This window comes from Dyadobacter sp. HNCC25DJ184 (assembly GCF_056895215.1).
The window spans coordinates 1-57,671 of sequence record NZ_JBXHAQ010000004.1; the positions used below are offsets into that span (position 1 = coordinate 1).

At 42.2% G+C, this 57,671-nt stretch carries 46 protein-coding genes and 1 tRNA gene (1 of these 47 running past the window's edge); 30 read left to right on the forward strand and 17 right to left on the reverse strand.

The genetic code is table 11. From position 1 onward, the window contains the following. Positions 1-155: 155 nt before the first annotated feature. The 3 genes from AC1XUD_RS07010 (at position 156) to AC1XUD_RS07020 (ending at position 2,419) form a co-directional block, all read left to right on the forward strand. Positions 156-737 carry a GtrA family protein gene (locus AC1XUD_RS07010; RefSeq protein WP_483360262.1) on the forward strand — a complete coding sequence of 194 codons (582 nt, stop codon included), beginning with the start codon at positions 156-158 and terminating at the stop codon, positions 735-737. 273 nt (positions 738-1,010) lie between these two features. Continuing rightward, positions 1,011-2,096: a sensor histidine kinase gene (locus tag AC1XUD_RS07015; protein ID WP_483360263.1), complete on the forward strand. Its 1,086-nt coding sequence runs from the start codon at positions 1,011-1,013 to the stop codon at positions 2,094-2,096. Between the two features lie 23 nt (positions 2,097-2,119). Next, positions 2,120-2,419: a Dabb family protein gene (locus AC1XUD_RS07020; RefSeq protein WP_483360264.1), complete on the forward strand. Its 300-nt coding sequence runs from the start codon at positions 2,120-2,122 to the stop codon at positions 2,417-2,419. Between the two features lie 240 nt (positions 2,420-2,659). On the opposite strand, the gene AC1XUD_RS07025 is transcribed toward AC1XUD_RS07020, so the two are convergent. After that, positions 2,660-4,015: an alpha-L-fucosidase gene (locus tag AC1XUD_RS07025; protein WP_483360265.1), complete on the reverse strand. Its 1,356-nt coding sequence runs from the start codon at positions 4,013-4,015 to the stop codon at positions 2,660-2,662. Between the two features lie 110 nt (positions 4,016-4,125). Here AC1XUD_RS07025 and AC1XUD_RS07030 point away from each other — a divergent pair, with 110 nt between their 5' ends. Beyond that, positions 4,126-5,547 (forward strand): high affinity choline transporter 1, encoded by a 1,422-nt coding sequence (locus AC1XUD_RS07030; RefSeq protein ID WP_483360266.1) that lies wholly within the window; start codon positions 4,126-4,128, stop codon positions 5,545-5,547. Between the two features lie 240 nt (positions 5,548-5,787). Here the strand turns inward: AC1XUD_RS07030 and AC1XUD_RS07035 are convergent, their stop codons facing one another. The 7 genes from AC1XUD_RS07035 to asnS form a co-directional block, all read right to left on the reverse strand. Then, positions 5,788-6,843, reverse strand: coding sequence for a Gfo/Idh/MocA family protein (locus AC1XUD_RS07035; protein ID WP_483360267.1), 1,056 nt, complete (start codon positions 6,841-6,843; stop codon positions 5,788-5,790). A gap of 148 nt (positions 6,844-6,991) precedes the next feature. Beyond that, positions 6,992-8,080, reverse strand: coding sequence for a DegT/DnrJ/EryC1/StrS family aminotransferase (locus AC1XUD_RS07040; RefSeq protein WP_483360268.1), 1,089 nt, complete (start codon positions 8,078-8,080; stop codon positions 6,992-6,994). A gap of 59 nt (positions 8,081-8,139) precedes the next feature. Further along, positions 8,140-9,804: a complex I subunit 4 family protein gene (locus AC1XUD_RS07045; RefSeq protein ID WP_483360269.1), complete on the reverse strand. Its 1,665-nt coding sequence runs from the start codon at positions 9,802-9,804 to the stop codon at positions 8,140-8,142. 29 nt (positions 9,805-9,833) lie between these two features. After that, a complete protein-coding gene (gene nuoL / locus AC1XUD_RS07050; RefSeq protein ID WP_483360270.1) occupies positions 9,834-11,786 on the reverse strand; it encodes an NADH-quinone oxidoreductase subunit L in 1,953 nt (650 codons plus the stop codon). A gap of 62 nt (positions 11,787-11,848) precedes the next feature. Then, a complete protein-coding gene (locus AC1XUD_RS07055; protein ID WP_483360271.1) occupies positions 11,849-13,060 on the reverse strand; it encodes a serine hydrolase domain-containing protein in 1,212 nt (403 codons plus the stop codon). Between the two features lie 82 nt (positions 13,061-13,142). Next, positions 13,143-14,321 (reverse strand): T9SS type A sorting domain-containing protein, encoded by a 1,179-nt coding sequence (locus AC1XUD_RS07060; protein ID WP_483360272.1) that lies wholly within the window; start codon positions 14,319-14,321, stop codon positions 13,143-13,145. A 306-nt stretch (positions 14,322-14,627) separates the two neighbouring features. After that, complete coding sequence (asnS, locus tag AC1XUD_RS07065) at positions 14,628-16,064, reverse strand: asparagine--tRNA ligase (protein WP_483360273.1); 1,437 nt, start codon at positions 16,062-16,064, stop codon at positions 14,628-14,630. Between the two features lie 402 nt (positions 16,065-16,466). Between asnS and AC1XUD_RS07070 the strand changes: the two genes are divergently transcribed. The 3 genes from AC1XUD_RS07070 to AC1XUD_RS07080 all read left to right on the forward strand — a co-directional run bounded on the left by AC1XUD_RS07070 (position 16,467) and on the right by AC1XUD_RS07080 (position 18,588). Then, positions 16,467-17,105, forward strand: a complete 639-nt coding sequence (locus tag AC1XUD_RS07070; protein ID WP_483360274.1) for a hypothetical protein — start codon at positions 16,467-16,469, stop codon at positions 17,103-17,105. A 539-nt stretch (positions 17,106-17,644) separates the two neighbouring features. Next, complete coding sequence (locus AC1XUD_RS07075; protein WP_483360275.1) at positions 17,645-18,418, forward strand: enoyl-CoA hydratase/isomerase family protein; 774 nt, start codon at positions 17,645-17,647, stop codon at positions 18,416-18,418. Between the two features lie 96 nt (positions 18,419-18,514). Next, a tRNA-Arg gene (locus AC1XUD_RS07080) sits at positions 18,515-18,588 on the forward strand. A 105-nt stretch (positions 18,589-18,693) separates the two neighbouring features. Here the strand turns inward: AC1XUD_RS07080 and AC1XUD_RS07085 are convergent. Next, positions 18,694-19,551, reverse strand: coding sequence for a TIR domain-containing protein (locus tag AC1XUD_RS07085; protein ID WP_483360276.1), 858 nt, complete (start codon positions 19,549-19,551; stop codon positions 18,694-18,696). 178 nt (positions 19,552-19,729) lie between these two features. On the opposite strand from AC1XUD_RS07085, the gene AC1XUD_RS07090 reads away from it, so the two are divergent. Beyond that, the gene (locus AC1XUD_RS07090; RefSeq protein ID WP_483360277.1) at positions 19,730-20,617 is read left to right on the forward strand and encodes an AbiJ-NTD4 domain-containing protein; all 888 of its coding nucleotides are present in this window, start codon (positions 19,730-19,732) and stop codon (positions 20,615-20,617) included. 124 nt (positions 20,618-20,741) lie between these two features. Beyond that, complete coding sequence (locus tag AC1XUD_RS07095) at positions 20,742-21,332, forward strand: hypothetical protein (RefSeq protein WP_483360278.1); 591 nt, start codon at positions 20,742-20,744, stop codon at positions 21,330-21,332. A gap of 358 nt (positions 21,333-21,690) precedes the next feature. Here AC1XUD_RS07095 and AC1XUD_RS07100 read toward each other — a convergent pair whose 3' ends face one another. From AC1XUD_RS07100 to AC1XUD_RS07125, 6 genes are all read right to left on the reverse strand, one after another. Beyond that, complete coding sequence (locus tag AC1XUD_RS07100) at positions 21,691-22,719, reverse strand: hypothetical protein (protein ID WP_483360279.1); 1,029 nt, start codon at positions 22,717-22,719, stop codon at positions 21,691-21,693. A gap of 897 nt (positions 22,720-23,616) precedes the next feature. Then, positions 23,617-24,087 carry a DNA-packaging protein gene (locus AC1XUD_RS07105; protein WP_483360280.1) on the reverse strand — a complete coding sequence of 157 codons (471 nt, stop codon included), beginning with the start codon at positions 24,085-24,087 and terminating at the stop codon, positions 23,617-23,619. A 372-nt stretch (positions 24,088-24,459) separates the two neighbouring features. Next, the gene (locus tag AC1XUD_RS07110; protein WP_483360281.1) at positions 24,460-25,830 is read right to left on the reverse strand and encodes a hypothetical protein; all 1,371 of its coding nucleotides are present in this window, start codon (positions 25,828-25,830) and stop codon (positions 24,460-24,462) included. Positions 25,831-26,311: 481 nt separating this feature from the next. Continuing rightward, a complete protein-coding gene (locus AC1XUD_RS07115) occupies positions 26,312-26,614 on the reverse strand; it encodes an excisionase family DNA-binding protein (RefSeq protein ID WP_483360282.1) in 303 nt (100 codons plus the stop codon). Positions 26,615-26,669: 55 nt separating this feature from the next. After that, positions 26,670-27,653: a hypothetical protein gene (locus AC1XUD_RS07120; RefSeq protein WP_483360283.1), complete on the reverse strand. Its 984-nt coding sequence runs from the start codon at positions 27,651-27,653 to the stop codon at positions 26,670-26,672. 54 nt (positions 27,654-27,707) lie between these two features. Continuing rightward, positions 27,708-29,024, reverse strand: coding sequence for a site-specific integrase (locus AC1XUD_RS07125; protein ID WP_483360284.1), 1,317 nt, complete (start codon positions 29,022-29,024; stop codon positions 27,708-27,710). Between the two features lie 733 nt (positions 29,025-29,757). Here AC1XUD_RS07125 and AC1XUD_RS07130 point away from each other — a divergent pair. Then, the gene (locus AC1XUD_RS07130; RefSeq protein WP_483360285.1) at positions 29,758-30,273 is read left to right on the forward strand and encodes a hypothetical protein; all 516 of its coding nucleotides are present in this window, start codon (positions 29,758-29,760) and stop codon (positions 30,271-30,273) included. 173 nt (positions 30,274-30,446) lie between these two features. After that, entirely contained in the window at positions 30,447-32,162 is a 1,716-nt protein-coding gene (locus tag AC1XUD_RS07135) for a hypothetical protein (protein ID WP_483360286.1), read from the forward strand. 1,124 nt (positions 32,163-33,286) lie between these two features. On the opposite strand, the gene AC1XUD_RS07140 is transcribed toward AC1XUD_RS07135, so the two are convergent. Further along, positions 33,287-33,745 (reverse strand): toprim domain-containing protein, encoded by a 459-nt coding sequence (locus AC1XUD_RS07140; protein ID WP_483360287.1) that lies wholly within the window; start codon positions 33,743-33,745, stop codon positions 33,287-33,289. A 434-nt stretch (positions 33,746-34,179) separates the two neighbouring features. Here AC1XUD_RS07140 and AC1XUD_RS07145 point away from each other — a divergent pair, with 434 nt between their 5' ends. The 7 genes from AC1XUD_RS07145 to AC1XUD_RS07175 all read left to right on the forward strand — a co-directional run bounded on the left by AC1XUD_RS07145 (position 34,180) and on the right by AC1XUD_RS07175 (position 40,373). Continuing rightward, on the forward strand, positions 34,180-35,655 hold the full coding sequence (locus AC1XUD_RS07145) for a sigma-54-dependent transcriptional regulator (RefSeq protein WP_483360288.1): 1,476 nt from the start codon (positions 34,180-34,182) through the stop codon (positions 35,653-35,655). 141 nt (positions 35,656-35,796) lie between these two features. Further along, positions 35,797-36,516: an NRDE family protein gene (locus AC1XUD_RS07150; RefSeq protein ID WP_483360289.1), complete on the forward strand. Its 720-nt coding sequence runs from the start codon at positions 35,797-35,799 to the stop codon at positions 36,514-36,516. Further along, positions 36,503-37,606: an ATP-grasp domain-containing protein gene (locus AC1XUD_RS07155; RefSeq protein WP_483360290.1), complete on the forward strand. Its 1,104-nt coding sequence runs from the start codon at positions 36,503-36,505 to the stop codon at positions 37,604-37,606. Before AC1XUD_RS07150 ends, AC1XUD_RS07155 begins: the two co-directional genes overlap by 14 nt. 2 nt (positions 37,607-37,608) lie before the next feature. Next, positions 37,609-38,226, forward strand: a complete 618-nt coding sequence (locus tag AC1XUD_RS07160; RefSeq protein ID WP_483360291.1) for a LysE family transporter — start codon at positions 37,609-37,611, stop codon at positions 38,224-38,226. A 59-nt stretch (positions 38,227-38,285) separates the two neighbouring features. Further along, positions 38,286-38,990: a bifunctional phosphopantothenoylcysteine decarboxylase/phosphopantothenate--cysteine ligase CoaBC gene (gene coaBC, locus AC1XUD_RS07165; RefSeq protein ID WP_483360292.1), complete on the forward strand. Its 705-nt coding sequence runs from the start codon at positions 38,286-38,288 to the stop codon at positions 38,988-38,990. Positions 38,991-38,993: 3 nt separating this feature from the next. Then, on the forward strand, positions 38,994-39,890 hold the full coding sequence (locus AC1XUD_RS07170) for an alpha/beta fold hydrolase (protein ID WP_483360293.1): 897 nt from the start codon (positions 38,994-38,996) through the stop codon (positions 39,888-39,890). 144 nt (positions 39,891-40,034) lie between these two features. Continuing rightward, entirely contained in the window at positions 40,035-40,373 is a 339-nt protein-coding gene (locus tag AC1XUD_RS07175) for a TfoX/Sxy family protein (RefSeq protein ID WP_483360294.1), read from the forward strand. A gap of 116 nt (positions 40,374-40,489) precedes the next feature. On the opposite strand, the gene AC1XUD_RS07180 is transcribed toward AC1XUD_RS07175, so the two are convergent. Next, positions 40,490-44,374 carry an ATP-binding protein gene (locus AC1XUD_RS07180; protein WP_483360295.1) on the reverse strand — a complete coding sequence of 1,295 codons (3,885 nt, stop codon included), beginning with the start codon at positions 44,372-44,374 and terminating at the stop codon, positions 40,490-40,492. A 345-nt stretch (positions 44,375-44,719) separates the two neighbouring features. Between AC1XUD_RS07180 and AC1XUD_RS07185 the strand changes: the two genes are divergently transcribed. From AC1XUD_RS07185 to AC1XUD_RS07240, 12 genes are all read left to right on the forward strand, one after another. Beyond that, a complete protein-coding gene (locus AC1XUD_RS07185; RefSeq protein WP_483360296.1) occupies positions 44,720-45,223 on the forward strand; it encodes a hypothetical protein in 504 nt (167 codons plus the stop codon). A gap of 37 nt (positions 45,224-45,260) precedes the next feature. Beyond that, the gene (locus AC1XUD_RS07190) at positions 45,261-45,800 is read left to right on the forward strand and encodes a YceI family protein (RefSeq protein WP_483360297.1); all 540 of its coding nucleotides are present in this window, start codon (positions 45,261-45,263) and stop codon (positions 45,798-45,800) included. A 23-nt stretch (positions 45,801-45,823) separates the two neighbouring features. Continuing rightward, a complete protein-coding gene (locus AC1XUD_RS07195) occupies positions 45,824-46,282 on the forward strand; it encodes a YHS domain-containing (seleno)protein (RefSeq protein WP_483360298.1) in 459 nt (152 codons plus the stop codon). A 27-nt stretch (positions 46,283-46,309) separates the two neighbouring features. Next, entirely contained in the window at positions 46,310-46,753 is a 444-nt protein-coding gene (locus AC1XUD_RS07200) for a YHS domain-containing (seleno)protein (RefSeq protein ID WP_483360299.1), read from the forward strand. A gap of 75 nt (positions 46,754-46,828) precedes the next feature. Then, entirely contained in the window at positions 46,829-47,239 is a 411-nt protein-coding gene (locus AC1XUD_RS07205; RefSeq protein WP_483360300.1) for a DoxX family protein, read from the forward strand. Between the two features lie 55 nt (positions 47,240-47,294). Continuing rightward, the gene (locus AC1XUD_RS07210) at positions 47,295-48,032 is read left to right on the forward strand and encodes a hypothetical protein (protein WP_483360301.1); all 738 of its coding nucleotides are present in this window, start codon (positions 47,295-47,297) and stop codon (positions 48,030-48,032) included. Positions 48,033-48,057: 25 nt separating this feature from the next. After that, a complete protein-coding gene (locus AC1XUD_RS07215) occupies positions 48,058-48,480 on the forward strand; it encodes a DM13 domain-containing protein (protein ID WP_483360302.1) in 423 nt (140 codons plus the stop codon). 164 nt (positions 48,481-48,644) lie between these two features. Further along, on the forward strand, positions 48,645-49,622 hold the full coding sequence (locus tag AC1XUD_RS07220; protein WP_483360303.1) for a T9SS type A sorting domain-containing protein: 978 nt from the start codon (positions 48,645-48,647) through the stop codon (positions 49,620-49,622). Between the two features lie 244 nt (positions 49,623-49,866). Next, positions 49,867-51,024, forward strand: a complete 1,158-nt coding sequence (locus tag AC1XUD_RS07225) for a tail fiber domain-containing protein (RefSeq protein WP_483360304.1) — start codon at positions 49,867-49,869, stop codon at positions 51,022-51,024. Positions 51,025-52,076: 1,052 nt separating this feature from the next. Next, positions 52,077-53,957 carry a M12 family metallo-peptidase gene (locus tag AC1XUD_RS07230; protein WP_483360305.1) on the forward strand — a complete coding sequence of 627 codons (1,881 nt, stop codon included), beginning with the start codon at positions 52,077-52,079 and terminating at the stop codon, positions 53,955-53,957. Positions 53,958-54,155: 198 nt separating this feature from the next. Further along, entirely contained in the window at positions 54,156-55,469 is a 1,314-nt protein-coding gene (locus AC1XUD_RS07235; RefSeq protein WP_483360306.1) for a glycoside hydrolase family 2 TIM barrel-domain containing protein, read from the forward strand. Continuing rightward, on the forward strand, positions 55,466-57,671 hold the 5' portion of the coding sequence (locus AC1XUD_RS07240) for a glycosyltransferase family 2 protein (protein ID WP_483360307.1). The gene runs 686 nt beyond the window's last position; 2,206 of the gene's 2,892 nt are visible here — the first part of the coding sequence; it begins with the start codon at positions 55,466-55,468; the stop codon falls past the right edge of the window. The genes AC1XUD_RS07235 and AC1XUD_RS07240 overlap by 4 nt, the downstream gene beginning before the upstream one ends.

A 57,671-nucleotide genomic window follows, 5' to 3' on the forward strand; every position in this document is an offset into this window, starting at 1 on the left:
AGGCGTGTCACGTCCAGAAAAAGGTTGACCTTGGAAAGGCAGAATCAATGTTTTCTGAACCTTATTTTTTGGGTTGATGGTTAAAATAAGCGAGCAGTTAACCCTTAACCCGTTCACCTTTTAGCCCTTTTCCCGTCTCCTTTCATAAAACCAAAATGTCTAAAAAACCCATCACCTTCATCAAAGAAATCATCTTAGCGATCATTGATTTCTTCTATCCGCCATTTCGTAAGCTTATTCCTGTTCAAACGTTCAGGTACCTTGCTTGTGGCGGTGGCGTGACTGTTTTGGGCTTGTTTATATTTTTCGTTAGCCATCATTTTCTGTTGACTCCATTCCTTCACACGGAAGTCGTATCAGGAAAAACGGAAGAATGGATTTCCCTTGGGCCAGTCTCTATGACGCGATATATTGCTGCATATGCAGTGTCTCTTGTGATAAGCTTCCCGATTGGTTTCTTCCTTTCCAAGTTTGTGGTTTTTCAGGAATCACAATTAAAAGGTAGGATCCAGCTATTCAGATATGCCTCTCTCCAAATTCTAAATATCATTTTCAACTACTTCCTACTACACTTTTTCGCGGGATATTGTGGTTTCTGGGCAACTCCATCTCAAACATTAGCTGCCGTAATCCTAGCCACATTCAGTTATTTCTTCCAAAGATATATCAGCTTCCGGGCACCAAGAGAAACGAGCCTGATTGAAAATAACGATATAAGGGACAGGGTTAAAAGGTAATACGGTTAAGTACCGCCAGCCGTTAACCTTTACCCCTTGGCCATTCCCCCCTTTCGTTCCTTCCTCCATCTTCCCTTCCCCCCTTCTTCCCTTCCCCCCGTCCCGCATATTATCCCAACATTAACAAACTCCCCTTCCCCGTAATAAATCATGCTTTCCTAAACTCAGATTATTAACTTTATGCATATTTAATCGTTTATATATAGTATCGGCTGAAACATCTCCGGCGTCCGTCCCGATCGCCGATAGCTTAAAGCCGACAGCCCTAAGATTATGACGCTCAGTCCCCGATCCATTGCCATTGTACTGGCACTTCTCATATCTGTTATCACGACTTCATTCCTTGCGTTTGTTCCCGAGGTCAGCTCTGGAATGCTCTTCGTCGTGGCGGTTTCCAGTGCGGTTTCTTCCTTTTTTCTGGTATTGTATGCCGTTGACATCATTGTGTTCCGCGAAGTGAACAAGATGTACCGTACGATTCATAAGCTGAAAATGAAGGATTTCAATATGACTCCACGTAAAAAGCTGATCCGGGAATCTAATCCCATGAAAACGATCAACGATGAAATATTCGTGTACGTGACAAAAAAGCAAAAGGAGATTGATGAGCTCAAAAAACTGGAGTTGTTCCGGCGTGAATTCCTTGCCGACGTTTCCCATGAGTTCAAAACACCGATTTTTGCGGCTCAGGGCTTTATTCACACGTTACTTGAAGGAGCGATGGACGACGAGAAAGTTCGGGAACGTTTCCTGATCAAAGCTGCCAATAATCTGGATAGCCTTGATGTGCTGGTGAAAGACCTTTTGGTTCTGTCTCAGATGGAAACGGGTGATATAAAGATGAATCTGGTGCCGGTAGATATGCATGCGCTGACCCTTAATATATTTGGCCGTCTGGAGCATATTGCGACCACCCGTCAGGTTACGCTTAAAGTGAAACCTGATGATATCAAAGAGGTTTTCGTGAAAGCCGATCAGGACCGGATTGAGCAGGTGATGCTGAACCTTGTGGAAAATGCGATAAAATATGGCAATGAAGGCGGAAAAGTGATCGTACATTTCCGAGAATACAAAAGAAACGTAGAAATAGCCGTTCGGGATAATGGGCCTGGAATTCCGGAAGAGCATTTAAATCGTATTTTTGAGCGGTTTTATAGGGTAGACAAGAGCAGGTCCAAAGAACGGGGCGGCACAGGACTTGGTTTAGCGATTGTGAAACATATCATCAATGCTCACAATGCTAAAATCACGGTGATGTCCAAGCCGGATAAGGGTACCACTTTTTCTTTTAAACTTGATAAAGTCCACGCAAGTGAGCCTGAAAAACAGGAGCACACGATTCACGAAACAAATCAATAATTCACTATTCATAAACAAGTTCTATGTTCGTTCATAACGTATTCTTCTGGTTAAAAGAAAAAGATAACGCCGAAGCAAGTGCAGCACTTCTTGCGGGTATCAAATCCCTGGAAGCTATCGAGTCCATCAAGTCTGTATATATCGGACCGCCAGCTGCAACGCGCCGTCCGGTAATCGACGCTACTTACGACTTTGCCGAAATCCTGATCTTCGATGACGAAGCGGGTCATGACGTATACCAGGTTCACCCACTCCACAAAAAATTCGTAGAAGACTGCGCTCACCTTTGGGAGAAGGTAGTGATCTACGATGTGGAAGCATAAAAATAACGTTATCCACACTTATCCACACTTATCCACATTTTATCCACATTTACGGTGAATAGGAATGTTAATAAGTGTGGATAAATTATTAATACCCTCAATATGAGAAGACTACAATTTGTATAACTTAGTTTTCCTGTGTGGATAAGTGTTAAAACACACAACTTTTTGCCTGGTTTTCCACACTGGTCTCAATCGAAACTCCGATTTGGCAAACATTCTCTAACAGATATCCCCACGTTATTTTGCTCCGTCGATTCCTGATTGTGAGGTTTTGTCTTTCCCCTGTTCCTTGAATTTCGCGTTTTCAATTTTCAAAACGACGGCATTCGGCCATCTGCGATTGGTATAAAAACGCTGGCCGTTTACTGCACTTACTGCCAGACCAAGTGGCGTAGGAAATGTCTTTACAGTGGCATCAAAATTATTGACATATTCCACAAGCTCACTTTTATAACCCAGTATACTCACCTTGGTTTTAGAATTCCCTTCGATCAATGGAAACAGAAAATCTCTTCTCGTGCCATACGTCCACTCCTCGGGTTCTTTGCGTGTGATATAGGCGTAGATATATTTTTCATCATTCGATTGTGTAAACCAGATATTCTTGTCGCGAATCACCGAAAGAGGCTTCACATTGTATATCGACTCGCTGTTGGCAAAATTCCAGAGTGCAATCTCTCTCAATAAAGATTCCTGCTCGATCTGAATTTCTCCGTTCGGTTTTGGCCCGACATTCAACAGAAAATTCCCGCCTTTTGCCCTGATCTCGATCAACATATTAATAATTTCAGTGCCTGATTTCTGCGGATCATTGGTAGGCTTGTATTGCCAGTCGGTGCCCATTGTGTAACATGCTTCCCAAGGCCTTGGAGAGGCTTTGTCCGGGATATTCTGTTCCGGAGTATTCATCGCGTCGCGGGTGATGACCAAATCCGGTGCCAGACTCCATGCATATTCACGAAGACCATCGCCCGGCCCGTCAAAAAACATGATATCAATTTTTCCGTAGTTCGTCAACAGTTCCTTAATCTGCTGCTTGTCATATTCCATCAGTTTCGGATTGTTCATTGGAAATTGTCTCTGATCCTGCAAACGGCCGAGTGGTATACCGTTTTGATAAAAGAACAGAAAATCCTCAGGAGAAAAGTAAATCCCGATCGCAATTCCCTGCTTTCGGAATGCATCCGTAATCGCCTTCGTCACATCCTTGCTGAAGGGAGTATTCATGACGTTAAAGCTGGTTGACTTACTGTCAAACATGCAAAATCCGGAATGGTGCTTGGCCGTGAAAACCACATATTTCATCCCAGCAAGACGTGCAAGCGTGGCCCACTCGTCCGGATCAAATTTCTTGGGATTGAAGAACGTTGGCAACTCCTTCATATACTTGTCCACATATTCGTCGGAAGCGCCCGCAAGTGAATGACTGATCACCGCACCCAGGCTAACATCCACATTCCAATGGATAAACATGCCAAAACCCAGATTCTGAAACCATTCCACTCGCTCTGGTTTGTTTTGTTTTTGCTGCGCCTGAGCAGAAGCGAAAATGGTTGAGAATACAACAATTAGAAGTAAGCGTCGGATATTCATATAATGTCGATTTGATATGCAGTAACAAGACGGTCCAAGTTGCCTCAAATACCCTATTTTATTCCTTTTTTTTCCATAAACCTTGGATAATCATCTCCAAGACTTTTTGTTTGCAGAATATTTCACTCGTCATTCCCCGGAATTCCCAACCGCTCATGCTGGCCATTTCAATTGTCGTTTATTTATTACTGAATCTTGTGATCGGCTTTTGGGCGTCCAGAAAAATTTCCAGCACCTCCGATTTCCTACTGGCCGGGAGAAGTCTTCCGCTCATTCTTGCTGCTTCAGCGACGTTTGCCACATGGTTTGGTTCAGAGACCATCATGGGCGCACCGGCCGTTTTTATTGAAAAAGGAGTTTTAGGAATTATCGAAGATCCGTTCGGCGCTTCGCTTTGTCTTTTTTTAGTGGGTATATTCTTCGCCCGCAGATTTTACAATATGAACATCATCACCTTCTGTGACTTTTACAGAATGCGATATGGGCGTGTTTCCGAAATTCTTTCCGCGGTTCTCATCATTCCCTCCTATTTCAGCTGGATCGCAGCGCAGCTTTTGGCAATGGGTATTGTTCTTAAAATTGTTCTGGGCTGGACTCTGCTGAACTGCATATTGCTGAGTTCGGGTGTCGTGATTATATATACCATTTGGGGTGGAATGTGGTCGGTATCTATCACCGATTTTGTGCAAACAATTTTAATCGTTATCGGTCTGATCGTTGTCGCGGTTGTCCTTTTCCAAAAAACAGAAGACCCGACGGCCCTCATTGATAGTGCACCCAAAGGATATTTCAACTTTTTCCCCGAAGCAACCTTCAAGAATTATGTGGAGTATTTTGTGGCCTGGATTACGATCGGGTTAGGATCTATCCCTCAGCAGGATGTTTTTCAAAGAGTGATGTCCGCTAAATCAGCAAACGTCTCCGTGAAGGCGACACTGCTGTCTTCATTTCTATACCTCACAGTCGCGCTTCTACCAATTATGATCGGATATATGGGTGTTAAACTCTATCCCAGCCTTGCCAATCAGGGACAAATGATCATTCCTCAAATGGTATTGATGCATACCGAAACTTATGTTCAGATATTGTTTTTTGGCGCACTGGTTTCGGCTATATTAAGTACTACAAGTAGCGCAATTATGGCCCCAGCGGCTGTTTTGGGAGAGAATATTGTCAAATTCTTTTACCCAAACCTGACGGACAAACAACTTCTTATCCTCATCCGGGTTGCCATTCTGGTGATAACGATCATATGCATCGCGATGGCCACAACGCGTGAAAGTATATTCGAATTGGTGTCAGAATCTTCATCTTTCAGTTTAGTATCACTCTTTATTCCACTCGCCGCTGGAGTATATTGGAAAAAAGCCACTCAATTAGGGAGTGTTCTTTCGATGATAGCGGGCTTGGTTGTCTGGCTTCTGTGCATTGCCATCGAGACTGCATATCCGCCGGAGATATATGGGTTGTTAGCAGGGTTAGCCGGGATGGTCTTTGGAAGCTATTTTGAGCGGCTGGGGGTTATGCGTTAGCTATCAGTCTCATTGGGCTGTATTGCGTGTCATTTTGGCTTTAGCTGACCTTTTATCTCATAAGCGTTTCAAACGCAAAACCATGAGAAACCGATTGCAAATCGGTTTCAGCGCGAAATTGCAAATCGGTTTCAGCTGCTAACAATCTCATTTCTTCCGGCAAACCATATTGGGGTTTTCTTGAAATCTCTAAAGAATACGAGCGGATGAACACAATATCCACCCGCTCTCACCTTAATCTCACAATTCAATCACTCTCTTTTCCTCACTACTTTTAATTGCAGCTTCCAGGATTGTCATGGTGTTGACACCATCCTGTGCCGTCACAGGTTCGGGCAGTTCGTTTACAATCGACTGATACACTCCTTCAAAATACTCCACATAATTACCTTTTTCGGTTGGGACGATTTGATGAGAAACGGCTCCTTTATTGTCCAAAAACAATATGCCCGCCATTTCTTCCGGTTCCTTACACCAGTTTTCGTAGTCGGGCTTGACGCCTTTTATCAACTGGTCTTCCTGCTGGTCTCCTCTTGCTTTCAGGAATGATCCGGATTTTCCATGGACTATATATGCCGGTGCCATTCCAGCGCAAATGAATCCGCCTTTTACATGAACCCTCAGGTTGTCGTAATAAAAAAGCATATCGAAATAATCATTCACTTGCGAGTCTGTGCGAACGATTCTTAAATCAGCAAAAATGGCCTTTGGCATACCAAACAGCGACAATGCCTGATCAGTTGCATGTGACCCTCGATCTCTCAAAAGTCCCGCACCCGGACTTGGAGTTTCCAAATGTACCTTCGCATTAAGGGCTGGCAAATGTTGTTCGTATGCAATCGTTACTTCGGTCAATTCTCCTAAAACGCCCGATTGAATTACTTTCTTAACGGTTTTGAAATCGCTGTCCCATCTGCGGTTTTGAAATACAGAAAGCTTCAAACCCTTCGCGTCCGCCAAGTCCTTCAACTCTTGCGCCTCGGCAGCGGTCACTGTGAACGCCTTTTCCACCACCGCATGTTTTCCTGCTTCCAGTGCTTTTTTGGCATATTCGAAATGGGTATTGATCGGCGTATTGACAATCACCAGTTCCACTTCACGATCTTCCAATACAGACTCCAGAGTCGGATAACTCTGTACGTTCGGATAATCCTGTTGAATCAATTTCTTGCTTCTTTCCCAGCATCCGGTAATCTCAAATCCGGGATGTAAATTCAGAAATGGTGCCTGGAATATTTTCCCGGACATTCCATAAGACAATATGGCGGTCTTTACAGTTCTTTGCTCTGTGGACATAATGAATAGGTTATTGGTAGGCTCAGCGTAGATATCCCCGATCAATATGATGAAGATCAACTCTTGCCCGAAATTAAACAAGGAGTGTCAGAACCTTTCGATAATAGCTTAGGGAATTCCAAAAAATTATAGAATTTGAAATCAACACCTATTGGAAGGCATTGACCGATTCGATAATGAAGGTTATCTCAGACTCGGTGAGGGCCGGATTCAGGGGCAGACTAAGCACCTCACGATGAATGGATTCTGTAATAGGCAAGTTCAGATTATTCCAGTCAGGAAAAGCCTTTTGCTTGTGAACCGGAATAGGATAATGAATATCCGTTTCAATTCCACAGTTCAACAGATATTCTTTTAGCCGATTGCGTTCCGGATGGCGAACCACGAATAGATGCCAGGCATCGTCTTCAATCGTAGCAAATGGAGGTAACTGCAGTCCTTTCAACCTCAGCCCATCTGCATACTTTCTGGCGACTGCTCTTCTCCTTTCGTTCGACGCATTCAGATAAGGAAGTTTGGCTGATAACACCGCCGCCTGCATTTCATCCATTCGGCTATTCACGCCTTGATAATCATTCATATACCTGATCTTGGATCCGTAATTTCTCAGGTATCTTACCTTTTCAGCAAGGACATTACTGTTGGTGGTTATGGCTCCGGCATCTCCAAGTGCGCCCAGATTTTTAGTCGGGTAAAAACTGAAAGCAGTTGCGTGAGCCACAGAACCAACTTTCTTTCCATGACGTAAAGCACCGTGGGCCTGTGCGGCGTCAGTTACCATTTTAAGCTCGTATCTATCGGCAATGGCTAGAATTCGTTCTACATCACAGCTTTTGCCATATAAGTCTACCGTCAAAATTGCCCTGGTGTTTTCCGTAATATGCGCTTCAATATTGTCGGGATCAATGAGCAGCGTGACGGGGTCGGGTTCGACCAACACTGGCACAAGGCCGAGGTTACACAGCGGAAGAACAGAAGCGATATAAGTATTCGCAGGAACAATGACTTCTGACCCGACTGGAAAATTGTAGGCTTTGAAAATAAGCATGATCGCGTCAGATCCGTTGGCAACACCAACGCAATGACCTGCATCGCAGAATTTGGCAAATGCCAACTCAAAATCATTGAGCTCATGACCCGCTATATACCAACCGGACGCCAGAACGCGGCTTACTGCCTGTTCTATGGCTTTATCATAAGGCTGATTAATCTTTTTGAGATCGTAGAACGGTATCATGAAAGGCTGTTTTGAAGATTCAACAATACCAAAAAATCCACACGCTCCAGCTAGGTATACTAACGGAGTCTTGCCAAAAATGCCGCGACACTTTGTCCCGACAAATCGAAGATGATATTAGGAAAAATTCCGAGAACGACCGCCAAAATCGCGAGTGGAGCCAGTAATAAATATTCCCTGGACGTCAAATCGGTCAAAGTTGAAGGGTCGCCTTTGTACCAAAGTTCACCAAAGAACATGCGCTGATAAGTCCATAAGAAATAGGCCGCAGCCAAAACGATTCCGATTGTTGACAGCGCAGGAATCCATACCGGCATCATTTCTGCACGGAAAGCACCCATCAAAGTAAATAACTCTCCAACGAATCCTGAAAAGCCAGGAAGGCCGAGCGACGCAAAAAACGCGATACCTACAAAGACAGTATATCGAGGCATTACCTTTATCAAGCCCTTGTAACTATCGATCTGGCGATCATGTGTACGATCGTAAATCACACCAGCCAGTAGGAAAAGCATGGCAGACAACACCCCATGACTTACCATCTGATAGATCGCGCCGTTGATCCCTTCGGCAGTAAAAGCGGCAATACCAAGCAGTACAAATCCCATGTGGGAAACTGAAGAATAGGCGATCATTTTTTTCATATCGCTTTGCCCCAATGCATTGAAACCGCCATATATAATGGATATCATACCCAAAATTCCAAGCGGGATCATACTGTACTGGGCTTCGTATGGAAAAAATCCGTCGACAATTCGAATAAATCCGTAACCACCAATTTTCAACAATATACCTGCTAAAACCACCGAAATAGGTGTTGGTGCCTCTACGTGCGCATCAGGTAGCCATGTGTGAACCGGAACTACTGGAAGTTTTACTGCAAACCCTGCAAACAAAAACCAGAACGCAAGCAGACGAACCGGGGTATTCAATATGTAAAGTTCAGATGCATTCCCCAGAATCGATTCCGGGATATAGTTGCCGAAGTTTGTCAGGTATTCAAAACGGAAAGTATGCACGAGTTGCTCAGGTGCTAGTCTTCCTTCGGCCAGCAATTGCTGAATAGAATTGATCAGGTCTGCCGATGCCGTTTCGCCCGCCCCAAGCATTCCAATCGTTCTCGCAGTTTCCACGGGATCAATTACGGACAGGTACAATGCGATCATGACGATCAGTATCAGCAAAGATCCGAGGAAGGTATATACAAAGAATTTTAAAGCCGCATATTCTCTTCTTGGACCACCCCAAAGACCGATCAGGAAATACATCGGGAGCAACATAAACTCAAAGAAAAGATAGAAAAGGAAGAAGTCCTGCGCCAGAAAGCAACCTAAAACGCTGGCCGTCAATAATAAATAAAGACTAAAATAAGCTTTGACCTTGTCCTTAATATTCCATGAACTGACCACTCCGGCAAGCATGACGATCACCGCCAATAAAACCAGTGGAAAACTGATCCCATCAACTGCAAGCGAATAATCAATCGATACAATACCGAGCGAACCGATGGCAAGCGTGATCCAATCGACATTTTCAGCAAACTGATATCCCGCTTCAGCAGTATTGAACGATGTATAAAGGATGATCCCGGCAACTGTTTCCAGAATCAATGTAAAAAGGGCAATCCACTTGATATTTTTCTCTTGCGACTCAGGGCAAACGGCAACTGCCAATGCGCCCGCAATAGGTAGAACTATAAGTAAGGTGAGTATATGGTCAATCATCAAAAACTGATTCAGATTTTAGAACTGTATTACAATATTGCTAACCATAAAAGCAGCAGGACAATGCCCGTCGCAGTAACGAGGTAATAAGACTGTATCTTCCCGTTTTGCCAGCCACGAGCGTAATTTCCAGCCGAACGGATGATAACAACGATGAAGCTAACGCCTCCGTCCACAATTTTGCTATCCGCCCAACTCACCAGATGAGCCAGAACGACTGTTAATTTGCCAATAAAATTAACTGCTCCATCAACCACGGTTCTTTCAAGTCGACCCAGTTGAGTGGCGACAAAACCGAAAGGTACCAGAAAATAGGACTCATTGGAATAATCACGCAACCAGAATGATATAGGCTCTGGTTTGATATCTGAAGATATTAAACTGTGAACCTCAAACGGATTTTCCTTTTTCGATTCCCGGAACGCTAGATATATGGCCAACGCGCTGACTACCGTTGCGGCGAAAGGAACCCAGCTGATATGTGAAGATTCTGTAAAACCCAAAAAGGAAAGAAACCAGCCCCCTTCGGCATTAAACGGATTCATTGAAAACCATATGAAAAACGACAGCAGGGACAAAAGAACCATCGGCAACCACATCACGACCGGTGACTCATGCGGATGAACCTGCTCTGACGTAAATCTGGTTTCACCAAAAAATACCAGCCAAAGTTGTCGCATCATATAATATGCTGTTAGTCCTGCAGATGCCATGATTAATACCGGAAAGATATAAGCGAGGTTCCCAATGTGGGAAGCATGCAAAAATCCTTCGGTGATGATCGCATCTTTTGACAAGAATCCTGAAAACAGAGGAAGTCCTGCAAGTGAGGCCGCACATAGACTAAAACACCAGAATGTGATCGGTAATTTCTGTCGCAGTCCGCCCATATTGCGCATATCCTGCGGATCAAAACTGTGGTCGTTCGAATGCATGGCGTGGATTACGGAACCGGCAGACAAAAACAATCCGGCTTTAAAAAACGCATGGGTAGCCAAATGAAAGAGCGCCAGTTGCCAGCTACCGAGTCCAACGGATGTTACCATTAAACCAAGCTGAGACATCGTCGAAAATGCCAATACCTTTTTGATATCCCATTCACGAGTCGCTTTTACAGCACCACTAACCATGGTGATCGTTCCAATAACTGCTATGAAAAGCTGGGCATCTGGTGTGAGCAGGAAGAAGATTCTGGCCAAAAGGAATATCCCCGCGGCTACCATCGTGGCTGCATGAATCAATGCCGAAACGGGTGTGGGCCCTTCCATGGCATCAGGAAGCCAGCCTGAAAGTGGAAACTGAGCCGATTTTCCCATACATCCTCCGAAAAGGCATATCCCTATGAAAGTGAGCATGCCGGGCTCTATGTTTCCCAAGGAAGCACCAAGCACTTCAAAGTCGGTAGAACCAATATAGTAAAACAACAAAAGAATACCCGTCAAAAAGGCCGCATCACCGATCCGGTTCATAACGAATGCCTTCTGGGCCGCCCAAACCGGTCTTTTCTTTTGATACCAAAAACCAATCAGGAGATAGGATGAAAGGCCCACCAACTCCCAGAATATATACATCACGATCAGGCTCCCGGACAGTACAATACCCACCATCGAGAACAGAAAAAGCTGAATGAAAGAAAAATAGCGGTGAAGATTTTCGTCCTTCTTGAGATAAGAAGTGGAATATACCTGAACCAGGAAAGCCACAAAATGAACAATCCCCAACATCACATACGTCAGATTATCAAGCCGGAATGAGACGTTGATGACCGTGTCGCCAATATTAATCCAGTCGAAGCTGAATATCTGAATTTGATGCGGATCGGTAAAAACAAGGCTTAAAATCAGCCCCGTAAGAGTGGCAACTGCGCCGATCCAACCAGAAAGTGCGTTTAATTTTTTACCCGAAAGCCACAGGAACAGAAATGCCAAAAAAGGAATCGCAAGAAGCAAGCTTACCGGAAATAAATCTGTGGTGCCGGGCATATATGGGGAGAATTCAATTCATTCGGCAAATATCTTGAATAAAAGCCCGAATTCAAACTCTATTAAATGTCTTTGTCAATATCGTCAAACTTTCCGTCGCCATCAACCACGCCCAGCAACTCCCTCAAATCATATGTCGACTTATTATATGTATTTCCGAGCACAATGATCACCGCTTCCGATTTGGGGCATACCCAAAGCATCGTGTTGTAACCTTTCCACCAACCGCCATGATATATGAATTTTGGAGATTTGTCGTCATTGGTGTGCATCCGGAAACCATATCCATAGTTACGAATACCAGCTCGCTCAAAACTTCTGGGCGTAAATGCCTCTTTCAGCATTTTCTTATTGACCAGATATCCTTTTGTCAGGCCGTTGTAAAAACGATATATATCTCCTGTCGTTGAATAAACTCCTTTATCGCCGACAACTTCATCGAAATAATCTTTTGGTAAACTATGTCCATATTGATGTCCGACTGTGCGATTAGCCAACGCAGCAGACGAGCTATCTGTTACAAGGAAGGTATTACTCATCCCTAAAGGAATGAAAATATGGTCCGTCACGTATTTGTCGAAACTGGCATGAGTTACCTTTTCAACAATGGCCGCCAATACACAATAATTCGTATTGCAATATTGAAAACCACGTCCAGGATATCCATATGGAGCCGGCCTGGGTTTTACTTTAGCATACCAATCCATGATTGTCATATTGGACGGATATTTCTTACCATGGCGAACACTATCTGGAAAAGAATATACATAGTTCGGCAGACCGCTGCGATGGCTCAGCAACATATCGATCTTGACGCCGTGGTATGGAAAATCAGGAAAGAAAGTCTGAATCGAGTCATTCAGGTTCAGTTTCCCCTCTTCGATCAACTGCAGGATTGCAACCGCTGTGAATGGTTTTGACAAAGATGCCAGTTGAAATCTTGACTCGGCAGTCAGCGTGTCTTTTTCTCTGAGACGTGCATATCCAAACGAATGCTGATATAATATCTGCCCATCCTGAACCACAAGCACGTTTCCGTTAAAACCTGCACGGCGTTTCCGGTTAAATATTTCTTCTATCTTTTGAATTTTGAATGATGTCTCCGGATTTGGATTGGAAATCGGCTTTGGATCAAGCTTTTCTACGATTTCTCTTTTCATCGCTACTCCCGGCTTGGAAGTAGGAGTTCTCCGAATCAAACCCCAGGAGACAATGAAGATAATCAAGGCGGCTCCTGCTCCCCACCACACTTTCGGCTGCACTTTTTTCAACATAGGCTTTTTAAAAGGCCACTAATTTGTTTCGATATGCAAGCAAAGTTAAGGATAATTCGACAGGGGAGCCTAAACTATTAGGCTATTGTGCAAGAATTTTAATGTTCTTTGTCATATTACCCTTCCGGTAGGACAAAGTATAGATGCCCGTCGCCAAAGGATTTACAGGTAAAAGGTCAACAATATCCTGCTGCCCAGGCCGGATGGCAAATGGAATTTTCTGCCCGCGGCTGTTAACCAAAACGAGATCTTCGGCATTAATTTTATACAACCTCACCCTCACCAAATTATTGTTGATCAGCGGATTAGGAGCTACCAAAAATGCTGATTCATCAGGCCTCAATATCACGTCTTTAACATTGGAAGTTTCAAAGGTGAGATCCTTATCAATTATTTTTAATCTGTAATAATTGGCTCCCGGCGAGGCGGTTTTATCGATAAAAGAATATTGCGTTCTTCCCGTGCTATTTCCTGCGGCCGGAACGCTACCTATTTCGATAAATTCTCTCAAATCATTACTTCTTTCAATCACAAATTCCTTGCTGTCACGCTCATATGTAGTTTCCCAAGAAAGCAAAACTTCTTTTCCATATGCTTCTGCACTGAAATAAGTAAGCTCAACAGGAAGGGGAACGTCGGTGATGGAACCAGTAACGGTAATCGCGTCAAAGGCGATCAAACTATTGGGGCCACCCACACCAGTTGTACCAAAGGCATAGATCCGGAAGGCAAAAGTCGAATCGTCAATATTTTTAAAATTGACCGGAAAAGTTAGTTCTTGAAAAGTCTGTAAGCTGTTGATGATCAATGTATCCCCGATATTGGCTTGAAAACCATCCTGGCTGGAACGAACGGCAAACTTGGTCCCGCTCGAAGCACTTCCGCGACTCGCCCTGAAAGATATCGACTCAACATCAGACTGCATCATCGTCACATCAAACTTCAATTCAAAATAATCATTACCACTTTGCTTACTTCCCCAGTCGCGAAGATTATAGGCGTATCCGTCATTCCCGTCCGGGATATAATATTTATTATCTCCGAATATATTCGTGTTACCAGCATAAACATTGACGGTTTTGAGATCGGCTGGCAGAAAATTATCTGAACTGGATTCGCCCACCAAAGTGGAGTCGAGTTCCCATACGAGTGTATAATCAGTACCTGTTTGAGCCTTGGCGTTTATAGACAGCAACAGCAAAATGCCTGCCAGAAAACAAAAGAATGATCCTTGATGCGATGAAGAGTAATGGTGTTTCATAACATTGTCGTTCGTTGCGTAAAGAGGATTTTTGGCCCTGAATTTGCCGGCTGAATATGTTTTATGTGGCTGATATGCTGCCGCAAAATGATTCGGAAGGACACAAACAAAGATAAAAAATTAAAGCATCTGGCAACTAAAATATATTCTTTTTCAAATAGTTAGCCCACGGTTTGTAAAAACCATTAAGACAAGAAGGAACAATAAGACTTAACTTTTCTTAACTCCTCAATGGTTTACAACAAAAAAAGCCGTTTCCATTCAAAATGAACAGAAACGGCTTTCAAAATTTTAGTAAAGCAACGCTTAAAACTCAGCGCTCTTCGGATATCTTGGAAAAGGTATCACGTCGCGGATATTGCTCATTCCAGTAACAAATAGAACCAATCTTTCAAATCCAAGTCCGAAACCTGAGTGAGGAGCTGTTCCAAACTTGCGGGTTTCCAGGTACCACCAAAGGTTTTCCGGATCAATACCCACCTCGTTCACCCGTTCCAGCAACTTCTCATAATTATCTTCACGCTGACTTCCGCCAATAATTTCTCCGATTCCCGGGAATAACACGTCCATCGCTCTTACCGTCTTGCCGTCCTCGTCCAGCTTCATATAGAACGACTTGATCTCGCGCGGATAGTTGGTCAGAATGACCGGTTTTTTGAAATGTTTTTCTACCAGATAACGCTCATGCTCGCTGGAAAGGTCGATTCCCCATCCAACCGGGAACTGGAATTTCTTTTCCTTATGCGGTTTTGATTTCAAAAGAATCTCAATCGCCTCAGTATATGTCAACCGCTCAAACGGGTTGTTCACCACGAATTCCAGTTTTTCCAGCAAAGGAAGGGAGCGGTCTGCCTGCGGTTTATTTTTATCCTCTTCTTCAAGTCTTTTTTGCAGAAAATCCAGATCGTCTTTGCAGTTTTCCAACGCATATCCGATCACAGTTTTCACAAAATCTTCTGCAAGATCCATATTATCAGCCAGTTCGAAGAACGCCATTTCAGGCTCAATCATCCAGAATTCGGCCAGGTGACGGGTTGTGTTTGAGTTTTCAGCCCGGAAAGTAGGGCCGAAAGTATATATCTTCGAAAGAGCCATGGCACCCAGCTCGCCTTCCAGCTGTCCGGATACCGTGAGGTTAGCTTCCCGACCAAAGAAATCTTCTTTATAATTAATTTTCCCTTCGTCTGTTCTTGGCAATTTGTCGAGATCCAGAGTTGTGACACGGAACATTTCACCGGCTCCTTCTGCATCAGAAGCAGTAATGATCGGAGTGTGCAAGTAGAAAAATCCTTTGTCGTTGAAATATTTATGGACCGCAAACGCCAACGCATGACGCACCCGTAGGATCGCACCGAAAGTGTTGGTACGGGGACGCAAGTGGGCTATTTCTCTTAGAAATTCGAGGGAGTGTTTTTTGGGTTGTAATGGAAACTGATCAGGATCAGCAGTACCATATACCTCAATATCAGACACTTTCACTTCCACCGCCTGGCCTGAACCCATCGAAGGCACCATGGTTCCTTCAATTTTAAGACATGAACCGGTGGTAACCAATTGAATCAATTCCGTAGAAAACTGGCCTGGCTCAGCCACAGCCTGAATATTGTTAATGGTAGAGCCGTCGTTGATGGCGATGAAGATTGCGTTTTTGCTTTCACGTTTTGTTCGCACCCAACCTTTCAAAGTAACGTGCTGTCCTTCCGGAGAAGTTTTTAATAGATCTTTGATTTGCAACGGTCCCATTTCTGATGTATTTGTGGCTCTTTTTTTTGCTTAGAGCGTTAATTTTGTAGCGCTTAGCGTAAAAATTTAATTTGCCGCAAAACTACGAAATACACCCCGAAAACCTATTTGATCAGCAAACTAACTTTTGAAGGGCTATTCAAATGTGTTGTAAAGTTTAAATTTCTACATTTGTCAGCCATATTGTTCACAGTTTAAACGCAGAGTTCGCAAGTGTTGAACACAGCGTTACGGGAGTTTTTCCTTAATACCTGGATCAGGATAATATTTCCAACAAGATGTTAAAATGAAGTCACATAGGAAACTAAGAAACCCAGCTTTGAATTAAAATAATACTCTCCGTTATATCTTATGGCAATCTTCATTTCGTACTTAACGTAGCACTAAAACCCGATATTTAGCTTGAATAACCGCGTCGCAACCGTCCTTTCGGTCGTTTTTCATCCTCTGATCATCACCACATATTTGCTGGGAAGCCTGTTTCTTGTAACTCCCGATCTCGTTGGCGTCAGCGCATTGGAACTCAACGCCGTCGGCAGTTTGACCTTGCTCATATTCCTCAATACTTTCGTTGTCCCCTCCATCATCATCTATCATCTATATCGCTTCGGGTTCATCAGCTCCATGCATGTAGACGAACTCTCCGAACGAAGACTCCCATATATCATAAGTATAATCACTTATGCGACAGCCACTTATTTGTTTGGTTGGCAATTGCAACCAATTGGAGAGCTCGCCCCGCAAATATCGATATTACTTGCCAGCGTCACATTTTCATTAATCGTAGTCGCCGTAATCAGCCTGTTCTGGAAAATCAGTGCCCACGCCACGGGTCTCGGCGGTGCCATCGGCGTATTATTTTCCCTGCTCGTCCGCTATGACGAAAGCCTGTTATTACCTCTGTTACTCGCGACAGTTTTCCTGGCCGGCTTGGTCCTAAGTGCCAGACTACAACTAAACGCCCACTCTCCCCTCCAGATCACCATGGGTCTGCTGTGTGGCTTGTTGATTAGTATGGGGACGGTTTATCAGTTTTTTTAGGAGCTGTGTCTTGCTTTAAACGCAGAGTTAGCAGAGTATCACGCGGAGTTGCGCAGGAATACCTCAGCGAAACTCCGCGCAAAAACTCCCTTAAACTCTGCGTTTAAACAACTAACTCCGGTCAGCTATTAGTGCTTTTGTTTTAAACGCAGAGTTAGCAGAGTATCACGCGAAGTTGCGCAGGAATACCTCAGCGAAACTCCGCGCAAAAACTCCCTTAAACTCTGCGTTTAAACAACTAACTCCGGTCAGCTATTAGTGCTTTTGTTTTAAACGCAGAGTTAGCAGAGTATCACGCGGAGTTGCATAGAAATACCTCAGCGAAACTCCGCGCAAAAACTCCCTTAAACTCTGCGTTTAAACAACTAACTCCGGTCAGCTATTAGTGCTTTTGTTTTAAACGCAGAGTTAGCAGAGTAACACGTCGAGTTGCGCAGAAATACCTCAGCGAAACTCCGCGCAAAAACCCCCTTAAACTCTGCGTTTAAGCCAGTAACTTAGAAAACTAAAAGCCGATACCTAACCGCTAATAGCCATCCATGTTTCTCATCTACAACAAAACCGACGGCGTAGCCAGAATCAGTCTCAACAGACCGGAGGTATATCACGCACTGCACCCGGAACTCATATCCGAAATCACCGCCGCGATCCACGATGCCTGGAAAGACGATACCATCAGAGTGGTACTCCTCACCGCCGAAGGGTATACTGCGTTTTGCTCCGGGGCCGACCTCAAGGCTTTTGCTGACTCCAAACTCAACGTAAAAAATACCCTGGTGACATACTATAACCCCATGGTAACGGCCATCCGCAATATCCCGAAGCCAGTAATATGCCGACTCAACGGACTGGCCGCAGGAGCTGGTGCGTCTTTGTCGCTGAGCTGCGATATGGTCATCGCGCCGGATACAGCTTATTTCGCTTTCTTATTTGTACAACTCGGCCTCATGCCCGACGCAGGAGCGAATTGGTTTTTACCGAGATTGGTAGGTACTGCAAGAGCTTTTGAACTGGCGAGCACCGGACGAAAGATATATGCCCCCGAAGCAAAGGAAATCGGCCTGATAACCCATTCCGTACCAGCAGACAAACTCGACGAAAAAGTAGCCGAAGTAGTACAATATTATCGTCAGGCCCCCACCAAAGCGATTGCTGCCATGAAGAAATTGATCAACCAGTCATTGGAATCTGATCTTAAATCCATATTAAACAACGAAGCAACAGAGCAGCAAAATTTAAGCGAAACGGCTGATTTCCAAGAAGGTGTCAAATCATTTCTCACTAAAACAAAACCACATTTTACAGGAAAGTAAAAAATATCAACATTTTTTAAACCCTACGTTTGGACAATAAAATCCGACTACCTATCTTTGCAGTCCAATTCAGAAATGAGTTGAACGAAAATAAACGGTTTCGTAGCTCAATTGGATAGAGCACCTGACTACGGATCAGGAGGTTTGGGGTTCGAATCCCTACGAGACCACACTAACACAAACTAACCCGCTAATTATCAATTAATTAGCGGGTTTTTTATTTCCACGGGGACAGTTTGGGGGACAGTTTTTGTTAATTACTAAACTGACTGCCGTTAGAGACTATCTTTTTTAAGTTTTGGGATAATTGTACCATGGCTGGTAATTTCTACATCATTAACAAGACTTTTAGTCTTGTTAAGTGACGCAATCGCGACCTCATCGGAATATTTCATAGATCGAGTTAAATTTAGATATTCCTGAAGCTCAGATTCACTCAGTCCAACTAATCTTTCCTTGTCCTGCAGTCTTCTGATGCTCATTATCGCCTCATCGCGTGTCGAAGTCTGGACTTTTGTTATGAAGTTCGAAGTATATTTATTAGTCCCCATTTGCTCAAGTTGACTAAGTCGCCTATCCATAACTCGTAATAGCCCCAAAATTTCGGAGGTGACATCATCTACATCACGAGTTTCGACTTTCAATGTCTGAGGCCTTGAATTTACAATTTTCGTGATGGAGTTATTGAATACTTCCCATTCCCTTGAGAAAATGTCGGAAAAAACATCATCCTGTAAAGGTTTTAACAAACTGCCATTTATCGATCTTAGAATGTTTAACATACTTTTCTTGGAATACTCGTTTAGCTGAAATTGAGCAAGTGGTCCTTTAACCTCGGTGTTGGTCAAGTCAAACAGGATTACATGAACTCGATTATCAGAAAGCCCCTTAGCAAGAGCTCCCGACTCGAACAAAATCCATGGATTATCCTTATTTTCGGGAGTCAAACAAACAATTCCTACATTACTCGCACCTAATACGTTTTGAACCTTCCGCGCCCACTGCTCACCACTATCAATATCAAGACTTGACATAAAAGGATCGGTTTCCTGGAGCATACGTGACAATAATCCCTTAATATGAATTGCACATTCTCTACTTCTTTGTTCTGACCAACTGATAAAGACCTTCATAATAGACTACTCTAAGGATAGATTTCGCAACTTTTGGTTAAGTAAACGTAAAGTCGAGCAAAAACGTCATTTACTCGCTCTTAAAATTGGGATTGCATTGGTCAAATGAAGAATAATTGCGAGATTGAAGAAGTCATAACTTGGGAACAGCAAAAAGTAACAACAAAAATTGTAAAGAATGAGATTTTCGGAAAGAATCGGAATTACCAAGGTCAAAGAAGTCATTCAAATAGACCAAATAGATGCTCAATTAAAAAATTCCTTATGGAACGTTTATTACATTTTGTTAGGTGAGACAATGTATAGACAACAAGGGAAAAGTGAATTGATGAAATATTTGGATGACCAATTTAGTAGGCTATGGTGGCATTTTTTTGAAAGGAAAATAAATGATTTACCACTCGACCTCAACGGTAAATTTCATTTTATACACAAATTTTTTTTTTCCTGTCCATGGTATCAGGTATATGAGTTGATAGAAGAAATATCCAAGGATCTCGCGGATTTTGCGGAAAGCGACATGCGAAATTACTGGATGAAAGAAATCCACGAGGCCTTTGATACGCGAATAAATCAATTTCTCGAACAACATTTGTCTGCCTATCGACTTGTCAAAGGCAATATTATCCCTGTGGTTAGTCTACCAGAAATTAATTCGATAGAAGAAGCAATCGACGAAACCTCGAATGCAAAGTTTAGCGGAGCCAATACTCATTTAATAACTTCTTTGGAACTCCTCTCTACTAAACCAATTGGAGATTACAGAAATTCAATCAAAGAGTCAATCTCAGCAGTCGAATCCGCTCTGAAAATTATCGCCAACAAACCTAAGGCCGATTTTGGTGAAGCATTCGGAACAGTTTGTAAAATGTTCGAGATTGACGGAGCATTAAAAAGTTCATTTTCAAGTATTTACGGATATACTAATAGCAACGGTAGTAGGCACGGAATGTTCGAAAAATCTGAAGTAAGTCAGGAAGAGGCAGTCTTTATGCTGGTCACTTGTAGTGCATTTGTAAACCTATTAACTTCTAAATTTAGCAAGTTAAGGACTCTCCAATCTTAACGCAATACAACAACCCTGTTGGTAGGAACTTATTATGGACGTTAACGAAATACCAAATCATATCAAACTTCGCCTTTTACTTACTTCCGATGGAGTTTCATACAATAAATTTTATTGGTTTGAAATGAAAAATAATGATTTTTACTGGGGCTCTTCCTATCCAAGTGCTGCTGCCGAGCCTTCAAATTACAATGGACTGGAAACTCTAATAAGTATTCCTGAAGACATCGATCAACTGCCCAAGACACATGGCAAATATTCATATCATGAAAGTGGCATTATGCATTATAAGGACTTTTCTGGAAGCGATAACGCGAAACACTCGATAAGAAATAAATGGAGGGTAAAAGAAGAGATCAATGAGCCCGTAAGGTTTCTCACGATCATCTGTCGTACTTTAAAACATTATGATCGCACTATTTCCAACCCCCGAAAGAGTAATACATATACAAAAGTTCTACAATTCAGTCCAAACCACCTCAACCACCGACTTTATTTGGAGTTTTTCCTCTCTCCACCAGGAAGATTCCCGGCTCCAAATGATTTTATAAAGTTTAATGGGGCGATCCCGACAACTAACGTTACATTTCACTCACTAAACAAGAATTTAATCCTTGGTATCAAATATGCCATTATGGGAGAGGGAGATCCATTAAATGAATGGCATCCTGACAAAGAGTTTCTGTTTTTGCCAAATTACCTTGACAGGAATTGACTTACCAAACTATTGAGAACAAGTATGGCGTGGTTAGGGGGATTCGAACCCCCTCCTTCCCCCGGTGTCTAATTGCAAAAATTCAGAAAGATCGCTTCCAATTGTTATAGTGTTTAGGATGCCAGACTAACCACGGAAGGGACGCCATAACGATTAACTTAACTACCGAATTCATTGTTTTCTTATTCATAAAAGTTATTTTAGTTTTTCCCAATTCCACTGTGGCACTGACAATTAAACCTAATATAACCTCCGGTAGCAGACCAAATCCAAAATATTCACAAAACACCAAAATCTTTAAATCTTATTCAGTCACGACACGATTAGCTATTCTTTCCTAGGAAACTTCATAGCTCTTCTACTTTATTTTCGCTGATTTATCAACTATTCTATCCTGTACAAGAGAAAATCCTCCAAAAAACACCCCATCACTACCGCCTCTACCGCTCACTTTTGTGTAATTTGGTATGAAACATTTTAACACCTCATGCCCAATTTGGCGTATTGCATATATATGAGCATCAGTCAATGGTTTCATATCATTCTCATCTCCAGCCAGTAACCCCAATGACTTTCCTGTACGGATATCATCGTAATTTTGCTCAATAGTTGGATCAACATGAGCCCCACCATCCTTGTCAGCAACTTTCCCAACGAGTTGATCCCTAGTTAGAGGCACACTGACTCTATCGTCGATTATCACCTCTTGCCACCAGTCGTTTATTGTCATAGTTCTCAAACATGGAACCTCATCCAATGGCGCAAAATAAACAAATTCACCACCGTCAAAAGAGATCGTTGTAATTCCATTGTAGGCGTCGAACATACCTTCCTCCAGCGGAATAGCAGTACTAACTATTTCCCAATTTCCAATTCCTAAAAGGTCAATCAAAGATTTCGACCTTCTAGTACTCCGAAACATTAATCGTAATGTTGATGCTATTCTCTTGAATTCAATGGTAACTCCATTGTCAAATGCATCACATGAAATTTGCAGAAATGCCAGTTGCTCGTCAAGATGACTCTTTAACTCCTCCCGCGTTAGTACAATATCTCCCATCATTCGGTTTTGTAAACTTTGATGCAACCTTCTAATAATCAAAACACTTACGTATAGCGTACGTGGTAATTGATAAAATAGTTCAAAATTGTATCCTTTCTCCCAAATTATCCAGAGCATTGTCAATTCGTTACCAAATGTGTTTTTTGACAGTGCATTTGCCATTTCAAGCACTGTAAATATCAAACCCTTTACTCGAACCGTGCCTGACCCTATGCCTGACCTTTTTTCGGTTAAGCAAACTTCACTTACCCCTGAACCGGCCACGATACCTACCATTTTTGGCAAGACAAAATTTCTAACAATTGTCATCTTCACTTCCATCAAACATATCCCAGTAATTTAACAGAGCTCACCCAAAACAAAATCCCTCATACTTCCATATGAGGGATTAACAATATCAGCATTCGCTCAATTTCTATTTTGATTTTAAATTGAATTTAGCCACCTCGTCCACAACCTCCTGTAATGCCCTATGAAGGCAGTGCAAACTATCTAATCGACTGGAATTAAAATTCGAACCGTCCTCCCTTGCAAAGTAGAACGTGAAAACATCAGCTAAATCACTTTTTAGTTCCAGAACATCAGAAACATCCTTTGTTAAGTAGGATAAAAAAAACTCATTCAGTGGTTTGGGTGAACCTGTCACATGATTGTTGTTTTGTGCAGACATTGGATTTTAGGCATTTATGTAGTGAAACAATCAAATACGGGCTGTTCCTTTCCGTGCCTAAGTATCCAATGGAGTACTGAAGGTTTTCAAACCTTCCGGATGAAACAGCCCGTATTCGGGCATACATATTGTTTTGAGTCTCGAAAGACCGAGATTGTAAGGGCATCGCTGCTCCATTGTAATACTTAGGCATCTCAAAAGTAGTCGTGGTTGAATTATTATCCAAACATCCCTAAACATTCTTAAAATTAATTCGCTCTGCCTTGTCATTGCATTATCAAATGCGTTCTCAAAATTTGAAAGAGCGTTCTAATCAAAATGAATTTAAAACATATCATTTTAGCAGATTTTTGCCCGCATATTTAAAACAGTTCTTAAAAAAATCCAGAAAAAATGGCAAAACCCATTTTGTAAAATTCTGATAGTCATTCGGTTGTAAAGCCTGTAACGCATTACGTTTCCAAAAGTAACCCGCAAACCACCTTAACCTAATTGCCTGCCTAACCATCCGCTCGAACAGTGGTTAACCGTTTTTTAGTTAGGCAATTAGGTTATTCCTTACTACCATCAAAAAATTCTACCGTTATATCCTTTTGCATAGCCAATTCTCTTTTGTCCATCAACCCTAGATCACGGGCAATGATGTTTGCATTGAAGAGGCCAGCCGCCGCACCGGTAAACTTTTGATCGTAAATGGTTTCCTCTATGCGCGTAATGACCTCGGAAAAATCTTCGCTGGTCAAATCATGTTTCATTCTTAAACTCTCCTTGAAATCGGAAAAATACCCGGTATTACATCTCAAATACAAACAAAGTCCTTGCATCGTGAACGGTCTCATTTTCGGTTTCTCAACCCTCATCGCCTCTTTACCCATAAAATCAACCTCTATCAAAGGATTTTGCTCGCAATGATTAAAGTATTCACATGCTGCGCTCCAAAGATCGTCAGGCGACGAAAATAGCCTCTCCCTGCCGTGTTTACTTCTTAACTTCCAAAACTGATTTCTTTTAGGTGCTGCCATAATTGATACTTTGCTAAGTGTGTGTATAGTGGTTAAACAAAAATAAGGCTCAGGCCATGATCTATGGTTCCTTTTTGTCGTAATGCTCCTTAGATGAGGCAAATTTTGAATTTCTATCGTAATTCTTTGGCCGGAATTCATTGCATGTTCCGATAGGTTTCACAAAGAAACGTCCTTTACCGCATCTCAAGCGCATTACTGCGTTGTCCAGAGTCGATTTGTTTTGTAGTTCCATTAACGTGCAATTCTGGCAGATTGGAGCTACCAAGCTGTTACGGTACGCCTGAACCCTCATTGCAGTTTTGAAATCGTATCCCATCGGTTGAGTAATTAAAAGTGTGTCTAAATGAGTATGAAATTGACTTAACAGTGTTAAATTTTGCTCGTTCGCTGAATGTTCAAGGATGATTTTAATACTTCTGTCTGCTCACTTGAGAGCCTGACAAATTCTCTTTGGTCAAAAAGAAAAGAACCGTTTGTAGCCCGGTCAATCCGTCTCTTTAAGTTATTCCGCGCGTTACTGTCTTTATTCCGGATATTATGAGCCAAATAGTACGATTCAGGATGATTGTGTTTCCTTCGGTTTTGGCGTTGAGGAAAGTTCAATAATTGATTTGTAACCTCCCCATTTTCCCTCAAAGTCCTTTCACTTACAAACCTGCTACCTGGTCTCTGATTTCCAATATTGATCCCGGTTATTTTGCAGGTGTTTTCTGGAGTGATTTTTAATTCTTTATCCTCTACTAATGGGGAACAATTGCACTGTATACTTGAACGGTGCAAACGTCCCTTTTTCGTCAAATCTTCACGGCCTTGCAAGTCGGTGCAAACGTCCCCACTTTTTGCCACGTTCAATGAGTTAAAATTGGCCTCTTTCCTGTCGTGCAAGTCGGTGCAAACATCCCCATTTTGTAGCTCTTCCCACTTGGTTTTTAATAGCTGCCTGACCTTTGCCTTTTGACTTTTCTCACCCATATACGTTAAAACAATTCGGGTATAGCCTGACAGTACCTTGCTCCTCCTCTTCGGGTTCAAATCTTCATATTTATTGACGTTTGTAGCGGCCTCGACAATGTTCTTTTCTTTTATAGAAAGTCTGTCATGTGAAAGGTCTTCATTGAGAACAATATTGTCCCATGTATTCAAAAGTAAATCACCCAAACCTGATAGTTTCCTCACGTTCTGTAAATCTTCCAGCGTCTTAATACCTACTTCGCGGAGGCAACGCATTTTGATTACTTTAACCTCAAACCTTAGCAAATGCTCAGAAAGCCCAAATTGAGTCCCTTTATCATAGCATTTTAGGATATAATCGAACACTTGAACATGTTTATAGCTGCCTTGTCCTTTTATCGGTGGTTGTTTAAACGACTTGTTTTTGTACCCCACTAACTGTTTTAAAAGTTCTCTGGGGCGCGTTGAGGTTCTTATATTAACGCCATACTCTATATTGTGAATTTCAACCCGTGACGGGTGAATTTGGAGCCATTCAGATATTCCGTGAACGGTATCCCATAGATCAACACGGGTAAAATCATTCCAGTTGTGAACTCCTCCGTTAAAATACTTATGCAAACTCCCCTCAATCGCAACCCTTCCAGAGTCGTAGACCTCGAATAATAAATCTTTGTATTTATTGGACACCCTTTTGCCTCGTACTTGTGAGAATGTCAAAACCGGGTCATTTAATAGCCGGGCGCACAACTCCAGATCATTTATAGCTATCTTTACAAAATCAATCATTCGCGTAACTGTGAATGGTTATTAATCGAACGATATTTAGAATAGGGCACGGATGATTTCGCGCCCTATTTTGTTTGCTATCGCCTCATTCCAGCTATAAAATCGTCTAAAAATTTCTGTTGCGCCGTTGGGTAAATCTTATACCCATTAAAAAAGTACAAGGTCATTTCTTTGAAGTCCGGAGAGAACTTGAAAAGGATGAATGAGGCAGTCTTGTTCCCGTTTTTACAGGACACATGGTTTCCAAAAAACCAATTTCCTCTTGTTTTTGATGGGATCAGCCCGGTAAAGAATAGGTATTTCCCTTTGACGACTCGACCCCGTATAATGTATTCCGCTCCGTTCCGTCTTATTTTCTCCACATGGGTTTCCTCAACCATTAACTCTTCGGGTACTTTTGAAAACGGTACTAATTCAGGCAGCCTCTGATAATAGCGAGTTTCTGGATTTCGCTCAAAATGAAGTTTACGGTAATCAGCTCTCATCTCTGTTTCGCCTCCCCCGAATTGATTTGTTTCAGTGCTGCCTTAACATCAGTGTCGTAGTATCGCACCCGACTTCCAATACGGTTCGCTATGATCTTGCCCGTTTTTGTCCACTCATTTAACGTAGGGAGCGAGATCCCGAGATAACGAGCTGTTTCGATCCTTGTATGAAGTTTGTGATTTTGGGGAGGAGTCACCGCCTCTTGGATGATTGGCCGAATAGTTCCGTCCACTGCGTCAGCTATTAAGCTGCGTAGATCATCTAGTGTGCATTGAATAGTGATATACTGTTGCATCATTTTACGGTTTTTGTTTAAATCTGCCGTAAAACAATGCAACTCCAAATTGAATAATCTACACTGTGTGTTTCACTGTGGATTCTTCGTTCAGCACAGATAAAAACTCAGATAAAACCTTTGACACTTCAACGCGCCTATGAGGCATAGGGTCAACCTCCCTCATTAATTCGGCAGATAAATTCTTTGAATTGTTATTCTCGAATCCTGTCACGTTCGCAATTAGAAAATCGGCTATTTCAGCCCATGAGTTAGAAATTATCTCTTCATTATAAAGTTGTCGTAATACATAGTAAAGTGCCACTTTATTACCTTTCTTTGCTCCCAATTTCAGTTTGACTCCCGAAGTTATATCTTTTACCTCTTTGGATAAATCAGAGGGATAGAGAAATGCCAATTCGTTGAATGTATTCACAAGTACGTCCGCAAGGCTCTCGAGTCTGTGAAGAGTTAATGTCTCCCTACTATTAATACTGTACTCCTGAGAATGTAAGCTATTAACATACTCGAACTTACCGTCGATATTTTCCTCATCAGAATGGTTCTCGCACTCCATTAATACCTTATGATAATCCCGGTTATACTTCTCCGAAATGAACCTTATCATGCCAAAATAGAAATCTGAATTGTTGTCCAATCGAGTATTATCTTTCTTTTCAAAATGAAATTTCCCTACGTCCCCAGTTCGTTTGGCGTGCCTAAAATGACTAATTCGATTTAAGACTGATAACTGATACTCTCTTTTATTCACTAGTTGTTTGATCGCCGTGAGTAGAGTCCCGTCAAAGATTAATCGGAAATTTACCCTTAATTTATCCATATACTTTTTTCTGTCGATCGAAATCCCCACGTTGCCTTTGATTTCCTCGGAGAGCCGCTCAGGGTCTGGATATAGATCAGGGACTAAAAATTCAATTGTTTCCTTTACTTCGAGATAACCTCTCAATTCCAACTCACCAGTTTCCTTCTCCTCAATAAACCGATCAAAAAAAGCCTTCGCCTGATTCGTATATCTTTCATTTTCATTATTAAAATCCATCATCTTTAATCGAACGCTGTCTAATTTCTCAAAATTCCTTTCTTTATTAATCTGTTGCTACGTGGCAATGCGTAAAGTAGTTTCATTGGTCGCTAGCTCGCCCCTTTTCCAAAGTTCACGTAAGTTATTCGCCGTGTCACGGGGAGTAACTTTGATATACCTCATAAACGTAGCCTCCGATCGGTGGCCTGTTATTTTCATAATGGATAGCGTTGGAAATCCGGCTAGATATGCATTTGTCGCGAAGGAACGGCGCGCCGCATGTGTCGTCATCAAAGCGTGTTTTGGCGAGTTGACGGTTTGCCTCACTCCTCCTTTTGTAAATGTCTCTGAGACGATTTCATTGAGTTTGGCCAATACTCCTAATTCCTTTAAGTAATCGTTCATCTTTTGGTTGCTAATGGGGACTGGTAGACTGTTGGCTGTAATACCACTATAACGTTCCATTATTGCCTTTACTTGGCTATGAATAGGTATCACCACCGTTTCGCCTGTCTTTTGCGTTGTGATCTCAATAAATTCGCCGTCTATATTTCCTTTGCCAATACGCGTGAAATCCGAAAACCGAAGACCAGTCCAGCAACCAACTAAAAATAGGTCTCTAACGTTCTCCAATCGTCGTTGTTGGCTCAAATCCAGATTGAACAATCTAGTTATTTCACCCTCACTCAGGTAGATAGAATCGGATTGTTCAGAAATCACTTTAAACTTTTTCGGGCTGAAACCCGGCATCAAACCACGCTCTTTGGCCTCCAGAAAGAAGGTTTTTAGTGTTTTTATATGTTTCCCGATGGTATTAGTTGAAAAATTACCTTTCACCATGAACTGTTGAAACTGCGAATAGAAATAATAATCTACCTGATCAAAACTAAACTCTCGTTTCTTATAATTACTCTCCCTAAATTCTTTTAGAATACGAGAGGTCTGTTTGTAGGCTCTCAGACTGCCAGCTGTTATTGGTCGTCCTGTTTTTTCAAAAATCTTAGTTTCGTATTCTTTCAATAACGCGTCTATGAAACCAACTAAATCCTGTGGTGTCTCAGGCTCTTCTTTTGGTTTCCGTTGCAGCGCATTATCCAGCAATGCCCGATAGGTGGTAACGTTGGGAATCTGCTGGTCATTATCATTCATGTATTGACGCAATACATTTTCGGCTATCGACTCAATATTTGAGAGACGAGCGTTAAATTCTGGAAAGGTGGGAAATTTCTTCGTTTGCCGAACGCGCTGGTTTTTGGCATCCCAATATTCTGGCTGTATGGTTTCACCTGTTGGGTACTTCGTGAGTCGTTCACCGTTATAACTGATAAACAATTGTATCGGTGTGGCCGTCTCAGCCTCCTTATCGCGGAGGTAAAAGTTAATCTTTGCCATGATGTAAATAGTTATGAATCGAACAGGGCAAAGATAAACAGATTCTCTTCGTGTGGACAGTTTGGGGGACACTTTTTATTAATCTAACCTTATTTCTCCTTACCTAACTTAACCATTCAAAATCACAAATACTTCATTATCAGCAATTTTAAATATTGTATCCTAAAAGAAAGTTAAATAGGTTCGAGTCCCTACGAGACCACAGAAATTTAAAAAACCCGCTTTACAGCATGTAAAGCGGGTTTTTTCGTGTATACACTTTGTGTGCACCGAACTTTGGCTTGATACAACATGGGTTAGAGCCATAGTTGAAAATGCCTTTCATTCGTGATTGTTTGCATTTATGTTTTGTAAATCGTTATTTAACGCAATTGGCTACCCAACACACTTGTTGTAAAGCAGAACAGATAAACGGGTTGTCAAGGAGCTGCTAAGTCATACCCATCTTATGACAGCTTAGCATTATACCCATGAAAGAATTCGAAACAATAAAACCAACTGGATAACATAGATTAAGAAAGTACGCATTTTGTATTGTTTTACTTAACAAGCGCAAGTGCGGATTGTGTATTGATGTCAGTCGGAAGCGGCAGGTATCTTAAATAAATGTTGCTAAATTTCAAGTTGTTATATAAATACTATATCATACTCAAAACTAATTCCAAATTGCTTTACCCAACAAAAGGTGCGTAAAGCAATGAGTTGGCAGTAAGTTTTAAGACACTTTACACAAATGAGAGAAGACAACAAAAGATGGTTAATAAGCAAACTTAAAACGTCAGGTAGCAAAAGGAACTATTTGGTGAATGGCAGTTATGCAGACGAAAGACCCTTACGAAAGAATACTGATTTTGCCGACTTACCAAGTCACGAAAGTATCAAGACAACTCAAAAATTTTATAACGGAAAAATCAATTATGGACTTCTTGTAAGATTTCTACGTGGACAAGTTGGCAATAATTGGGACGACATTTACTCTGAAATAATAAGTAGAATTCCGACCAAACTTCTTGACTACAAAGAAATGATATTTTGGTTTGTTGCAGACAAAGTCGAATTGATAGACGGACGACCTTGGAATAAAAAATCACAACAATTTATTTGGACAGGGGAAAAAATTGAATCAGTTCATTACACAAAACTAAAAACACAACCAGAAACAAAAAAATTTTATGTTCATCCAGAGACAAATGAATTAGTAAGAATTGAGCAGAAATCATTTAAAAAACTTGTAAAGACCAATGAATAAACCTATTGCCAACATCGTATTGGCAATAGTGGGGCTGACAGTAATAAACTCAACATTTGTGCTTTATTGGGCATTTGTGCAAATGTTGGGCTGACGTTTTCAAAATACCCCACCATCGCCAATACGTAAACCGTTACCTGCAAGCTTACTACCGACCACAATAGACCAATGATATGCAAATAGACATAAAAGGAAAGATTAACGAAAAACGACTTTCATTCAACAACACGTTGCTTCCATTATACGAAGCAATTGTAAACTCTATTCAAGCAATTGAGGAAGATAGTGCGACAAAGACAGGCATTATTGAAATTGATATTATTCGTTCCAACCAAAAAGAAATTGACTTTGGAAAGACAGATGTTTTACCTGAAATAGTTGACTTTCAAATCAAAGACAACGGCATTGGTTTCAACGAAAAAAATTACGAATCTTTCAATTTTGCACATTCAACATATAAGTTCAGTAAAGGAGGGAAAGGGATTGGTAGATTTACGTGGCTAAGGGCATTCAATAAAGCAGAAATTGAAAGTCGTTTTTTTGAAAATGACGGTTGGCATTTACGAAAGTTCAATTTTGAGTTAACCAAAGCGGGAATTGAAAAACACAACCTTGACAAAGTAAATGGTAAAGCCGAAAGATATACAATTGTAAAACTTAAAGGATTAAAAGAAGAGTATAAAAAATGGTGCAACAATAATGCTGAAGACATTGCATTGAAAATAATTGAGCATTGTTTTGTCTACTTTCTAAATAAAAATTGTCCTAGAATTTTAATAAATGATTTTGGAAATCAAATCGTTGTAAATGACTTATTTAATCTATTTACAAAGGGACAAGTAAGAACAAAAAAACTTTCTGTCAGACAAAACGAATTCAAATTAAATATTGTAAAACTTTACAGCAATAAGTTAGATAACAAAATACATTATTGTGCAAACACAAGAGAAGTTTTAGATGACAAAATTTCCATTGATATTCCAGAACTTGACAATTTCCTTTATGACAATGAAGGAAAATCTTTTTCAATAGCGATATATGTTGAAGGAGAGTTTTTAGACAAAAATGTAAATGACGAAAGAACTACGATTACATTCTCCAAAGACGACATTAATTATCCAGACCAAACCACACAAGAGGAATTAAGGAAAGCAATCACAGAAAAAATCTACTCTGAATTTACTGAACAAATTGAACAACTTTCAATTACGAGAGTTGCGAAAGTGAAAGAATTTATAAATCAACATCCACGATACAGACAACTTTTAAAATATAAATCCAACGAATTAAAAAGGATACCTTCTACTCTATCAGACGAAAAGATGGAATTGGAACTTTTTAAAATACAACAATCATTAGAGTTAGAAGTAAAAAAAGAAGCAACGGCAGTTTTAAAGTTTATTGACAGCAAAGAAGACCGGGAGAAATTCAGTCAAGACCACCAAGAACTATATCACAAAATAATAGAAGTTGGGAACTCTAAATTATCGGAATATGTAATTCATAGAAAGTTAGTTTTAGACTTGTTTCAAAAACTATTAAATGAAAAGGCAACAGAAAAAGCAGTACACAACCTAATATTCCCATTACAAACACTTTCTGACGAGATTGGTTTTGAAGACCACAATCTTTGGATGATAGACGACAAACTTTCGTACCATAAATATTTAGCTTCTGATAAGAAATTTAAAAAAATTGAGCCTACAAATTCAACGTCAGACGAAAGACCAGACATTATAGTTTTCAATAGACCCTTTGCATTTTCAAATGACAATAAACCTTATGAATCCATTGTTCTGATTGAGTTCAAACGACCAATGAGAGACGACTATGCAGATGACGAAAAACCCAATTCAACAAATAAACAGATACGCAAGGGAAATCATTGAGGGCGAAGCGAAAGATAAGCACGAAAGAGAATTTGATTTTAGAAAAAACACGCCAATATATGCTTACATAATTTGCGACCTAACGAAAAAATTAAAAGCATATGCAAAGGACAGCGGTTTTAGACCATTGCCAAGCGGTGACGGTTTTTTCTTTTTCAATGACAACTACAATATGTACGTTGAGATTATGAGTTTTGACAAAATCCTCAATGACTCACGAGAAAGAAACAGAGTATTGTTTGATAAACTAAACATAACCTAACAAAAAAAGCCAGCAGGCAACCAGGATTTTGCAATAGTGGTGCTGAAAGTCATAGGCTCAACATTTGTACTACTATTGAGCTTTGGTGCAATCATCATCTGATGTTTTTCGATTGCCCCACCATCGCAAAGCCCCAAACCGTTACCCGCATATCTGGCAGGCGGTAAATGATATAGGACAGTTTATTGAAAAATTGACGCTATTTTTAAATGAATAATGGGGTCTTTCTTTATGGACTATTTTAGAAGTAAGACGCAAAGGCCGGCGCATTAAATATTTGAAATCAACAATAATGCCAAATGCCTTTGATTTTCCATTGACATTTGCCATTGTTGATTTAGTTTACTTTGGTTTCGAAAATATGTCACATTGATGGCTTTTCGACTATCAGTCCCCTTTTTCCAGATAGAAATTCATGTTCAAAGGTTCTATAAGCATTTGAACGCATCAAATCATAAATATTATTAAAAACGTCAAGACCATAGAAGTAAGAATCTAGAGTTTTCCTGCTTACAATATTTGCAAGCCCTGAACGCAGGAAGCAAAAATAGATAAGTGGGAATGCTTCGCTATCAGTGCCCCACTTTTCATTGAGATACGTATATTCTTCAAGGTAAAAGACCCTTTCGGCGATTTCGGGAGCTGTTTTAATCCGAGAGACGTGTGCCTTTTGTTTACATGCATTAGAACAATATTTTTTGTCGGATCTTACCGATTCGAATTTTTTGGCGCAAACCGCGCATTTCTTTTTATGTACCAGTTTGTCTTTTTTTTTAGTTTAAAATCCCCCCTGAAATGGGTATCAAATCCCCCCTAAAATCCCTCCATTAATCCCCCTTTGCCGTAATTTGCGTTTTGTTACTTATGTCTTACCGTTCTTGATCAAAAAGTCGTTAAAATCCTTACAGTTAGGATACAGTTTGGAAGACCAATCTATCACATTCAAATCCGCGTTTTTCAGCTTTTGCAGCGTTTTTCGGCCTGATTCATCATTATCCAGAAAGCAATGAATAGTCTTACGGTTAGCGAGTAGTGGTAATGCTTGGGATATATTGTTGCAGGTATTGAGGACTATCGAGGTATATATGGGTTTTCCCCTGCCGTAATACTGCATTGCTGATAGAAAATCAAAAAAGCCTTCGAAAATCGCCACTGACTCCGTATTGAGTTCGAAAGTTGAAATTCCGTTTTCGGTTTTCACTCCTTTAAAGCCTAGTCCGTTTCTCAGTTCATAACCCCGTCGGTCATTCTTGAAGCCCACAGAAAAAGACTGTTTACTTTTAGCTTTGTATGTTATCTCATACAGGTAGCTGTTTGCCAATTCCGTTTAAGGCTAATCAGCTCATTTCGGGCAAGTTGACCACCCTATCTCTTTTTTACCAATGAGTTGCTTCGAAGATTTCACAATATGACTTGTGGCCACAATCTGCTTCGCAATCAGCTGGGCTGATACACCGAATTTTTCAATCATATACCTGCTTCCGAGAGAATTATCTACCATTTACAACTGATTGATGCAGAAGTTAGAAGTCCGATTCGGATTAGGCTTTTTGACTTTCTTACTCCATTTGATGTAAATTAGCCCAAGCAATCCGCTCATTGATGTTTCCCAAAAATAGATTTTCTATATCAAATGACTGACTTATGTGTCGCAATGTCTATACTGGGTGTCGGCAATTTCACAGTTTAAATAACATCTGCCACTAAGTCAAATTTGATCGTAAAGCATACAAATTCTAATTCCATTAAAATTTTATGAAAATCTCACCCGAAAAATCAAAAAACACCATTCTGATCGTTGACGACACGCCCGCCAACATCAGCATCTTGTTCGATGTACTCTCAAAAGCGGATTACAAGGTTTTGGTAGCTACTGATGGGAAAAGTGCCATTGAGCAGGCGAAATACGCTTTACCAGATCTTATTCTTCTAGATGTGATGATGCCCGGAATGAGTGGATTTGAGACATGCAGGCAATTGAAGACCCATGCTGCTACAGAGCCAATTCCGGTCATTTTTATGACGGCTCTCACTGAGACCGTAAACAAGATTAACGGTTTCAATATGGGTGCGGTGGATTACATTACCAAGCCTTTTGAAATTCACGAAGTCCAGTCCCGTATAGGAACACACCTGGCATTGGCAAACCTCAGACAAAAACTGGAACAACTGGTGACCGAACGAACCGCTGACCTGAATAAGGCACTTACGGAGGTGGAACAACTCAAAGATCAGTTGCAAGCGGAAAACGTTTATCTCAAGGAAGAAATCAAGCAGTCCAAAAATCCGGATGATATTATCAGCCAAAGCAAGATTTTTGAGAAAGTTTTGAATAAAATCAGACAAGTGGCCCCTACTAACAGTACTGTTCTGATCACAGGGGAATCCGGTACGGGAAAAGAATTACTTGCCAGGGCCGTCCATAATCTTAGTGGTCGGAAGAATCGTCCTTTCATTAAGGTCAATTGTGCGGCTTTGCCAGCTAGCCTGATAGAAAGTGAGTTATTCGGACATGAAAAAGGATCATTCACCGGTGCAACTGCGCAGAAATCCGGACGGTTTGAACTTGCAGATGGGGGAACTATATTTCTTGACGAAATTGGTGAAATGCCGATTGAATTGCAGGCTAAGTTACTCCGGGTCTTGCAGGAAGGTGAATTTGAACGCGTAGGAAGCACAAAAACCTTAAAGGTAAATGTCCGTGTGATCGCCGCTACGAACCGAGACCTGGAAAAGGAAATTACCGAGCAACGCTTTCGGGAAGATCTCTATTACCGCCTGAACGTATTTCCTGTTTTCTCTATTCCGCTACGCGACAGAAAGGAAGACATTCCGCTTCTTGTTAAGCACTTCTGCCAGAAACATGGATCGGCGCAGGGCAAAGTAATTAATCAAATTCCCCAAAAAGCCATTGACTTGCTTTCCTCCTATAATTGGCCAGGTAACATCCGTGAACTGGAAAATGTGGTAGAGCGATCCATCATCATGTCGCCTGGCAGTACCTTGATACTCGATGACTGGACGCCACGGAAGCCTGTTCCATCGGCCAAAGGATCTATAATGACGATGGAAGAATGTGAAAGGGAACACATTCTGTATGTACTTGAAAAAACACTTTGGAAGGTCAGTGGGAAAAACGGGGCGGCACAAATTCTTGATATGATACCCACGACACTTGACTCCAGAATGCGAAAACTCGGCATCAAAAAACCTGACCAGGTCACGCTTTAAAAAGATTATTACGAAATATCGTAAATTTAACCAAGCCCAACAACTTCAAATCAAGATATAACTCACTGATTATAAAATATTTGACTTATTAACAATCAGAGGTACAGCAATTGATACACTTTATCAAAAAAGGTAATCAATATGTGTACAGTCAGCTATCTTCCAGGCCAAAGCGGTTTTATTCTTACCTCAAGCAGGGATGAGAAAATTGCCCGTCCTGCCGCCAAACTTTCAGGACCTTTTATCATTCACGATCACGAGGTAACATTTCCGAAAGATCCACAAGGTCAGGGGAGCTGGATCGCCACTTCAAAAACCCGGACCGTGTGCCTGCTCAACGGGGCTTTTACAGCACACCAACCCAAGCCACCTTACAAGCACAGCCGTGGACTCGTGGTACTGCATGCCTTCGACTATTTTACACTCCAAAATTTCGCATCTGCGTACGATTTCACAGGACTGGAGCCTTTTACGCTCCTTTTGGTCGAAATCGGGGAATTGTTAGTCTTGCGCTGGGATGGCACCAAGCTCTTTTCAAAAGAACTGGATGCCTCTCAACCACAAATCTGGTCGTCTGCGACGCTTTATTCGCCGGAAATCATCCTGGCAAGACAAGTTTGGTTCAGGCAATGGCTCAACACTCCCGAGGATTTATCCCTGGAAAGCATCCGTAATTTTCACAAGACAGCTGGGGCCGGGGATCCTGAAAACGCTCTGCTCATGCGGCGAAACAATCAGTATGCAACTGTAAGCCTCACAAGTGTTGTGTGCTCGGAAAATCAGGTGGAAATGATTTACGAAGACCTTATTCATTCCAAACTGACCCACCAAAAACTATCCGACGCTTATGTATCCAATTGAATTAACTGCCTCTGAAACAAAAAAAAGGGAGGTTTCAGCTGGTGAAATGAAAAGTGTTAAACCTGCTAAAAGCTCCCGTTTAATAAGGCTGAAAAGCTGGGAATACTGGCCCTTTTCGGTTGTTTATATTCCAGTTTTTATCTATTGGCTGTGGCTTTCGGTCAAGGCTCGATCATTCTTCTTTTTCTCCGCGTCCAATCCCTCCATTGAGTCGGGAGGTCTGCTTGGCGAATCTAAAATTGACATTCTCGATCTGATCGATAACGCATACAAGCCTGTAACGGCATTTGTTAAACGCGGATCAGATCCCGACCTGCTATGGGACAAGCTTAACTTTGCAGGAATGAATTTTCCAGTGATTGCCAAACCCAACGCTGGCGAACGGGGCTGGAGAGTTGAAAAAATCGAGGACATGGAAGCTTTGGAAGCGTACAACAAAACAAGTCCAATAGATTACCTTATCCAGGAATTTGTGGATTATCCTCTTGAACTGGGCGTTTTCTACTATCGTATGCCTGATCAGCAAAAGGGTACCATATCTTCCATTGTGCAAAAAGAATTTCTCTCCGTGACAGGAAACGGGTATGATAGCCTTGCAGATCTCATTTTGGCGAATGACCGCGCTGTCCTGCAATGGGATGTATTGAAATTAAAATACGCAGCGTTGTTGCGGTCTGTATTGCCAGACAAAGAAAAAATGACACTGGTATCGATCGGAAACCATTGCCTGGGCACCAAATTCCTGAATGCAAACCATCTAATCACTCCAGAACTCACGGCTGTTTTCGACCATATCAGCACGAAAATTGATGGCTTTTATTTTGGGAGATATGATCTCAGATGCACAAACCTGAAAGATCTTGATCAGGGAAAAAATATAAAAATCATGGAGTTAAACGGCGCCGGAGCAGAACCCGCCCATATTTACGATCCAGGTTTCTCCATTCTGGAAGGCTGGAAAGTGCTTTTGCATCACTGGCACATACTCTATAAAATCAGCAGTTACAATCACAAAAACGGCGTTGATTACATGACCTTCAGGGAAGCAAAAACCATTTATAAACGCATCCGAAAAGACAAACAACTTTGATCATGGTGCCAACCTTATATTTAAACTTTTTTATCGGACTGCTCGTCAGTTTTTTAGGCACACTACCGCTGGGTGTTCTTAATATTACGATCATGGATGTCTCGCTCAGAAAAGGAATAAACGATGCATTACGTTTTGCCCTGGCGTGCGCTTTGGTTGAATTTGTTTACAGTTACATTTCCGTGCAGCTTAGCCGGTCGATCATTGAGTTCCCTGCTTTAAAACCAATTACGGAAGTCCTTGCCACAATAATCTTACTGGCTATGGGCATGTATTATATCCGGAAGCAAAACAGTCTGACAAAAACCAAACAAAAAACGGTGTCGTCTTTTTATCTGGGAACTTTGCTAAGTGTTCTCAATGTCGTTGCGTTTCCATTCTGGATCTTGTATACCACACTTTTACAAGGGAAGGGACTTGTTGGCCTTTCCGGCAACGGACTGATCATCATTTACGTACTTGGCATTTCACTTGGCACCATTGCCGGTTTGCTCCCTTTTATCTACGGCAGCCGTTTTTTAAGCCGCTTGGTAGCGGTTCATCAGCACCGGATGGATCGTATGATCGGTTCGCTCTTTCTATTTCTCGCTGCTTGCCAGTTTATTTCGCTTTGGATATGATCCAGGCCTGTGAGTGATCGCAAGCAACCATTTAAAACCAATACATTTATTAAATCAACATGTTATCAACCACAGATATAAGTTCTTTTGCAGGCATCAAAGTGCTGATTACAGCAGGGCCTACACGCGAGGCGATTGATCCGGTAAGGTTTATTAGCAACCATTCCACTGGCAAGATGGGATATGCATTGGCGGAAGAATTTTGCGATCACGGCGCGGAAGTCACACTCATCAGCGGACCTGTCCAGGTAACAACCGAAAATCCTGCGATCCGGGTGGTATCTGTAACAAGCGCTGCACAAATGTATGAGGCTTGCTGCCAACACTTTGCAGAAAGCGACATCATCGTACTTTCTGCTGCCGTTGCCGACTATACGCCAAAGTATGTGTCGAATCAGAAAATCAAAAAAAAGGATACCCAGTTCAGTATTGAATTGGTTAAGACCGTGGATATTGCGGCAGAATTGGGTTCAAAAAAACAGCCCGGACAACTGATCATCGGCTTTGCACTGGAAACCGAAAATGGACTCGAGAACGCTACAAAAAAACTATATGCTAAAAATCTCGATATGATCGTGCTGAATTCGTTACAGGATCCGGGCGCTGGATTTGGCTACGATACCAACCGGATTACCATTCTAAATCGCGACAAATTGATCAGAAGTTTTGAGTTAAAAGACAAAAAAGAAGTCGCCAGAGATATCGTAAATAGCCTTGTAATACCGGTTTTGGAGCCTAAGGAATATCCTGTTTTTTTGTCTTAAAAGATGGCTCAAATAAACCGAATCAATCAGAAAATATATTCGGGATCAGCAACCGGTGTAGTGGCGGTTCTTAGTTTGGTGTTGTTATCACAATGCATTTCATTCAGAAAATCAGATAAAGAGATTGATGAATATTTTCAGGATTCTGCTCTAAAACCTTCCTTTCATTCCATTAAAACCGGCAACAAAATCATTCACTATTCCGAAATTGGACCAGATTCATTGCCCCTCGTCGTTTTTGTTCATGGCTCCCCAGGCTCCTGGACGGCTTTTATCGATTTTTTCAAAGATTCAGCTCTATATAACCATGCTCATTTAGTTTCCGTGGACCGGCTTGGCTTTGGCAAATCCGGGCTTGGAAAAGTGGAATCCTCCATGCAGAAACAAGCGCAGTCCATTTCAGATGTGATAAAGGCCTCTGCACCAAATTCGAGTGCCATATTGGTAGGGCATTCGCTGGGTGGGCCTGTCATTGCAAGAACCGCCATGGATTATCCCGAAAAGGTTCGGAGCCTGATCATCGTAGCCGGCTCAATTGACCCCGATCTTGAAAAGAAAGAATGGTTCCGCCCAGTAATAGGCTCATTTCCGATCCGCTATCTCTTACCGGTTGATCTCGACGTAAGTAACCGGGAGATCAGGCCTTTGAAAGGTGAATTAATACAAATGCTTCCGTTGTGGTCTAATATCCATGTCGCCGTGACTGTAATCCAGGGCGAAGTAGATGATCTTGTTCCTCCCGGCAACGCCGATTTCGCCAGGCGTATGTTGGTTAACGCACCAGTGAAAGTTGAGATGATCCCTGAAATGAACCACTTTATTCCCTGGAAACAACCGGATTTGATTCGGGATGCGGTTTTGGAACAGGTTCTAAATACGACAATAGGGATATCAAAATGACTAATGGCCATCCACTTTTTCTACTTCCTGACATATTAGTGTACCTCTTCCCGAAACCTGGAATTTGCGATCAAAAATTCAATGATCTACTATTTGCATTTTGTAAATACATGTTATAAAATTATCGTCCAGACCAGCATAATAATGGCTTACGATACAAATTTGGCAGACCGCATCAGGGAAAGACTCACCCATCTCCCAAACCTGAAAGAGAAAAAAATGATGGGTGGATTAACTTTTATGTATCACGACAAAATGTGTATGGGGGTTTTCCACGACGAATTGATGTGCCGTATCGATCCGGAGTTGCACGAACAGCTTGTCGAAAAACCGGGATGCCGTACCATGGACTTCTCCAACCGCCTGATGATAGGCTATATATTGGTTGAGCAAGATTCGCTTAAAAAGCAAACAGACTTTGATTACTGGATAAATCTGTGTCTGGATTTCAACAGTAAAGCCAAATCATCCAAAAAGAAATAGTATTTAAATACTTAACAATTATTCTTCAATTCTAGTCTTTCAACGTATTTGCTTTATTCAAATACTTCTGGATCAATATCAAATAGGTGCTGCAAATTCTTTTACGACGAAATCATTTATTCGTTTAAATCTTGATTGATCGACGTTTGAGCTGAGATACTATTTTCCAACAACTCCCTTATCCTACCCATATCAAACTCCCCTGCCCATTTTCTGATTTGCTTAACAAACCCAATCGACTCTGGATACTCTGACTCAATCTGATCCAGTTTATCCAGAATCCCCTGAATATCACCCCTCAAAGCATATTCATGCATTGCTTGCAGTTCGGCTACGGGTGGAAGCTTATCACTGGATTCTGAATTGTCAGCTGTTTCCAAAGAATTGACCGGCTTATGCTGGATTACATAAGTCCATTCCAGATCCAGCAGCCTTCCTATGGAGCACAACAGTGCCGACACATCTATTGGCTTGGCTACAAAATCGTCAAAACCCTCAATAAGAGTACGATCTTGATTGGCTTCGAAAACATTTGCTGAGAAAGCAATCATTTTGGTTTGTGACAATTCCTGATTCTTTTTCATGATTCTGACCGCCTCAAATCCAGTTAAATGAGGCATCACTAAATCCATAATGACGAGATCCGGAATGGATGTCGAAGCAAGTTCTACCGCTTCTTTTCCGTCCGACGCTTCCAGCACAAAAAAGCCGATCGAAGCTAACAATTGAATCACAACTTCCCTGTTTTCAGCGTGGTCATCTACGATTAAAATCGTTTTTTGTTCGCCGGCATAGCCTGTAATTCCGAGTTGCGATGATGCAACCTCCGATTCCTCAGCCACCTGTCTAAGCACCAGATTTAAGGTAAAAACACTTCCCTTCCCCATCTCACTTTCAACTTCCAGCGAACCGTTCATTAACTCTACCAGATTATTGGCAATAGCCAGTCCAAGGCCAGTTCCCTCCGAGAACAGCCGTTGATCTTTAACCTGATGAAAAGGGATAAATATTTCGCTTAAATCCTCCTTTGAAATCCCTATACCCGTATCCTTTACATCAAATTTCACGTTATGGAAATCGGAATTTAATTTCTTGCTTGTGATCTGAAAAACAATGCCACCTCTTTCGGTGAATTTGATCGCATTACCCAGTAAGTTATTAAGCACCTGCATAATCCGCTTTTCGTCGCCTGCAACAACAACCGGCAGATGCTCGTCTGCTATCATGCTGAAAGTAAGCCCCTTTTCCTCTGCCCGGGATTGGAACAGACTAGCTGCGTCTTCAAGGAGACCAGAAAGACTAAATGTGGCGTTTTGAATTTCCAGTTTTTGCGCCTCAATTTTTGAAATATCCAGCACCTCATTAATCAGGTTCAATAAATGTTCGCCACTTTTCCGGATCACGGTCAACCCCTTTTCCTGGCTTGCCGTCAGCGCTGGCTCGCGCTGAAGAACCTGAGCGAAACCCAGAATTCCGTTGAGAGGTGTTCTAAGTTCATGGCTCATATTGGCCAGGAATTCACTTTTTGCGTGGTTCGCCTTTTCAGCGACGTCTTTGGCCAATTGCAACCGTGCAGCCTGCTCGACAAGCTCCTCTTTTTGCAGAACCACCTCAGCGGTACGGCTATGGACCAGATTTTCCAGCTTATCCTTTTCATTTTTCAAGCGGCGTGTGTATAACCAGATCACCAGACAAACAATCAGAAAACCTGCCACAGCATAAAGCAAATATGCCCACCAGGTCCGAAACCATGGATCGAGTATATCAAACGAAAAGCTACTTTCCTGGCTAAGCTCACGGTACGGATTTCTGGCCATGACATGAAAAACATAATGCCCGGCAGGTAAATTGGTATAATCCTTCCAGCTTTCTTTTGACCAGCGCGACCACTCCAGATCAGTCGCCATTACACCGTCCCCAATCAGCTTGTAGCGAAATTCGTTTCCCGTTTCCCCTACATAACTCGTAGCAGCAAAACGAAAAGAAACATCACGGAAATTGTAAGATAATGGCGTTTTAAGTACTCCTGATTGGTTTACCTTTTGGTCCGAAATATTTAATAATGAATCATTTAGCAGAAGTTTCACTTCACGGATCAGCACAGGATACGATGGGTGCATGGCCATTTGGATACCGTCATACCGGTACAAGCCTTCGTCATTCCCCACCCAAACAATCCCTGTTTTTTCCGGATAAATACAATACCCTTTACGTTGGATCGGCATCAGACTAAGGCTGTCCCACTCTGTACTTCCATCCTTCATTTGCCTGAGAATACCAAGCGGGCTGGCAAACCACCAGTTTCTGGCGCTGTCTTCAACAAAATAGGGTGCGCTATTTGCTGTGTCATGGAGCACAATGTTAAAGCGCGGGATTTCAACAAATTTTCCTTTTTCCCTGCTGAATTCGTAAACATGGTTTTTGGAAGTGAATTTCGGTTCGCCGGCAGTGGGAAAAACGTAATTCCAGGAAAGGTCATTTAAGCCGGCGCCCAGATTCTTATATGCTATATCGAGTTTGAATCCGGTTTCCAGGTTAAGCCTGAAAAATCCGTTTTTATTTGTTCCAACCCAAACAGAGCCATCCACGTCTTCAGCCAGAGACCGGCAATCTGCATGGAGATTCTTTATTCTGCCGATGGAACTCCATGAATTATTTTCCAGCTGATATACAAACACGCCGTTAGAAAGCGCCGCGAGAAGCAGCTTCGGATGGCTTTTTGGCCTCAGCAGCGCATAAACAGGTTCCCCACCCGTGTTTAATACCTGTATAACGCTATTTTTTCTGATGCGAAAAATATTTTCAGAAGTGCCAGCATACAGATCTGCGCCGTCTGAAAGCAAAGTGCGACATGCCGATTTTATCGCCGCTACTGGTTCGAAAATCTGTCGGCTTTTATTCCAGCCCAAAAGACCGATACCCGTTCCCACATACAGCCGACCCTCATGCCGGGTGATGCTCCAGACGGTTGAGTTGATATTCTGGCTGGCGCCAAATTTACTCACGGGCAGGTTGTAGCCGATCTGGCAAATGCCACTGCCCGTCATGGCCCACAGTGAGAGTTGCTTGTCCAGGTACAATGAAGCAATACTATTCTGGTTAAATCCGGTGGAAGCATCCAGCTGGATTTGCTCTTTACCCTTCTCATTCAGGATACGAATGCCGCCAAACCGACTTGAAATAAAAAACAGGTAAGATTTTGATTCTTTGTCGAAAGAGCATATTGCTCCGGTGATCCCTGCACTTTTGAGCCATTCGGCTGATGCCGTTTTTAATGGCTGTAACTTAGCCGAAACTGTTGTGGGTGAATAAACAAACAAACCGTTCTTTTCAGTCACAGCGAGCAGGCGATTTTCAGAATATTCGAGAAGTGACAGAATTGTCAGGTTTACAAACTGGTCTCCGTTCAACGCCGGTTTAAACTCATTATCAACCAGCTGCATCATTTGCCCGGATTGCCTTTGAACGTACAAAGTATTCCGAATAAAACTCGCCGACAAAAAAGCGTCTTCGGCCTTCCAGATTTTAAAGCTGTTTCCCCCATGATAACGGTAAATTTTTTTGGCAGTACAAAAATAAATTCCCGTTGAATCGGAGAACAACCGGTTTACAGGCAAAATACTACGCTCGGCAGCAGGCAGTTTTTTGCTTAACGATATATACTGGACTTGTCCGCCCGGTTTAGAAAACAGATAACCGAAATCAGTAGACGAACCCACATATATAACCCCCTCTTTGCTAACTGCCAGTGCCTTGACTGAACTGCCAGGGACCTCGATCAATTTCCAAGTGCTACCATCATATTCCAACACACCATTTTCGTTACCAACATAAAGGATGCCGCGCTTATCCTGGACGATTGCCCAGTTTTCCGGGTGTCCCTGGTATGTTTTGGGGCTAAAATGCTGGATCAATGGCGTGCCAACTCCCTGGCCATACACGACCAAACGGACACCGGATAAGAAAATGTATATTAAAAAACACCTTGGGAATATTCTCATAAAAACGGTTATGCTTGTAAGCTACTTAATGATAGGTAAGATGCTCAAAATCTGTTCCTTTCCATGATCAGGTTCAATAAAGCGCAAATATTGCTGATTAAATCAGGTATTGCAGCTTCTCTGGTTTGAGACCGGTCGGTGATTCAAAGAATTCTATTTCTTCAATTACGAAACAACCGAACATTTACGAAATATCGGAAATTTCAATTTCAGGCTCAGCGCTCGTTTAGGGTCTAATTATTCGATTTCAGTGCACAGAGACTATTTTAGAGCTGTCTGGCTGGAGGGCACATCGTTTGAAGTAGGTATGAGTATAAGACGCAATTCAAAACATACTTTCGAGCTATGAAATTACAAGATGTTTCCATAGAAATTTTAGGTCAGCTTATTGAAATGACAGACCAGTTTTCGCAGGAAGAATATACCAGGTCACTTGATCTGTTATCAAACAATTCAATTGGCCGGCACCTGCGGCACATCCTGGAATTCTATGACCTGGCCGTGCGGGCAGGCAGCACCGGCAAACTCAATTACGACAAAAGGGACCGCAATATGGCACTTGAAAACAGCCCCCTCGAAGCTGTTTCTAAGATGAAAGAGCTCATCGTTCTGATGCGCTTGATGAAAGAAGACATGGTACTGAAACTGGAAGCATCCTACTCTTCTGATGCAAAAAATGATGTTAAGATAACCACTACTTTTTACAGGGAACTACTCTACAATGTAGAACATGCGGTGCATCACATGGCTATTATGGCCATAGCCGTCAAAGTTGATTTCAGGCATATCCGGTTATCGGAAAATTTCGGAGTTGCTTATTCCACTGTACAACACAAACAAACGGCCTGACACTAATCGCCTTTGGGATGTCAAAATTTAAATAACTATGATAAAGTACCTGTTTTTTGCCATCTGGATTTTTGCCCCAGGCGCCCTAAAAGCACAGACATGGAATGTGCAGTCCACCAACATGTCTTTCCAGGCCAGCATGTTCGGAGCCGATGTAGACGGGACATTCAAAGGGTTTAAAGGCTCTGTTATTTTCGATCCGCTCCATCCGGAAAGTGCGAATATTTCAGGAAGCGTGGATGCCGCAACTGTAACTACCGGCAACAGCCTCAGAGACCGTCACTTAAAAGAAAAAGATCAGTTCTTTGAAGCCGCCAAATATCCGCGAATTACTATGAAATCAACGAAGATTGAAAAAACTGCCTCAGGTTATACGGGAATATTTGATCTGACACTGAAAACGATCACAAAAAGTGTGAAAATACCTTTTACTTTTTCGAAAACAGGTTCAAACGCCATCATCAAAGCAAATGTTGAAATCAACCGCAAGGACTGGAAGTTCGGCGGAAATACGATCGGAATGTCCGATAAGGTGATGCTGAATTTTGAATTGAACCTATCGCCAGTAAACCTTTAAAAGTACCAATTGATTTAAATACAATGAAAAACTTAATCGTCAATCTTTTCTTCACTATCCTATCCGCCACCGTTTTTGCACAGGACCCGACCAGAAAGCTGGGGAATATTTCAAAATCCGGTCTCGCCATTGAAGGATATGATCCGGTAGCCTATTTTACTGCCAGTAAGGCCATTGAGGGTAAAAAAGAGTTTTCTGCTTCCGACGCCGGTGTAACTTATCATTTTTCTTCTGCTCAAAACCGGGATTTATTTAAATCGGATCCTGCCAAGTACAAACCCCAATATGGAGGCTGGTGTGCCTATGCCATGGGAGCAAGCGGTGAGAAAGTTGAAATTGATCCGGAGACATTCAAGGTACTGAATGGCAAGCTTTATCTCTTCTATAACAAGTACTTCAACAACACGCTCAAAACCTGGAACAAAGACGAGGTCAGCCTGAAAAAGAAGGCGGATGCGAACTGGACAAAACTATCAAAATAACAATTTCACCTATTCCGAGACCTTATCATGAGAAAATCAATTTTGGTCGCATTGTTTCTATTCGGGTCACTTGTAACCGCATTCGCTCAAAAATCAGAAATATTCGAAAAAGACGGGACCGCTATCAGAGGATACGATGTGGTCGCTTTTCATACGGACGCCAGGGCGATAAAGGGGATCGAAAACTTCACGTACCGCTGGAAGGATACCAACTGGCTTTTTGAAAATCAGGCAAACCTGGATCTTTTCAAAAAAGATCCGGAAAGATATGCTCCACAATACGGCGGTTACTGCGCTTATGGAACGGCGGACGGCCACAAGGCACCCACTGAAACGGATACATGGACAGTGAAAGACCATAAGCTTTATTTCAATTACAATAAGAAAGTACAGACAGCATGGAATAAAGATCAGGCGGGATACATTGAAAAAGCTGATAAAAACTGGCTTGAAATAAAGGATAAACCATAACGGAAATGGGCTGTATGCTATTGGCTGGTAGCTTCCCGACCCTTCGAATCAATTCATATAAAATCAAAAAATGATATGTCAAACAAACCAAATAAAATAATCTTCTGGCTACTGCGTATAGTGCCAGCGGTTATCTTGCTTCAAACCCTGTTTTTCAAATTTACGGCAGCGGAAGAATCGGTTTATATATTTTCAAAACTCGGAATAGAACCCTGGGGGCGGATCGGATCCGGCATTGTTGAACTCATTGCCGCGATTCTCATTCTTGTTCCTTATACAACAGGTATAGGCGCGTTGGTTGCGTTAGGCGTAATATCAGGCGCTTTGATATCACATCTGACCATACTTGGAATTGAAGTACAAGGCGATCACGGTCAGCTTTTTATTTATGCATTGATTGTTTTCATATGCTGCGTTTTTCTGGTCACTTTCGAAAAGAACCGGCTGATTCTCCTTCTCAAAAGTTGGAGCGGCGACAGGTTTTGAGAGTTAATGCTTCACAGAAAAGTGCTTTTCGCAAATTCTTTACAAACCAACATTTATGAAAACGAAAGTAATTTCCCTTATATGTTTTCTTGTCACCGCTTGCAGTCTGCAGGCGCAGCAAACGAAAAATCCAACGACAAACCAGTTTATTGACCTAGCTGGCACCATCGGAAAATCACAGGGAACGGGAGCACTGTCTTATGTTTACAATTGGCGTATCGGAAAGAAAAGAAAAATTGAGGCCGGTCTTGGTGCGCGGCTTACCAGCGCGGCAGGTACTAAACTAACCTATACAACGGCGGGTCCGGCGCGTCTGACGCGGTCATTTACCACACCATTTATAATTTTCTTTGCAGGCCAAAAGACCGAAAACTGGGACACGCTTACTGTCCAGCGTCCTTTTGTTAACGCGCTGAATGTCACGATCAACCTTGGCTATAATTTCACTCCAAAGTTAAGTGCAGGGTTTAATATCGATCTGATCGGTGCATCTTTCGGGCGAACGTCTTCTTCGATATTCCAAACCAATGGACAGACGAGTACTGACCCCGTTTCCAAACCTACGGCGTTCAATCTGCTTCTTACCGGCGATCACGATCGGGGCTCGTTGAATTCAGAGTTTTTCATTAAATACATGCTGGGCGACAAATGGGGCGTTCGAGCCATTTATCAGTTTCTATTTACAGAATATACCTCTGGAAATGTAGAACAGACGGCGCCAGACGGCACAGTTATAGACCGTTTCAGAAACAAGGCCAACAATTTCGGACTGGGCGTTTCCTATCACTTTTAAATTTCAACTCTTAAAATCCAAAGTCATGAAAAACTTCGTTTATGTCCTGATGTTCACAATGATCATCGCTGCCTGCAAGCGGGAGGAAAACACACCTGTTGAACCTATTACCGAAAAAGTAGATAGCCTGGCCGTAATAACCGGAACAGGTAAATTCTCATCCACAGCGGGGGAATCGGTTACAGGAAATGCCAAAATCGTAATGCTGGAAGGAAAATACAGCCTGGTACTCGACAACTTCATGACCAGCAACGGCCCCGACCTGCACGTTTACCTGTCAAAAGAAGCTACTCCCAAAGATTTTATAGATCTTGGCTCATTAAGATCCATCAGTGGTACGCAGGTATATCCAATAAGCGGAACTCCGGATTTTGGCAAATACAAATATGCGCTAATCCACTGCCAGCAATTCAATCACTTGTTTGGATCCGCATTATTGGGAGAATAAAGGAATCGGCGTATCTGCTTAGATTTTACCGGGTAACAAATATTTTGTAAAGTGTAGAACAGAAATTGTTTTTAATCATAAAGTCATTTCTATAAAGTCATATCTTTAGCCCCTAGTATTATTTACGTATCCCTCCATCATTATGGTTATTTAAGTCAACGTTTATGAAACATTATTTACTCTTATGCCAGCTGGCCTTGTTATGTTCTTTTAATGCCAAGGCCCAATTTACCGCAGGTACAGAGGGCTTTTATACTTCCGCAGGTACGGATGTATCTATCGATGGGCTCACATTCCGGCCAACGGCCGCTTTCAATATCGAGAACAAGACCCTGACAATCTCTCCAACTGCTCTACCGGGAAGTCCTCCCAGTATTGCACGTGTCTACACTTTTGATTCACCAATTACTTTTGTGGGCCGGCTCGGACAGTTTTATCGTACCTCAGAGCTTAATGGGAACACTGAAACAATGCTGGAGGTAGTTTACCAAAACGCAGCACCGGTTACCGTAGCTGGCAGTGTGGTCAATACCACCATGCATTACATTTACAGTGATCTGCTAGGTCCGGCTACATTTAGTGCCGTAACAGCAGCACAGCCTGGTGCTCTTCCAGTCACGCTGCTAAAATTTACAGTTAAAAAGGAAGGATCGGCTGCCATTCTGAACTGGTCAACCACCTCCGAATCTAACAGCGATTACTTTGATGTGGAATATAGTAAAAATGCCAGGGACTGGAACACGCTTTCAAGGATAACCGCCGCTTATCAAAGCAGTGGTTTGATAAACTATGGCTTCCCGCATGATTCTCCATCAGGCGGTGCTAACTACTACCGGTTAAAAATGGTGGACAGAAATCAGTCGTATGCTTACAGCACGATCCGTGAGCTTTATTTTGAGCAATCTTACCAGGTTTCCCTTTATCCCAATCCCGCCGTTGAGAAATTCAGGATCAGCATGGATCACTGGGAAAACATTGCTGCTGTCAAACTTTTAAGCGCGCAGGGAAACACGCTTTTAGAGTTTCACAAAAAACCTCTGGCCAAAGAAATCAATATGAAAGATTTTTCTGCCGGTCTATATGTGGTACAACTGCTTTTGAACGATGGAAGCACAGCAGCAGTCAAAGTGATCAAACAATAACTTATTTGAACTTGACTCGTGAATGAAAATTTAGATACAGCATATCTTCAGGTTGAAATGCGTCTTAAGTCATTCAATCATCCGGCAGCATTGATCATGCTGCTCCTTACTTCACTGCAGGCTGGGCCGCTAGTAGCTATGCATTAAAATTGGCCAAAGGGTAAGTGTAAGAAGGTAACACCGACATTCGTAACAATAACAATCCAGGATATACAACTTTATCCGTTCACTTTTGATAAAAACTATGAAGCAAACCCTACTTTCCTCGCTTTTCATCGCGATTTCTACCAGTCTATATGCCCAGGTAGGAATAGGTTTAACAGAACCCAAAGCTTTTTTAAACGTTCTGGACGGAAAAACAGTGCTATTTGGAGCCGATACCGCAGGTGTACAATCAGAGACTCCGAGGACTTCACCAAAAATGATCTGGTATGCAAGCAACGGTGCTTTTCGGGCCGGCGGGATCTCTAATACCGCAAACACATATACTAATTGGGACAAAGCGAACGTTGGCCTTTATTCCTTTGCCAGTGGTGCTGATACCAAAGCTAACGGTGGGTATTCAACGGCTATGGGATTCTCCACGCAAGCAAGCGGTGGGTTTTCAACTGCTCTGGGATTTTACACGCAAGCAAGCGAGGACTTTTCAACGGCTATGGGATATCACACGCAAGCAAGCGGGGAGTACTCAACGGCTATGGGATTTTACGCCCGAGCGAGCGGGGATTTTTCAACTGCCTTCGGTATTCATTCAAATGCAAGCGGGGATTATTCAACGGCTATGGGTTCTTCTGTTTATGCAGAACATATAGGTTCATTTATTTTGGGTGATGCCAGCAGTAGTTTGGGTACCTATTACAGTACCACAGCTAATAACCAGATGATGATGCATTTTGCAGGTGGCTATTTTTTGTATACCGGAAGCGGTCGGCAGGACAACTTCCCATCCGGAGTACAGCTCGATCCCAACGCCAATGCATGGTCGGTGATATCCGACTCAGCACGGAAAGAAAACTTTCGTACTACCGATGGGGCGCTGTTTCTTAAAAAGATCAGCCGGATGCGCCTGGGAAGCTGGAACTATAAGGGGCAGGACGTGAAAAGATACCGTCATTACGGCCCAATGGCTCAGGACTTTTTTTCAGCCTTCGGTCATGACGAATTGGGGGTAATCGGAGAAGATAAGTCTATTAATCAGGCTGATTTTGATGGCGTAAACCTGATTGCAATCCAGGCTTTAATCAAAGAAGTGGAAGCTTTAAAAGCAGAGAACAAAAACCTGAAACAAGCAGAGGCGTCCATGAAAGCAGAAACCGAGTCACTGAAAGTGAGAATGCTGCAATTTGAACAACAACTTTCAACATTCATGGCCTCCGGAACCATTTCAAAGTTATCGAAATAAGGGGCAAATTAATGAAAAAGCATATCGGAGGCTGACCGTATAGCCGACCCTGCGCAAAACGTCACGATTTCTGGTGTTAAATACACAGGAAGGAGTGGATTTAAATTATTCTTTGAGAACATTAATCAGAAAAGGCTTCCAACTATTTGGAGGCCTTTTCTATACCCCCAGGCTCATTCTCTGTTCCTTCCCCGTGTCAAGCCCCTGTCCAAGCTGCTGCTTTTTCTCGAAGGTAAGAGCAACTCAACTCATCAATATCAAAACTCTTTCTTTCCATTTTTGTAAAAACTCTCAATTTCAGATGGGGTATATTATCTTCAAAACCTGCCAAAAACTCAGCCAATCCCGGCACAAGCCCCACACCTAAGGAAATCCTACAAGAAAACATAGAACTATTATCAACGTGGAATGTGAAATATTACGGATAAATTATAGCTGCCGTATGAGTCGGTTTTTACGAAATGATTTAAACGTATACAGCTTAAAGTTCAACAAGTTTTAGTATTGATATTACTTTTCAAACTACGCATTTCCTGAGTAATTAAAAGGCCATCCAAATAGTATTTGGCGGTAGCGTTTATAGGTAGCAATATTTTTTGCTTTTAATTGAAAAAACCCTTAAAAAACAGATGTTTTTATGTGGTTTACAGACTCGATCGTGTAGAATACGCACCTTTTCGTACGTCATCTTAGTTGTATGAAGTTATCCTTAAGTATCTCACATAAAAGACTAGTTATCAGCAAGATAAATACTTCTACGAGGAGGTAGAATTGTACAGATTTTGATAAAAAAAGTCGAAAAATTCATTGGAAATTAAATTCTGTTGTGCTACTTGTTTTCGAATCGAACAAAACACACCAATTATTTAAAAAAAACCGCATTTGTAGAAGAACTTAATTTTTAGGTAACACAGGGGCAAAACCGCTGAATAGTAAAAATATGTCCTTCAATTAACAATGTTTATTTCCACCCTACTCTATCATATGTCAACAGCATTATGAAACACTTATTAATTATCCTCGTTATTTTTTGCAACACTGTTTGCGCTCAAATGATCTCTCCGAACTTTGTCGATGTGAAACTCTCCACGAAAGAGTTACAGCACTTGAACGGTATGATCAAAAACTCAAAGGTATTAAACGTCGATCCGGCAAAGATCAACCGGTATGTTAAAAAGAATCCATTTGGTGCGAAATTGCAACTTCCCGTTTCAGATAACCTCACTCTGGATCTAACCATCCAGCAAAACGAAATAAGAAGCGCTGACTATTCCGCTGCAATCACGACGGATAATGGTACTGTGGCCGATACGGCACTCATGACCTGCAATACATATTCAGGTTATGCGAACGGCGACCCAAACCAGTTTGTGAGACTTTACATCGACGATTCCGAGATCAAGGGAGTTGTGAGCGACGGAAAAGGAAGTTTCTATGCAATTGAGCCTTTAGCCGACCTTACCAAAACAAAAGCAGACAACCGTTACGTGGTTTTCAATACCAGTGACGTCAATACTGCCGACGGAAGCTGCGGAATGAACGAGCCGATCAGCATAGCAGTTGCCAAAGCGAATACCAATGCAAGAGTAAACGCTCCGGCTTCGGCGAGTTGCCGGATCCTGGAAATTGCGACGGATGCGGATTACGAGTATTATTTGGGAAATCGCGCCAACAGCAACGCCCGCATTTTGAACGATATGAACATTATCGCCGGCATTTATCTTAGTACTTTTAACATTCGTATCGTTGTTACTTACCAGCATGTTTTTGCTACCAAAAACGACCCTTACACAGCCGAGGATGCTTCTGCACTGTTAAGTGAAGAAAGAAACTACTGGAACAAAAACCATTCTGATATCAAAAGGGATGTAGTTCATTTATTCACAGGAAAAATCCTCGATGGCCTGACGCTCGGTATTGCATACAAGGGGACAGTCGGTAATCCTTCAAAGGCTTATTCCCTTACCTCCAGTACCGCAAAAGAATATACCACGGCTGCGCACGAAATCGGCCACAACCTGAATGCTTCTCACCCGCAGGACGCGGCTTCCGGATGTGGCTCTACAACAAGTTCGCTCATGTGCAGTGGCTTGAATAAAGCATTGGTTTATTCCGATTTCTCAAAGGGTGAAATCAATGAATATATCAGTTCAAACGAAAATGTATTTCTTGCAGCGGATTATAATTTCAGGATATTAGGTGACTCTTCAATTTGTTCTACCACTACATTCCGAACAAACCTGATGGGGCCGTCAGTGAGCTGGTCCAGTAGTAATACGTCCATGGTAACTATCAACCCTCAGACAGGCGTCGCTCAACGAATAGGATCCGGCATCGGCCTGGTAACAATCACTGCCAACATGGATATGTGCGGTACGCCGATCACGATCACAAAAGAAATCTTCGTAGGTCTTCCTTCCATATCATTGACAGGACAAGCCAACTCAACCGGAGAGGTAACTGCCTCGGTGACAGAGGTTCCTTATGGTCAATACAACTGGTATCTTGATGGAAAGCTTGTCTCAAGCGGCGCAGACTACCTGAAGCAACTGGATGGCGGAAGCTGCGGTGACAGCCATTTTATTCAAGCGACAGTAACGAACGCCTGCGGAACTACGCCGATGTCCAACAGGATTGACTATCGCTGGGAATGTACTGATTCCGGTGTAAATATTTACCCGAACCCGGCAAAGGATGTTGTGAGCTTCGATTTTGATGCCAGTTCTAACAAAGAGGTGTTTGCAAAAGAGATTTTTCTTTACAACGAAAACTCTAAAATGGTTCGCTCGGTATCAAACATGAGTGTCCAAACTGCAAGCGTCAAACCACAATTAAATGTAGCTGATCTACCACGCGGAACTTACTATCTGTACGTCGTACCAAGCGATGGCTCAAAACAAAAAACTGACGTGAAGAGAATTATCCTCGAATAGTATTCCACTTAACACTTCTAAGTGAGGCGCAATAAAGTAATTGGATGACTTTATGCCTAAGCATTTACAGCTATATCGAGAAAGGTTACGATTTACTTCTATCCATATCTATTATAAATTCTGCAAGTTTCCATATGTCAAATTAAAATTTCTATCTATTTTTAGCATCCAATAGACCTAATACTCTGCTACCGGCCAGTGATTGCTTTTAATCGTTTATACTTTTTCACGGCATTTCTTGCTTTTTTAAGTTTAGTTGGCTGTCAGGATAAGGACAGCCAGGTTTCGCGCGGAAAGGTTTCAATTCAAAAGAACGATCAAAAATATACGCTCTACCGGGACGGAAAGCCATTTCATATGAAAGGCGCGAGTGGAGATTCGCATTTCGGCACATTGGAAGATTGTGGTGGCAATACGCTCCGGATCTGGGATACCACAGGCTTACAGACTGTTCTGGACAGTGCAAATGACCATCATATAGCTGTAATCGTTGGGCTGCCTGTCCGTCATAGTGAGGATCTCAATTTTTACAAGAATCCGGTACTTGTCAATCAGCAATTCGAAGCATTCAGGAAGCTGGTCAATCAGCACAAAAACAACCCGGCAATCCTGATGTGGTGCGTCGGAAACGAACTTACATTTCCATACCGGATAGCCTACCATCCTTTTTACAATGCTTTTAATGACCTGACCGATATGATCCATCACGACGACCCGGATCATCCTGTCACGACCACGGTCTTAAATTTCAACAAAAAATATATCGCCAACCTCACGCTTCGTTGCGACGTCGATCTGATTTCCTTTAACATTTTTGGTCGGCTACCGGATCTAAGGGAAGAGCTAAAAGACTTTTCATGGTTCTGGGACGGGCCATATATGCTCCTGGAATGGGGAATTAATGGGCCGTGGGATGGCACTGAGCAAACAGCATGGTCTGCCTATATTGAAGATACGAGCTGGAAAAAGGCTGAAATTTCGCGGGAACGATATCAGAAATTTATGCCCCTGGAAGATCCGCGGTTTCTGGGAGCCTCGGTTTTTTTCTGGGGCAACAAGCAGGAAACAACGCCAACCTGGTTCAGTCTGTTCGATGAAACAGGTGCAGCCTCCGAGGCTGTAAGCAACATGAAATTTCTCTGGACAGGCAATATGCCGAAAATACAGTACCCCGAAATACGCTATATGCTTTTGAGTGAGAAGGGGGCGCGAGAAAACATTTTCCTCAACCCTGATGAAGTAACCAGTGCGCGTATAGTCTTACCCGAAACAGCAGGCAAATTCAGTCAGATCAAGTGGCAGATGTACCGCGAAGACTGGTACAAAAAGGATAATATAAACAGTACCAAGAGGCTAGTCCCGCTTTCAAATGTCGTTAGTTCTGAAGGCGGACTACTCGCCACCATCACAGCCCCGAAGGAAGAAGGCCCGTATCGTTTATTCGCCACGGTCTATGCCGATAACGGCACATTTGCTTCTTGCAATACCCCTTTTTATGTAGTCGGACAATGAAAAAAGTGATCACTGTAAAACCGCCTACCAGACTGGAACTACTGACGCTCCGATTGATGATCTTCCTGGGATTGTGGGCGATGTGGTTTTTTCTCAAGGCCATGTTTTCTCCCGAAATCCGTGGAAACGGGCCTTTGTATAATCTTTTGATGATCACATTCGTTTTCTCCTGCCTGAAGATATTGCACGAGTGGATACATTATTTTTACATTACCGTTCCCAAAACTCCCGCTTCGACCAAAACCTATACAGTTGATATATTTACCACATTCGTTGCGGGTGAGCCCTACGCAATGATTGAGGAAACCTTGATTGCGCTTCAGGCCATCACCTATCCTCACAAGACTTACCTGTGCGACGAGGCCAACGACCCGTATTTAAAAGCTTTCTGCGAACGGCTGGGAGTATACCACATGACGCGTACAAAAAAAATTGATGCAAAGGCAGGTAATATCAATAATGCATTGCGTCAGTCAACTGGCGAGCTATGCGTCGTGCTGGATCCCGACCATGTACCTTTCCCCGAATTTCTCGATCCGATCGTCTCTCATTTCGACAACCCCGAAGTCGGTTTTGTCCAGATTGTACAGGCCTATAGTAACCAACGGGAAAGCCTGATTGCTAAAGGTGCAGCCCAGCAAACATACCAGTTTTATGGGCCCATGATGATGAGTATGAATAAATATGGAACAGTGCAGGCGATTGGAGCAAATTGTACATTCCGCCGGACGGCGCTGGAATCCATCGGCGGACATGCGGCCGGCCTGGCGGAGGACATGCATACCTCCATGCAGCTTCATGCGAAAAACTGGAAGTCAGTATATGTACCGACGGTGCTGGCGCGGGGACTTGTTCCTTCGACCCTTTCAGCATATTATCAGCAGCAGTTGAAATGGTCTAGGGGTGTTTTTGATTTGTTGGTGACGGCCTATCCTAAGCTTTTCACCCAATTTACCTGGAAACAGAAGCTCCATTACGCCGCTATACCACTTCATTATGCGTCAGGACTGATTTTCCTGATCAACTTTTTGATTCCACTGATCGCGCTTTTCTTTAACAAAAGCCCTGTCTATATCAGGATATCGGACTTTGCGCTGCTCGTGCTCCCGCTCATGGTCGCGATCCTGTTGATCCGTCATTTTGTACAATGGTGGGTCATGGAAGACGACGAACGCGGATTTCACGCTGTTGGCGGACTATTGACCATCGGCACATGGTGGGTTTTTCTTACCGGATTGATTTATACCATTTTTAGAAAGAAGGTACCATATGTCCCCACACCCAAGGAAGGTACAGAGGACAACAACTGGATCCTGAATATTCCCAATATTCTGATCCTGCTGATTTCGCTGATAGCTATCGCTTTCGGTTTATCGACCGACTGGAACCCTTATAGTCTTGCGATGGCCGGATTTGCCTCGGTCAACTGCCTCATCATGATTTTTGTGATAGCCGCTAGTAGAGAGCAACATTTTGCCCGATGGAAGCGTCGGTATTTTTGGCTGGAAAAACTGACCAACTTCATTGGTGAATTGAAAGGGAGTCTCTGGATACTAAGGCGGCGCATTTATACTGGCATTCGGAGTATGGCATTGATGATCACGACGATTGTTGTTGCAACTCTGGCTTACTTAAAAACGGCGGATTTAGAAGAATCAAGGGCCGACCATTTAACCTTCCAAACTTACGAAACTGCCTCCGATACGTTACTCAACAGTACTGCTTCAAAACAACATCTGTCCGATAGTTCTTTTGCCGAAAACATTGTTAAAAACGCCAAACCACAACGCCTCTTTTTTGCAGGGGTAAATGGTGTCAATTATTCGAAGGGACAGGATTGGCCTAAGAAATTGAATGTTTTCACAAAAGCAGAACTTGAAACTGACTTTGCAGAAATGAAGGCAATGCATATCCATGCGATCAAACGCTACGGCCCGAATATCTACGACCGCAATGTGTTGAAAGCTGCAAGAGAACATGGCTTTCAGGTTCATTATGGTTTCTGGCTGCCAGATAATCTTGATTTTAAAAGGGACAAAAAGCAGCTGGACCAGTTGAATGAAACTATTTTACATACCGTACAGGATCTGAAGAACAATAAAGAGATCGTCTCCTGGAACCTCGGAAACGATGTGATGCAAACGCTGGCAATTCGTTACAGGCAGCCAGAGTTAGCATTACAACAGGAGGCGGCCTTGGTAT

What these genes read in the sequence shown, in the direction of transcription:
- AC1XUD_RS07010 (WP_483360262.1), top strand. Translation starts at nt 156, where the DNA reads ATGTCTAAAAAACCCATCACCTTCATCAAAGAAATCATCTTAGCGATC.
- AC1XUD_RS07015 (WP_483360263.1), top strand. Translation starts at nt 1,011, where the DNA reads ATGACGCTCAGTCCCCGATCCATTGCCATTGTACTGGCACTTCTCATA.
- AC1XUD_RS07020 (WP_483360264.1), top strand. Translation starts at nt 2,120, where the DNA reads ATGTTCGTTCATAACGTATTCTTCTGGTTAAAAGAAAAAGATAACGCC.
- AC1XUD_RS07025 (WP_483360265.1), bottom strand. Translation starts at nt 4,015, where the DNA reads ATGAATATCCGACGCTTACTTCTAATTGTTGTATTCTCAACCATTTTC.
- AC1XUD_RS07035 (WP_483360267.1), bottom strand. Translation starts at nt 6,843, where the DNA reads ATGTCCACAGAGCAAAGAACTGTAAAGACCGCCATATTGTCTTATGGA.
- AC1XUD_RS07040 (WP_483360268.1), bottom strand. Translation starts at nt 8,080, where the DNA reads ATGATACCGTTCTACGATCTCAAAAAGATTAATCAGCCTTATGATAAA.
- AC1XUD_RS07045 (WP_483360269.1), bottom strand. Translation starts at nt 9,804, where the DNA reads ATGATTGACCATATACTCACCTTACTTATAGTTCTACCTATTGCGGGC.
- nuoL (WP_483360270.1), bottom strand. Translation starts at nt 11,786, where the DNA reads ATGCCCGGCACCACAGATTTATTTCCGGTAAGCTTGCTTCTTGCGATT.
- AC1XUD_RS07055 (WP_483360271.1), bottom strand. Translation starts at nt 13,060, where the DNA reads ATGTTGAAAAAAGTGCAGCCGAAAGTGTGGTGGGGAGCAGGAGCCGCC.
- AC1XUD_RS07060 (WP_483360272.1), bottom strand. Translation starts at nt 14,321, where the DNA reads ATGAAACACCATTACTCTTCATCGCATCAAGGATCATTCTTTTGTTTT.
- asnS (WP_483360273.1), bottom strand. Translation starts at nt 16,064, where the DNA reads ATGGGACCGTTGCAAATCAAAGATCTATTAAAAACTTCTCCGGAAGGA.
- AC1XUD_RS07075 (WP_483360275.1), top strand. Translation starts at nt 17,645, where the DNA reads ATGTTTCTCATCTACAACAAAACCGACGGCGTAGCCAGAATCAGTCTC.
- AC1XUD_RS07085 (WP_483360276.1), bottom strand. Translation starts at nt 19,551, where the DNA reads ATGAAGGTCTTTATCAGTTGGTCAGAACAAAGAAGTAGAGAATGTGCA.
- AC1XUD_RS07090 (WP_483360277.1), top strand. Translation starts at nt 19,730, where the DNA reads ATGAGATTTTCGGAAAGAATCGGAATTACCAAGGTCAAAGAAGTCATT.
- AC1XUD_RS07095 (WP_483360278.1), top strand. Translation starts at nt 20,742, where the DNA reads ATGAAAAATAATGATTTTTACTGGGGCTCTTCCTATCCAAGTGCTGCT.
- AC1XUD_RS07105 (WP_483360280.1), bottom strand. Translation starts at nt 24,087, where the DNA reads ATGGCAGCACCTAAAAGAAATCAGTTTTGGAAGTTAAGAAGTAAACAC.
- AC1XUD_RS07110 (WP_483360281.1), bottom strand. Translation starts at nt 25,830, where the DNA reads ATGATTGATTTTGTAAAGATAGCTATAAATGATCTGGAGTTGTGCGCC.
- AC1XUD_RS07115 (WP_483360282.1), bottom strand. Translation starts at nt 26,614, where the DNA reads ATGATGCAACAGTATATCACTATTCAATGCACACTAGATGATCTACGC.
- AC1XUD_RS07120 (WP_483360283.1), bottom strand. Translation starts at nt 27,653, where the DNA reads ATGATGGATTTTAATAATGAAAATGAAAGATATACGAATCAGGCGAAG.
- AC1XUD_RS07125 (WP_483360284.1), bottom strand. Translation starts at nt 29,024, where the DNA reads ATGGCAAAGATTAACTTTTACCTCCGCGATAAGGAGGCTGAGACGGCC.
- AC1XUD_RS07130 (WP_483360285.1), top strand. Translation starts at nt 29,758, where the DNA reads ATGAGAGAAGACAACAAAAGATGGTTAATAAGCAAACTTAAAACGTCA.
- AC1XUD_RS07135 (WP_483360286.1), top strand. Translation starts at nt 30,447, where the DNA reads ATGCAAATAGACATAAAAGGAAAGATTAACGAAAAACGACTTTCATTC.
- AC1XUD_RS07145 (WP_483360288.1), top strand. Translation starts at nt 34,180, where the DNA reads ATGAAAATCTCACCCGAAAAATCAAAAAACACCATTCTGATCGTTGAC.
- AC1XUD_RS07150 (WP_483360289.1), top strand. Translation starts at nt 35,797, where the DNA reads ATGTGTACAGTCAGCTATCTTCCAGGCCAAAGCGGTTTTATTCTTACC.
- AC1XUD_RS07155 (WP_483360290.1), top strand. Translation starts at nt 36,503, where the DNA reads ATGTATCCAATTGAATTAACTGCCTCTGAAACAAAAAAAAGGGAGGTT.
- AC1XUD_RS07160 (WP_483360291.1), top strand. Translation starts at nt 37,609, where the DNA reads ATGGTGCCAACCTTATATTTAAACTTTTTTATCGGACTGCTCGTCAGT.
- coaBC (WP_483360292.1), top strand. Translation starts at nt 38,286, where the DNA reads ATGTTATCAACCACAGATATAAGTTCTTTTGCAGGCATCAAAGTGCTG.
- AC1XUD_RS07170 (WP_483360293.1), top strand. Translation starts at nt 38,994, where the DNA reads ATGGCTCAAATAAACCGAATCAATCAGAAAATATATTCGGGATCAGCA.
- AC1XUD_RS07175 (WP_483360294.1), top strand. Translation starts at nt 40,035, where the DNA reads ATGGCTTACGATACAAATTTGGCAGACCGCATCAGGGAAAGACTCACC.
- AC1XUD_RS07180 (WP_483360295.1), bottom strand. Translation starts at nt 44,374, where the DNA reads ATGAGAATATTCCCAAGGTGTTTTTTAATATACATTTTCTTATCCGGT.
- AC1XUD_RS07185 (WP_483360296.1), top strand. Translation starts at nt 44,720, where the DNA reads ATGAAATTACAAGATGTTTCCATAGAAATTTTAGGTCAGCTTATTGAA.
- AC1XUD_RS07190 (WP_483360297.1), top strand. Translation starts at nt 45,261, where the DNA reads ATGATAAAGTACCTGTTTTTTGCCATCTGGATTTTTGCCCCAGGCGCC.
- AC1XUD_RS07195 (WP_483360298.1), top strand. Translation starts at nt 45,824, where the DNA reads ATGAAAAACTTAATCGTCAATCTTTTCTTCACTATCCTATCCGCCACC.
- AC1XUD_RS07200 (WP_483360299.1), top strand. Translation starts at nt 46,310, where the DNA reads ATGAGAAAATCAATTTTGGTCGCATTGTTTCTATTCGGGTCACTTGTA.
- AC1XUD_RS07205 (WP_483360300.1), top strand. Translation starts at nt 46,829, where the DNA reads ATGTCAAACAAACCAAATAAAATAATCTTCTGGCTACTGCGTATAGTG.
- AC1XUD_RS07210 (WP_483360301.1), top strand. Translation starts at nt 47,295, where the DNA reads ATGAAAACGAAAGTAATTTCCCTTATATGTTTTCTTGTCACCGCTTGC.
- AC1XUD_RS07215 (WP_483360302.1), top strand. Translation starts at nt 48,058, where the DNA reads ATGAAAAACTTCGTTTATGTCCTGATGTTCACAATGATCATCGCTGCC.
- AC1XUD_RS07220 (WP_483360303.1), top strand. Translation starts at nt 48,645, where the DNA reads ATGAAACATTATTTACTCTTATGCCAGCTGGCCTTGTTATGTTCTTTT.
- AC1XUD_RS07225 (WP_483360304.1), top strand. Translation starts at nt 49,867, where the DNA reads ATGAAGCAAACCCTACTTTCCTCGCTTTTCATCGCGATTTCTACCAGT.
- AC1XUD_RS07230 (WP_483360305.1), top strand. Translation starts at nt 52,077, where the DNA reads ATGATCTCTCCGAACTTTGTCGATGTGAAACTCTCCACGAAAGAGTTA.